This window comes from Jannaschia sp. R86511 (assembly GCF_042466345.1).
Lineage (GTDB): Bacteria > Actinomycetota > Actinomycetes > Actinomycetales > JBBAYJ01 > Aquipuribacter.
Genome location: NZ_JAXHCD010000001.1, coordinates 170550 through 226967 on the forward strand (window position 1 = coordinate 170550; position 56418 = coordinate 226967).

The following is a 56418-nucleotide window of genomic DNA, read 5'->3' on the forward strand; positions in this document are numbered from 1 at the left end:
TGCCGCGCTCGGCCGAGCCGTACGTGCCCGCCCGGTCCACCCGGGTCTTCCCGACCCGGTGGGCCCGGACGCCGTTCATGCGCGGCGTGCGCGAGATCGTCCTGGGCGTCGGCATGAACGGGCTGCTGCGCTCGCAGGTGTCGGTGCAGGCGCACGGCCTGGACGTGCTCGACCGCGTCGAGGGACCCGTGGTGTTCGTCGCCAACCACACCTCGCACGTCGACACCCCGCTGATCATGAACACTCTGCCGGCCCGCTGGCGCCGCAAGACGGCCGTGGCGGCGGCGGCGGACTACTTCTTCGACACCTGGTGGCGCGCGGCCGGCTCGGCGGTGCTGTTCAACACGTTCCCGATCGAGCGCCGGGGCGGGTCGCTGTCGAGCACGCCCGGGTACCTGCTCAAGGACGGCTGGTCGATCGTCGTCTACCCCGAGGGCACCCGCTCGCGCGACGGCTGGACCGGGCCCTTCAAGCTGGGCGCGGCGTTCATGGCCACCACCTACGGCGTGCCCGTCGTGCCGATCGCCATCCGCGGCTCGTTCAACGCGATGCCGCACGAGCAGGCCTGGCCCAGCCGCGGCCGCCCGCCGGTCAGCATCCGCTACGGCGAGCCCGTCGTGCCGGTGCCCGACGAGGGCCCACGCGACTTCGGCAAGCGGGTCGAGCGCGCCATGGCCGAGCTGCTCGACGAGGACGGCAGCGACTGGTTCTCGGCGCGGCTGCGCGCCTCGGGCGAGGGCAACGCCCCGACCAGCGGTCCCGACGTGGCTCGCTGGCGGCGGGTCTGGCAGACCAGCCGGGCCCCCCAGCAGCGTGGTCGTCGCACCGTCTGGCACTGAGCGCCGGACGCACGCCCGGCCGGGTGGGACCCTGGGTCCGTGACCCTGGGCCCGCTCGTCCTGACCCCCCGACTGGTCCCGAAGCCCTGGGGCGGCCACCGGCTCGCAGGTCTGGGCCGGGACCTGCCCGAGGGCGTGGCGGTCGGCGAGTCCTGGGACGTCGCCGACCTCGACGCCACGGTCACCGAGGTCCACGACCCGGTGACGCGGGTGGCCCACGGGCCGCACGCCGGTCGCAGCCTGGCCGACCTGGTCGCGTCCGACCGGGACGCGCTGCTGGGCCGGACCGAGCCGACGGCGGCGGGTCGGTTCCCGCTGCTGCTCAAGCACCTGGACGCCCGGGAGCACCTGTCGGTCCAGGTCCACCCGTCGGCGGCGGTGCTCGACCGGCTGCCCGGGGCGCACCTGAAGACCGAGTCCTGGGTGGTCGTGCAGGCCGAGCCGGGGGCGGAGCTGCTGCTGGGGGTCGTCCCCGGCACGACGGCCGACGACGTCGAGGCCGCCATGGGCACCCCGGCGCTGGTGCCGCTGCTGCGCCGGGTGCCGGCCCGGGTCGGGGACGTGCACCACGTGCCCGCGGGGATGCTGCACGCGCTGGGGGCGGGGGTCGTGGTCGCCGAGCCGCAGACCCCCTCGGACACCACCTACCGGGTCTACGACTGGGCCGTCGAGCACGGCCGGGCGCCCCGGGAGCTGCACCGCGAGCAGGCCATGCTCTGCCTGCGGGCCGAGTGGGCCGTCAACCTCGACCCGCCCGCACCCACCACCGGTGACGGGCTGGTGGTCGACACCCCGCACTACCGGATCAGCCGGTCGACGGCGCCGCTGGCGGGTCTGCACCACGTGCCGCAGCGTGACCACCCCCGCGTGGTCGTCGTCGTCACCGGCCGCATGAGCCACGACGCGCTGCCGGCGCCGCTGGGAGCAGGCGGGGTGGTCCTGCTGCCGGCGCACTGGGGAGGCACGTTCCAGGTGGTCGAGGGCACGCGCTGGGTCGACGTCGACCTGGGGTGACGCCGCGGTCCCGGGTCGCGGGTCCCGGGTCGCGGGCCGGGCCGGACGGGCGCACGCTGGGCCCATGCCGCTGGTGGCCGAGGACCGCATCACGCGCACGGGCACCGTGGCCGTCGTCGCCGGGATTGCGGTGTCGGTGCTGCTGGCCCCGCTCGGCGAGCCCTGGCGCACCGGGGTGGCCGGGGCGCTGGCGGTCGGGCTTGTCGCGCTCGGCAGCCCCCACGGGGCGCTGGACCACCTGGTGCTGCTGGCGGGACGACCCCGCCCCGCGGGTCGAACCCCGGTCGGCGCCCACGACGGCACCCACGACGGCACCCACGACGGCTCCGGCGCGGGACGGCTCGCCCGGCTGCTGGCGCGCGTGCGGGACGACCCGTCCGTCGCGGCGCTGCAGGGCATGGGGGCGCGGTTCGTCGTCGGCTACGTCGCCCTGGCGCTGGCGAGCCTGGCCGCGTACCTCGTGGCCCCGCGGCTGGGTTTCGCGCTGTTCCTCGGGCTGAGCGTCGCGCACTTCGCGGCGGGCGAGGCCGGGGTGGCCGTCGAGCGGGGCCTGGCCCGCGGCTGGCGCGACCCGCTGGCGTGGGTGGCCGCGCTCGGCGGCGCCGTGGTGGTGCTGCTGCCGCTGGCGTCCCGGGAGGCCGGGACCGCGCTGGCCGCGGTGGACCCCCGGCTGGCCCCGGTCCTGGCGCCGCTGCCGCTGCTGGCGGACCTGCTGACCGCGGTCGGCGTGGCCGCCGTCCTGGGCTGCGTGGTGGCCGCCGTCCGCGGCGACCACCGGGCCGCGACGGTGGCCACCGAGCTAGCCGCCCTGACCGCGCTGGCCGCGCTGGCCCACCCGCTGCTCGCCTTCGCCGTGTACTTCGCGTTCTGGCACGCGCTGCGCCACCAGGCCCGGCTGGCGCAGGTGCTGCGGCCGGACGGGCGGCCGCGCCCCCGCCACGTGGGGCGACCGCTGACCGAGGTGCTGGACTCCGCCCGGGCCGGGGTGCCCGCCACGGTCGGGGTGCTCGTCGCCGCGCTGGCGGTGGGCCTGACCGGGGCCACGGTCCTGGGAGGTCTGCTCGCCGTGATCTGGGCCCTCACCGTGCCGCACAGCCTGGCCGTGGCGGTGCTCGAGGTGCGCGCCACCCGCTCGCGGCGTGCGTCGGCCGGGGCCGGAACCGCCGTGCCCCCGGTCGCGTCCAACCCGCATGACGAGGAACCTGCTGACGACGACCGCGGCCGTGGCGCTGCTGCTGCTGACCGGGTGCGGGGCTGAGGGCTCGGCCCAGGACGGGGTGAACGGCGCCGCGGGCGCGACCGGCACCTCGACCGGGGGAGGCGCCGCCGGGGCCTGCCTGGCCGGGGCGGCCGACTGCGAGGACTTCCCCACGGGGACCGGCGGGGTCACCTCACAACCCGACGGCTCGGTGCTCGTCGAAGACGCGGTCCGCAACGGCATCGACGGTCCGTTCCTGGTCCGGGGGTGGGCCGTCACCGAGGGGGGCACGACCCGCTTGTGCTCGACCCTGCTGGAGTCCTCGCCCCCGCAGTGCGGGCTGCCCTCGCTCGACGTCGAGCTGGGCGGGGCCGACCTGGCCGGTGACTGGAGCACCGTGGGTGACGTCACATGGTCCGAGGAGGAGGTGACGGTCGAGGGCGAGATCGTCGAGGGCGTGTTCGTGGTGGGAGCCCCCTGACGCAGCCACCGGACCACGCGGACACGTCAGACGGGCTGGTCGAACACCCAGCGCCGCACCCAGGCGTGCATGACGACCGCGGCGGCGGCCCCGACGTTGACCGAGCGGGTCGACCCGAACTGCGTGATGCCGACCAGGTGGCTGCACCCGGCCGCGGCCTGCGGCGACAGGCCCGGGCCCTCGGCGCCGAACAGCAGCACGCACTCCCGGGGCAGCTCCAGGGTCTCCAGCGGCTCGGCCCCGGGCACGTTGTCCACGCCGACCACGGGCAGGCCCTGCCCGGCGGCCCAGTGGTGCAGCGTCGCGGCGTCGGCCTGGTGCCGGACGTCCAGGTAGCGGTCGGTGACCATCGCGCCCCGACGGTTCCAGCGCCGCCGCCCGACCACGTGCACCGAGCGGGCGTTGAAGGCGTTGGCCGTGCGCACGATCGAGCCGATGTTGAAGTCGTGCGCCAGGTTCTCGATCGCCACGTGGAACGGGTGCGAGCGGGCGGCCAGGTCGGCGCGCACGGCGTCGACGCTCCAGCCGCGGTAGCGGTCCTCGACGTTGCGCCGGTCGAGGGCGGGGTCGAGGGCCTCGTGGTCGGGTACGGCCGTCCCGCCGCTGGGCTCCGGCGCGCCGGCGCCGTTCAGAACGACACGTCGGGCCGCGCCCGCACGACCGGGTCGACCGCCTCGAAGTACTCGGCCCGCCCGATCCCGGCCGCGCCCGCGACCAGGTTGCTCGGCACCACCTCGACCTTGGTGTTGAGCGCCCGCACGTTGGCGTTGTAGAGCCGCCGCCCCGCCGCGATCCGGTCCTCGGTGTCCGCCAGCTCGGTCTGCAGCGCGAGGAAGTTCTCGTTGGCGCGCAGCTCGGGGTACGCCTCCGACAGCGCGAAGAGCCTCCCCAGCGCCCCGCTCAGCGCGTTCTCCTCCGCCGCCTGCTCCGCGACCCCCGACCCGGCCCGGGCCGCCACGCTGCGCGCCTGCACGACCTGCTGCAGCACCTCGCGCTCGTGGGCGGCGTAGCCCTTGACGGTCTCGACCAGCGTGGGGATCAGGTCGTGGCGCCGGTGCAGCTCCACGTCGACCTGGCGCCAGGACTCCTGCACCAGGTTCCGGGTGCGGACCAGGCCGTTGTACTGCGCCACGACGTAGACCACGAGCAGCAGCAGGACGACACCGACGACGACGAGGGCGATCTCCATGCCTGGTCCTTCCCGGCCGGGGCCATCGGGCGGTCCCGGGGCCTGGTCCCGAGCCTAGGGGGCGGCCGCGGACCGGGTCAGGAGCGCTGACCGGCGTCACCCGGTTCCCAGCCCGCGTCACGCCAGACGTAGTCCGGCACCGAGTCGACGACCGCGTCGAGCAGGATCAGCCGCTGCTGCAGCTCGACGGCCTCCAGCGAGCCCCGCCACCAGCTGACGAGGACCGGGCCGAGCACCGAGGTGTCGGTCCGCCACTCCACCGGCTCGACGCGGCTGAGGGTCTCCACCAGGCGCGGGTGCAGGATCGAGAACGCGGCCCGGCGGTCGTCGGCCTCGACGGTGTACCGGCGGTTGAACTCGTGGCTCTCGACCTCGATGTCGTCGACGCCGAACGCCTGCGCCACCCGGTGGAACGCGTTCTCGGGCCCGACGTGGACCCGGGGCAGGGCGACCGGCAGGTGGACCGCCGCGACGGCGTAGCGGTACGTCCGGGTGCGGCGGTTCTTGCCGGAGCCCGTCGTCACCTTGTACCGGTAGTCGAAACCCAGCGCGGGCCGGCCGTCCCAGGTCCCGCTGACGACGTTGCCGACCCGACGGCTGCGCCCACGACCGAACGGCTCGCCGGGCAGGAAGCCCACCAGACGCTCGTCGGTGGCCCGCCAGTCCCAGCGGCGCTCGGCCGACCAGACGAGCAGCCGCTCGCGGCGGCGCCGGTCCGCGACGACCGACAGGGCGACCCCGACCAGCACCGCGGCGAGCAGCAGCAGGGCGAGCGCCGGGGCGAACCACTGCCCGTCCACCGTCCCGGTCCCCGGTCAGCCCAGGCCGAGGTCGGCCAGCCCCAGCGCGTAGCGGTACCCCAGGCCGGCCTCGGCGACCTTCGCGGCGGCCACCGTGCCCCGGTCGACGATGACGGCCACCGCGACGACGTCGGCCCCGGCCTCACGCAGCGCCTCGACCGCCGTCAGCACCGAGCCCCCGGTCGTCGAGGTGTCCTCGACGGCCAGCACGCGACGACCCGCGACGTCCGGGCCCTCGATGCGGCGCTGCAGGCCGTGCGCCTTGCCCGCCTTGCGGACCACGAACGCGTCGAGCCGGCGCCCCCGGGCGGCGGCGGTGTGGAGCATGGCCGTGGCCACGGGGTCCGCCCCCAGGGTCAGGCCCCCGACGGCGTCGATCTCGAGGTCGGCCACCAGGTCGAGCATGACCTCGCCGATCAGCGGGGCCACCTCACCGTCCAGGGTCACCCGACGCAGGTCCACGTAGTAGTCGGCGGTCGCCCCGGAGGACAGCGTCACCTCGCCGTGGACCACGGCGCGCTCGGCCACCAGCGCGGCCAGCCGGTTGCGGGCGTCACCGGCCCCCGGGTCGTCGGTGCGGCCGGCGCCGGCGGGCTGCTCGGGGGTGCGGGTGGGCTCGCTCATGCGTCGTCTCCTCGGTGGGTCCCGGTCCGGCGGCGGCCGGCGTTCAGCAGTCTGGCGCGGTAGGTGCCGGCGGGCAGCAGCCCGAGCAGCACCACCAGGGCGCGGTAGCGGCGGCTGGGCACGCTGAGGGCGCGGCCTCGGCGGACGTCGCGCAGGCAGTCCTCGACCAGGTCGTCCGGGTCGAGCCACCAGCCGGAGGACCGGCTGCCGACGTCCATGCCGGCCCGGTCGTGGAACTCGGTGCGGACGAACCCCGGGCACAGCGCGGTCGCGGTCACCCCGGTCCCCACCAGCGTCGCGGCCAGGTGCTCGGTGAACGACGTGCACCAGGCCTTGGCGGCGGAGTAGCTGCCCATCGGCCCGAACCCGGCCACCGAGCTGACGTTGACGATCGCCCCCCGGCCGCGGTCCACCATCCCGGGGGCGGCGGCGTGGGACAGCACGAGCACGGCGGTGGCCAGCACGTCGAGCTGGCGCAGCTCCGCGTCGAGGTCACCCCCGACGAAGCGGCCCTTGACGCCGAAGCCCGCGTTGTTGACCAGCAGGTCGACCGGGCGACCCGCGTCCCGCAGCCGCTCGGCCACCCGCGCCACCTGCTCCCGGTCGGACAGGTCGGCCGGCAGCACCTCGACGGTGACGGCGTAGCGCCCGCGCAGCTCGGCCGCGGTCACCTCCAGCCGGGCCTCGTCGCGGGAGACCAGGACCAGGTCGTGGCCCGACGCGGCCAGGGCGCGGGCGAAGGAGTGGCCGATGCCGGACGTGGGTCCGGTGACCAGCGCCGTCGGGCGGGCCGGCGCGGTGGGGGCGGTGGGTCCTGGGGTCGTGCCGGGTGGGCTGCTCACGGGCGACCACGGTATCGGCGTGGCCTACGGTGGCCGGGTGCGACTGGCCACCTGGAACGTCAACTCCCTCCGCTCCCGGCTCGAGCGGGTGGTCGAGTGGCTCGGCACCGCCGACGTCGACGTCGTCGCCCTGCAGGAGACCAAGGTCGCCGACGACAAGTTCCCGGTGATGGCCTTCGAGGCCGCCGGCTACGAGGTCGCCTACCACGGGCTCAACCAGTGGAACGGGGTCGCCGTCGTGTCCCGCGTCGGGCTGGCCGACGTCGAGGTCGGCTTCCCCGGCGCCCCCGGCTTCGGCGACCCGCTGGTCACCGAGGCCCGGGCGATGGGCGCGACCTGCGGCGGGGTGCGGCTCTGGAGCCTGTACGTGCCCAACGGCCGCACGGTCGCCGACCCCCACTACGCCTACAAGCTGGAGTGGCTGAAGGCGCTGCGGGCGGCCGCGGCGGGCTGGACCGCCGCCGCGCCGGAGCAGCCGTTGGCCCTGGTCGGCGACTGGAACATCGCCCCGACCGACGACGACGTCTGGGACCCGGCGGTGTTCACCGACACCCACGTCACCCCCGCCGAGCGGGCCGCGCTGCAGGGCTTCGTCGACGACGGGTTCCGCGACGTCGTCCTGCCCGTCACGGGCCCGGGCGTCTTCAGCTACTGGGACTACCAGCAGCTGGCCTTCCCCAAGAAGCGCGGCATGCGGATCGACCTGGTGCTGGGCAACGCGGCGTTCGCGGACCGGGTCAGCCACGCGTTCGTCGACCGGGACCAGCGCAAGCCCAAGGGCTCGACCACGGGGCAGGGTCCCAGCGACCACGCCCCGGTCGTCGTCGAGCTGGACGGCGGCGAGGCGTGAGCGAGCCGGCGGCCCGTCCCACCCCGGCCGAGCGTGGTGGCCGCACCGACCTGTCCTACCCCGCGCGCCTGCCGGGCTACCTGGCCAGCGGCGCCCTGGTCGGCTCGGCCGAGGTCGTCCCCGGCGTCTCCGGCGGCACGCTCGCGCTGGTGCTCGGCCTGTACGACCGCATCATCACCGGCGCGGACCACTTCGTGCGCGGTGCGGTCGCGCTGGTGCGTCCCGGCCAGGGCTGGGCCGTGACCCGGGCGGAGATGCGGCAGGTCCACTGGTCGGTCCTGCTGCCCGTGCTGGTCGGCATGGTCGCGGCGGTCGTGCTGGGGGCGGCGGCCATCGAGCCGCTGCTGGAGGACTACCCCGTCGGCATGCGCGGGCTGTTCTTCGGGTTCATCGCCGCCTCGGTCGCCGTGCCGCTGCGGATGGCGGACCGGATGCGCGGCCTGCGGGACTGGGCCGTGCTGGTCGGGGCCGCCGCGTTCGCGTTCCTGCTCACCGGCCTGCCGCCGGCGCAGCAGGCCGAGCCGAACCTGCTGCTGGTCGCCCTGGCTGCGGCCGTCGCGGTCTGCGCGCTCGTCCTGCCCGGCGTGAGCGGGTCGTTCTTCCTGCTGAGCATCGGCCTGTACGACACGACGATCGGCGCGGTGAACGACCGCGACCTCACCTACCTGGGGGTGTTCGCGGTCGGCGCCGTGCTCGGCCTGGGCAGCTTCGTCCGGGTGGTCCGCTGGCTGCTGGAGCACCACCGCCACGTCACCCTGCTGGCGATGGCCGGGCTGATGGTCGGCTCGCTGCGGGCGCTGTGGCCGTGGCAGACCGAGGACCGCGGCCTGCTGGCACCCTCCGGCGGCCTGGAGGGCATCGGCGGCGTGGTCGTCATCGCCGTGCTCGGGGCCATCGTCGTCGGCACGCTGAGCGCACTGGACGCCCGGCTGAGCCGCAAGGCCGAGCTGCAGGACCCCACGCCCTGACGCCGGGCGCCGACGGCCCTGGCCCCGCGGCGGCCGCCCAGCCGGGCGTACCAAGGAGCGACACGACCGCGACCCACGCGGGTCTTGACCCGGCGAGCCCGCGTGTCGTGTCGCTGGTCGGTACGCACATCGGCCCGTGCGCACATCGGCCCGTGCGCACATCGGCCCGTGCGCACATCGGCCCGTGCGCACATCGGCCGCCCAGCACGCGCGGGAGCCCGCGAGCGCAGCTGCGCTCGCGGGCTCCGTGGTGCCGGGGTGCCCGAGGTGCCGAGGGTCAGTCCTCGTCACCCTCGTGGTCGTGGTCGTGCCCGTGGTCGTCCCCGCCGAGGGGACCGGCGAAGCTGAACTCGGGACCGGCGGGGGCCGGGACGAGGAACCGGCCCGGGACCCGGCGACCCTCGACCCCGTTGACGTCCTCCGTGGAGGCCGCGTACCGGAAGACCGCGAATGCGACGGCGTCGGAGTTGACCTCCAGCGCGTGGGCGTCGTAGTTGTCGATGGTGTCGCACACCAGGTGGTAGCAGGGGTCGAACTGGGCGCCCGCGGTCCCGCCCCAGATGTCCTGCTGCTCCTCGGTCTTGACGACCTCGGCCCCGGTGAACAGCCCGCCGGAGGCGATGCCGTTGTTGATGAAGGCCTGGTAGTCGCTGCGACCGCTGAACGCGGAGTCGTCGTAAGGCTCGTCCCGCAGGGTGTAGAAGGACTCGAACGTCGCCTCGATGTCCTCCGAGCCGTCCGGCACGACGACCGGCGCCTCGAAGCTGGACTCGTCGGCGTCGTACACGCCGAAGTAGTAGTTGGGCGAGCCGATCATGTCGAAGTTCAGGTACAGCGCGATCTCGTCGAGCTCGGCCTGCGTGCGCTGGCCGACCCACTCGGTCGAGCCGATCAGACCGAGCTCCTCGGCCCCCCACCACGCGAAGCGCACGGTGTTCTGCGGCTTGGACTTCGCCATCATCTGGGCGACCTCGAGCAGCGCGGCGGAGCCGGAGCCGTTGTCGTTGATGCCGGGCCCGGCCGGCACGGAGTCCAGGTGCGACCCGGCCATGACGACGTTGCCGTCGGTGCGGCCGGCCAGCTCGCCGATGACGTTGTAGGACGTCGCGTCGAAGAAGTCGATGGCCACCCGCGCGGTGGAGCCGGCCTGCGCGAGCGCCTGGCCCGCGGCGAACGTGGTCCCGACCACGGGGATGTCGACCACGTCCTCACCGCCCAGCGTGGGGTTGAGGGCGTTGTTGCGGTCGGCGGCCTCGGTGTCGCCCTGGTTGAAGATCACGACGGCCTCGGCCCCGGCGGCCTCGGCGGCCAGCGCCTTGATGGCGAACGAGCAGCTGCCGCGCTGGACCAGGGCGATGTCGGCCGGGCCCGAGAAGTCCAGGGCCTCGAAGTCCGCCGCCTCGCAGCCGCTGCTGTTGGCCCGCGGCGGGGTCAGGTTGATGTCGACGGGGATCACGGTCCCGGTCACGTCGCCCTCGCCCGTGCCGGTCGCGGCGTTCTGCTGGTAGGTGGCCGCCACGGGGGTCAGCTGCTCCAGCGCCGTCTCGGCCGCGGCGTAGGTGAAGGGCACGACCTCGGCGTCCCAGCCGTAGGACTCGAGCTCGTCGACCACGTAGTCGACGCTGGCCTGGTAGCCCGGCGTCTGCGAGGCACGGTTGCCACCGTTGGCGTCCGCGATGGCCTGGAGCGCCTCCAGGTGCTCGACGACCCCCTCCACCGTGACGCAGTCCAGCAGGTTGCCGTAGGTCAGGTTCGCCCGGTTCTCGCAGGCCCGACCGACCGGTGCGGCGGAGGCGGGCAGCGCGACGACCGAGGCCGCCACCAGCGACCCCGCGGTGACGGCGACGGCGCCGAGCCGCCAGGTGCGTGTGTTCCGATCCATGGACATGGGTTCCTCTCCCTGTGGGTCCCGAGGTCGGAAACGTAGCCCGGAACGCATGAAAGCGTAAGGATCCGCGACCAACCGGGACGAGGGCGGAGGAACTTCAAGTATCAACCGACTGCGGCCGCATCCCTTCGCGGCGTGCGCCCGGTCGCGCCGGTCATGTCCTCCAGCTCCTGACCCTTGGTCTCGCGCACCTGCGTGGCGACGAACAGCCCCGACAGGATGGCGAAGAGCGCGTACCCGCCGTAGGTGAACGACAGGCCCGCGTTCTCCGACAGCCACGGGAACGACGTGCTGACGGCGAAGTTGGCCAGCCACTGCGCGGCGGCGGCGACGGCCAGGGCGGGGGCCCGCAGCCTGTTGGGGAACATCTCGCCCAGCAGGACCCAGACGACGGGACCCCACGAGACACCGAAGCCGACGACGAACACGTTGGCCGCGACCAGGGCCACGGTCGACCACGGCTCGGCCAGGCTGACCTCGTCCCCCGTGCCGGTCGCCTGCGAGAAGCAGACGGCCATGGTCGCCAGCGCGACCGCCATCGACGTGGACCCGATCAGCAGCAGCGGACGGCGGCCGATCCGGTCCACGAGCAGGATCGCGACGATGGTGACGACCACGTTGGTGACCGAGGTGATGACGGTGATGGTCAGCGCGTCGGACTCCTCGAAGCCGACGGAGCGCCACAGCGTCGTGGAGTAGTAGAAGATCACGTTGATCCCGACGAGCTGCTGGAACAGCGACAGGAAGATGCCGACCCAGACGATGGGCTTGAGCCCCAGCCGGTCGCCGGTCAGGTTGCGCAGCCCGACCAGCTTCTCGCCCTTGAGCGAGTTCTTGATGGCGGTGATCCGCTCGCGAGCGTTCTCGCGGCTCATCAGCTTCTGCAGCACGTCCCGGGCCCGGCTCTCCTCGCCGCGGGCCACCAGGAACCGCGGCGACTCCGGGATGGTGAGCGCGAGCAGGCCGTAGGCGACCGCGGGGATGGTCTCGGCGAGGAACATCCAGCGCCAGGCCGTCAGACCGCCCCACAGCTCCTCGGCCGCGCCGCCGGCGGCCCCGGCCAGGAACGCGTCGGACAGCAGCGCGACGAAGATGCCGGTGACGATGGCGAGCTGCTGCAGCGACGCGAGCCGGCCCCGGATCTCGGCCGGCGCGATCTCGGCGATGTAGGCGGGCGCGATGACCGACGCCACCCCGACGCCCAGGCCACCGACGACCCGCCACAGGATCAGGTCCCACACGCCGAAGGCGAGGCCCGAGCCGACCGCGCTGGCCAGGAACAGCACCGCCGCCGCGATCATGACGGGCTGGCGGCCGAACCTGTCCGCGGCGCTGCCGGCGAACCACGCACCCGCGGCGCAGCCCAGCAGCGCGCTGGAGACCGCGAACCCGCTGAGGCCGGCGGACAGCTCGAAGTCCGCGGACATGGCGTCCACGGCGCCGTTGATGACGGCCGTGTCGAACCCGAACAGGAACCCGCCGATCGCGGCGACGACCGAGATCAGGATCGCGTGGGCGGTGTGGTTGCCACCCCCGCCGTGCGCGTCGGACCTCGTACCGCTGCCTGCGCCGTCTGCCGTCGCCATGCTGGGCCTCCACACCCGCGGGCGCCCGTCCCGCACCGCCGCAGGACCCGGCCACGCCGCCTGGGCTGCGGGTACCCCGGGTGGTCGTCGGCCAAACCGGGTCCGTCGTCATCGGTCCGCCCGTAGCGTCCCGACCATGTCCGTCGCGCCACCCCACCCCCAGACGCCCGACCCCTACCTGCCCGGCGGGTGGGGGGCCCCGCCGGCCGCGCGGCCCCCGGTGGACGGCTGGGCCGTGACGGCACTGGTCACGGCCCTGCTCGGACTGGTCCCGGTCGGCCTCGTCACCGCCGTCGCCGGCCTGGTCCGGACCTCGGGCGGCCGTCGCCGCGGGCGCGGGCTGGCGGTCGCGGGGCTGCTGGTCTCGCTGCTGGCCGGGGGGCTGCAGGCCGCGGCCGTCGCCCTGCTCCTGCCCGTGTGGCCCGACGTCCGCGACGGGTTCGCCGACGGGTTCCGCGACGGGTTCGCCGACGCGCCGGACACCGACGGCGCGTCGACCGGGACTTCCGGGGCGGCCGACCCCACGCCGTCCGCGGGGACGACGGAGGAGGAGGTGCCGGCCGAGGAGCTGACGGTCGGCACCTGCTTCGTTGATCCGGAGACCGACGTCTTCTACGACGTCGGCACCGTCCCGTGCGACGTCCCCCACGACGGCGAGGTGATCGCCCTGGTCGAGCTGGAGGACCGGACCTGGCCCGGGGACGACCCCGTCCTCGACGAGGGCTACGACGCGTGCCTGGTCGAGATCACCGACCGGCTGCTGGCGGCCGGCGTGGACCGGGACGACCTGGACCCGTGGGTCTTCACCCCCACCCGCGAGTCGTGGGTGCTGTTCGGCGACCGGCAGGGCACGTGCGTGGTCTACGACCTGGACGGGGACGCCCTGACCGCCCCCGTCCTGCCCTGACCGGGCTCAGACCCCGACCGCGGCCACCGGCAGCACGCTCAGCCCGTCGCGGGTCCCGTCCGGGCCCACCGTGACGTCGACGACGACGGTGTCCCCGTCCGCGACCTGCCCGGCCAGCAGCTCCCGCGCCAGCCGGTCGCCGATCTCGCGCTGCACCAGCCGCCGCAGCGGCCGGGCGCCGTAGGCCGGGTCGTAACCGGTCAGCGCCAGCCACTCCCGCGCGGCGTCGCTGACCTGCAGCGTCAGCCGGCGCTCGGCCAGCCTGCGGGCCAGGGCGTCGACGTGCAGGTCGACGATGCCGCCGAGCTGCTCGATGCTCAGCGGCTCGAAGACGACGATCTCGTCCAGCCGGTTGACGAACTCCGGCTTGAAGGCCCGCCGCACCGCGTCCATCACGGCCGCCCGCCGGTCCTCCGACGACGCCGTGGTGTCCATCAGCGCGACGGAGCCCAGGTTGGAGGTCAGCACCAGGATGACGTTGCGGAAGTCGACCGTGCGCCCCTGGCCGTCGGTCAGGCGCCCGTCGTCCAGCACCTGCAGCAGCACGTCGAACACCTCGGGGTGGGCCTTCTCGACCTCGTCGAGCAGGACCACCGAGTACGGCCGGCGCCGGACGGCCTCGGTCAGCTGGCCGCCGGACTCGTAGCCGACGTACCCGGGGGGCGCCCCGACCAGGCGCGACACCGTGTGCCGCTCGCCGTACTCGCTCATGTCGATGCGGACCATGGCGCGCTCGTCGTCGAACAGGAAGTCCGCCAGCGACTTGGCCAGCTCGGTCTTGCCGACGCCGGTCGGACCCAGGAACAGGAACGACCCGGTCGGCCGGTCGGGGTCGCTGATGCCCGCGCGCGAGCGCCGGACGGCGTCGGACACCGCCCGCACCGCCTCCTCCTGCCCGACCAGGCGCCGGCCGAGGAACTGCTCCATGTGCAGCAGCTTCTCGGTCTCGCCCTCCAGCAGGCGTCCGGTGGGGATACCGGTCCAGGCGGCCACCACCTCGGCGATGTCGTCGGGGCCGACGTTGGCGTTGACCATCCGGTCGGGGTCGCCCGCGGACTGGGCCCCACCGGCCTCGGCGGTCGCCAGCGCCTTCTCGGCCTCGGGGATCTCGCCGTACAGCAGCCGGCTGGCGGTCTCCAGGTCGTTCTCGCGCTGGGCGATCTCGGCCTGCACGGTCAGCTCCTCGATGCGCTGCTTGAGGTCGCCGACCGCGTTGAGGCTGCCCTTCTCCGCGTCCCAGCGCATCTGCAGGGCCGTGAGCCGCTCCTCGGCGTCGGCCAGCTCGGCCTCCAGCCGGCCCAGCCGCTCGACCGAGGCGGCGTCCTGCTCCTTCTGCAGGGCCAGCCGCTCCATCTTCATCCGGTCCACGGCCCGGCGGAGCTCGTCGATCTCCACCGGCGAGGACTGGATCTCCATGTTGAGCCGGGACGCGGCCTCGTCCATCAGGTCGATGGCCTTGTCCGGCAGCTGCCGGCCCGGGATGTAGCGGTCGGACAGCACGGCCGCCGCCACCAGCGCCGCGTCGGAGATGTCGACCTTGTGGTGCGCCTCGTAGCGGCCCTTGAGCCCGCGCAGGATGGCGATGGTGTCCTCGGGGCTGGGCTCGCCCACCAGCACCTGCTGGAACCGCCGCTCGAGCGCGGCGTCCTTCTCGATGTGCTGGCGGTACTCGTCCAGCGTCGTGGCCCCGACCAGGCGCAGGGCGCCCCGGGCCAGCAGCGGCTTGAGCATGTTGGACGCGTCCATCGATCCCTCGGCCGCCCCCGCCCCGACCACGGTGTGCAGCTCGTCGATGAACGTGACGACCTGGCCCTCGGCGGCCTGGATCTCGGCCAGGACGGCCTTGAGCCGCTCCTCGAACTCCCCGCGGTACTTGGCCCCGGCCACCATCGCCCCCAGGTCCAGGGCGACCAGGCGCTTGTCGCGCAAGGAGTCCGGCACGTCGCCGGACACGATGCGCTGGGCCAGGCCCTCGACCACCGCGGTCTTGCCGACCCCGGGCTCGCCGATCAGGACCGGGTTGTTCTTGGTGCGCCGGCTGAGCACCTGCACCACCCGGCGGATCTCGGCGTCGCGGCCGATGACCGGGTCGAGACGGCCCTCGCGGGCGTCGGCGGTCAGGTCGCGGCCGTACTTCTGCAGCGCGTCGAACGTGGCCTCCGGGTCCTCGCTGGTCACCTTGCCGCCGCCGCGCACCCCCGGCAGGGCGGCAAGCAGGCCGTCCCGGGTCACACCCACGTCGTGCAGGGCCTTGCCGGCCGGGCCGGTGTCGGCGGCCAGCGCCAGCAGCAGGTGCTCGGTGGACACGAACGCGTCCTCCAGCGTCCGGGCCTCCTCGCCCGCGGTCGACAGGACCGTGTGGGTGCTGCGGGCGACCCGGGGTTCGGTCACCGACTCCCCCGACGCGCTCGGCAGGGTCTGGACCAGGGCGTCGACCGCGGCCCGCAGCCGGGTCGCGTCGACCCCCAGGGCCTCCAGCAGACCGGCCGGCACCCCGCCGCGGTCGACCAGCAACGCCTGGAGCAGGTGGGCGGGCTCGACGAACGGGTTGCCGCCGGTGGTGGCCCGGTGCACGGCGGTGGACAGCGCCTCCTGGCTCCGGGTGGTCAGCTTCAGGTCCACGGACGGCCTCCTCGGCAGTTGAGTCGAACTGGCTCAATGATGAGAGTTGAGCCGAGTCCAGTCAAGTTCACGGCGGTCTAGTCTCGCGCCATGGCGACCAGCAAGGACCGGACGATCGAGAAGCGGGCCGACGAGGCCGACGAGGTGCGCGACGCGGGCCGCGACGAGGGGGACGAGTTCGAGTCGCGGGCCTGGCTCACCGACATGGACGGCGTCCTGGTCAGCGAGGGCAAGGCGATCGCCGGGGCCGACGACTTCGTGGCCGCGCTGCGCGAGCGGGACTGCCCGTTCCTGGTGCTGACCAACAACTCGATCTGGACCGCCCGGGACCTGTCGGCCCGGCTGCACGGCATGGGCCTGGCGATCCGTGAGGAGGAGATCTGGACCTCGGCGCTGGCCACGGCGACGTTCCTGTCCGACCAGCGGCCGGGGGCCAGCGCCTACGTGGTGGGCGAGGCCGGCCTGACCTCGGCCATGCACGACGCGGGCTTCGTGCTGACCGACACCGCTCCCGACTACGTCGTGCTGGGCGAGACCCGCACGTACTCCTTCGAGGCGATCACCAAGGCCATCCGGCTGATCGAGGGCGGGGCCCGGTTCATCGCCACCAACCCCGACACCACCGGCCCCTCCCCCGAGGGCCCGCTGCCGGCGTGCGGCGCGGTCGCCGAGCTGATCGCCGCGGCCACCGGGCAGCGGCCCTACGTGGTGGGCAAGCCCAACCCGATGATGTTCCGCTACGCCATGAACCTGATCGGCGCCCACTCCGAGTCCACGACCATGGTGGGCGACCGGATGGACACCGACGTGGTGTCCGGCATGGAGGCCGGGCTGCGCACGGTGCTGGTGCTGAGCGGGGTGACCAAGGCCTCCGAGGTCGAGCGGTTCCCGTACCGACCGAGCCTGGTCCGGGGGTCGGTGGCGGAGCTGGTCGAGCTCGTCTGAGCCGTCGGACCGGCCTTGCCCGGCCGTTCCGCTGTGGCGCACGGCACAGACCGGACACTACGGTTCCCCAACCTGCCCAACGCCCACCGAGGAGCCCGTATGAGCACGGTCCTGCCGAGCGGAGTCATCTCCGACGTCGAGGGGGCGATCGACGGGGCCTTCACGCCGCTGTCCGATGCCGTCGGCGGCGCCATCTTCTACCCCGTCAGGATCGGGTCCGCGGAGGTCCCGTGGATCGTCGCCTGGCTGATCATCGGCGCGGTGGTGTTCACCATCGGCTACCGGTTCATCCAGATCCGGGGCTTCGGGCACGCCGTGGCGCTGGCCCGCGGCGGCTACGACGACCCGGACGACCCGGGTGAGGTCACCCACTTCCAGGCCCTGACCGCCGCGGTGTCCGGCACGGTCGGCCTGGGCAACATCGCCGGCGTCGCCGTCGCCGTGTCCATCGGCGGGCCCGGCGCGACCTTCTGGATGATCGTCGCCGGCCTGCTGGGCATGGCCACCAAGTTCGTCGAGTGCACGCTCGGCGTCGCGTTCCGCGAGGAGCACGCCGACGGCACCGTGACCGGCGGGCCGTTCCGCTACCTCAAGGTCGCCTTCGCCAAGCTGCGGGTGCCGATCCTGCCGACCGTGCTCGTCGGCGTCTACGCCGTCGCGATCCTCGCCTTCGGCCTGGCCGGCGGCAACATGTTCCAGGCCAACCAGATGTTCGCGCAGGTCGAGAACGTGACCGGCGGCGAGGACGGCCCGCTGGGCAGCGGCGGCGCGTCGCTGGTGTTCGGCCTCGTCGTCGCGGTCATCGTCGGCCTGGTCATCATCGGCGGCATCCAGTCCATCGCCAAGGTCACCAGCCGGCTCGTACCGGCCATGGCCATCCTGTACGTGCTGGGCTGCCTGACCGTCATCGGGTTCAACGCCGCCGACATCCCCGGCGCCTTCGGCGAGATCGTCTCGGGCGCGTTCAACCCCGAGGGCGTGACCGGCGGCATCCTCGGCGTGATGATCGTCGGCTTCCAGCGGGCGGCGTTCTCCAACGAGGCCGGCGTCGGCTCGGCCGCGATCGCCCACAGCGCGGTCAAGACCAAGCGCCCGGTCACCGAGGGCTTCGTCGCCCTCCTCGAGCCGTTCATCGACACCGTGATCATCTGCACCATGACGGCGCTGACCATCGTCATCGCGCGGCCCGACTCGTGGCTGGCCGCCCGGGACTCCTACGCCGCCGGCGAGGACCCCAGCCCCGACGGCGTGGTGCTGACCAGCGACGCGTTCGCCACCGTGATCCCGTGGTTCCCGATCGTGCTGGCCTTCGCCGTGGTGCTGTTCGCGTTCTCGACCCTGATCACGTGGTCGTACTACACGCTCAAGGCCTGGACCACCCTGTTCGGCCGCAGCACCGTCAGCGAGCTCGTGTTCAAGGTCGTCTACTGCGTGTTCATCGTCATCGGCACGGTGCTCACCTTCAGCGCGGTGCTCAACTTCGCCGACGCCATGCTGTTCGTCTGCGCCCTGGTCAACATCTTCGGCCTGTACCTGCTGATGCCCGAGGTGTCGCGGATGCTGCGGGAGTACCAGGCGGACCGCCGCAGCGGCGTCGTCCGCCCGGTCAAGGACCGCGACCCGGTCGGCTGAGCCACCCCGTCCGTGCGCAGCAGGCCCGGTCCCCCCGTGGGGGACCGGGCCTGCTGCGTGGGCCCTGCTGGCGCGGGCGGCTCAGTCGCGGCGCGGGCTCCACACCACGAGAGCCGTGGACAGCTGCCGGCGCTGCGGCCGGCGCCCCGGCGCCAGGGCCACGATGTCGCCCCCGGCGCCGGCGGCGAACACGCGGTCGGCGGCCTCCCGGGTGCGACGCAGCTCGTCGCGGGTCTCGGCCAGCTCGCCCCGCAGCTGCCGGGTCTCCTCCTCCAGCTCGAGGATGCGCCGGATCCCGGCCAGGTTGACGCCCTCCTCCTGGGACAGCCGCTGCACCTCGCGCAGCCGGTCGATGTCCTCGTCGGTGTAGCGACGGCCGCCGCCCGGGGTGCGGGTGGGGATGACCAGACCCTCACGGTCGTACTGGCGCAGCGTCTGGGGGTGCATCCCGGCCAGCTCGGCCGCGACCGAGATGACGTAGGCCCGCCGCAGCACCCGCTCGCTCACGTCGGGGCACCCGCCCGGCTGCGGGACCGCTCGGCGGCGGCCAGCAGACCCTCCCGCGGGTCGGCGTCGCCCTCGGCCTCGCGCAGCGCCTCGACCGCCGCCCGGGCCGCGGCCGACAGCTTCTGCGGCACGGCGACGACGACGGTGGCGAGCACGTCGGTGGTGGTGCCCTTGACGGCGGGACCGCGCCCCTTGAGCCGGAACGTGCGTCCCGAGGGCGTCCCGGCCGGCACCTTGAGCCGGGCCACGCCCTCCAGCGTCGGCACCGCGACCGTGGCCCCGAGCGCCGCCTCGGCGAACGTCACGGGGACGCTGACCTTGAGGGAGGTGCCGTCCCAGGAGAACACCTCGTCGGGCTCGACCCGCACGGTCACGAGCACGTCACCGGGACCGCCGGAGCCCCGGGCGCCCTTGCCGCGCACGCGGACCTTCTGCCCGTCCCGGACCCCGCCGGGCAGGCGGGCGTGCACGGAGCGGGCGCCAGCGACGGGGTCCAGGACCTGGACGGTGACCTCGGTGCCCTGCAGCGCCTGCGCCAGCCCGACCCGGGCCGTCGCGGCCAGGTCGCGACCCTTCTCGGGCCCGCGGGTGGCCCCGCCGGCGAACCCGCCGCCCCCCTGCTGACCGAGCAGGTCGGCCAGCAGGTCGTCGAACTCGGCCGAGCCCTCGCGGCTGCGCCGGTACCCGGGCCGAGCCCGACCGGCCGAGGGCGCGCCGCCGAACATGCCGCCGAACAGGTCCTCGAAGCCGGCCCCGCCCGCGCCGGGGGCACCGGAGCCGGCGGTGAACCGGGCCCCGGAGCGCATGGCCCTCACGGCGTCGTACTGCTGCCGCTTCTCGGCGTCGGACAGCACGGAGTAGGCCTCGCCGACCTCCTTGAACCGCTTCTCCGCGGCGGGGTCACCCCCGTTGGCGTCGGGGTGGTGCTTGCGGGCCAGCGCGCGGTAGGCCTTCTTGACCGCGGCCTCGTCGGCGTTCTTGGGCACGCCGAGGACGGCGTAGAAGTCCTTCTCGAGCCAGTCCTGTCCAGTCATGATGGGGCTCAGGGTGCAAGGTTGCGTCTAGGCGTGTCAAGTTTGCCGCGTCACGTTCAGCGGCACGTCCAGCGGCACGCTCAGGCGTGCAGGGAGCGCGAGGTGTCCAGCGCCTCGCGCAGCGCCTCCAGGTAGGCGCGCGACACCACGTAGGGCGTGAACCCGTTGGCCACGACGACCTCGGGGTTGGCGCGCTCGTGGCCCACCACGGCCCGCAGCGTGGCCCCGACCGGACCCTCGCCGTGCAGCACGGCCTCGGCGATGGACGGGTCGACGCCGCTGGAGCGCACCGTGGCGGCGGGGTCGGCGCCCAGCACCTCGGCCACGGCCGACAGCAGGCCCGCGGTGTAGGCGACGTCCGGGCGGGTCGGCGACAGCCGCGCGCACGCCCCGGCCCGGGCCAGCATGGTCACGACGTGCTCGGCCGGGATCCGGGACGAGCCACCGAGGACCATGAGCACGACCCAGGCGCTCAGCTTGCGCGGGCCCAGCAGCACCACGGCCTGCTGGACCGAGCGCACGGGCTTGCCGACGCCGGCCGGGCTGCCGGCCATGCGCAGCACGCGCAGCGCCAGCCCCGGGTCGGAGGCCACGAGCCGCTCCTGCTCCGCGACGTCGGCGTCGTTGGCCAGCGCCCCGAGCAGCCGCAGGCACACCACGTCCGAGGGGGTCATCACGGCGGCGCTCACGGTCTGCGGCCGGTCGAGCAGGAAGCCCTGCAGCAGGTCGGCGCCGGCCGCGCGGGCCAGGTCGGCGTCGGCCTGGGTCTCCACCCGCTCGACGACGACCTCGATGCCCGGACGCAGCGCGCGGGCCCGGGCGACCATGTCGGCCAGGCCGTCGCGGTCCACGGCGGACAGGTCGATCTTGACGATGTCGGAGCGCTCCACCAGCGGGTCGCGCTCGGGGGTGCCGTCCCAGTCGTCCGCCGCGATCCGGTAGCCGAGCGAGCGCAGCTGCTCGATGCCGGCCAGGACCTGCTCGTCGAGCACGACGTGCTCCAGCACCTCGACCACGATCTGGTCGGGGGCGTCGGGCAGCGCGATCTCGCCGACCAGGAACGCGCGGGTGACGTTGAGGAACAGCGGGTGCGGCCCCGCGATGTCGCTGACGCCGAAGTCGCCGAACACGGCGCTGATCACCTGGGCGGTGGCGCTCTCGTGGTCGGCCTCGGTCTGCAGCGAGGCGATCGGCAGCTGGCGGAACAGGAGCTCGTAGGCCGCCAGCCCGCCGGACGCACGGTGGATGCCCTGCCTGCCGACGAGCACCGTGCTGAGGTCGGCAGTCGTCTCAACGGTCACACGGTGATCGTCGGCAGGCAGGCGCCCGGGCTTTACGTCACTGCGGGCTGGCCACCGCTACGCGAGCCGGACGGAGCACGCGATCACCGATGCGGTAGCCGCGCTGCAGCACCTGGGTGCAGGTCGGCTGGTCCACCTGGGTGTCGCCGTCGTGCAGCAGCGCCTCGTGCAGGGCGGGGTCGAAGGGGTCCCCGACCTCGCCGAACGGCTCCAGGCCCGTGCGGCGCAGCACCGCGTCGAGCTTGTCGGCCACCGCGGCGAACGGGCCCACGAGGTCGCCGTGGGTACGCGCGCCGTCGATGTCGTCGAGCACGGGCAGCAGGGCCGTCAGCACGCTGGTGCGGCCCTCCAGACCGGCGACCTCGCGGTCGCGCTCGACCCGCCGGCGGTAGTTGACGAACTCGGCGCGCTCGCGCTGCAGGTCACCGAGGCGCTGCTCGGCCAGCCCGAGGGCCGCCGCGAGCGGGTCGGCCCCCTCGGCGCCCGAGGCGGTCCGCGCCTCCTGCTCGGCCCCGGCCATGGCCGCGTCGACCTCGGCCGCCACCTGGGCGAGGTCGTCCGGCACGGCGCCGGGCAGGTCGCTGCCCGGCTCCGTGCGCGGCGCGTCCACGCCGTCGGGGCCGGCCGGCGTCATGTCGGCCTCGACCCCGTCCGGTCGCTGCTCTGCTCCGTCGTGGGCGGGGTCCGTCACTTGCGCTCGTCCTCGTCCACGACCTCGGCGTCCACCACGTCGTCGTCGGAGGCGGCGGGCTGCTCGCCCGCGTCACCGGCGTCGCCGGCCGGGGCCTGCTGCTCCGAGGCGGCGTACATCGCGGCGCCCAGCTTCTGGCTGGAGCTGCTGACGGCCTCGACCTTGGCCTTGACGTCCTCGACCGGGGTGGCCGGGTCCTCCAGGGCCTTCTTGAGGTCGGCCAGGGCGGTGTCGACCTCCTCGCGCTCGCCGGCCGGGACCTTGTCGCCGTTCTCGGCCAGGAACTTCTCGGTCTGGAAGACCAGCGCCTCGGCCTGGTTGCGGGTCTCGGCCTCCTCGCGGCGGGTGCGGTCCTCCTCCGCGTGCTCCTCGGCCTCGCGCACCATGCGGTCGATCTCGTCCTTGGGCAGCGCCGAGCCGCCCGAGATCGTCATGGACTGCTCCTTGCCGGTGCCGCGGTCCTTGGCGTTGACGTGCACGATGCCGTTGGCGTCGATGTCGAAGGTGACCTCGACCTGCGGCACGCCGCGCGGTGCCGGCGCGATGCCGGTCAGCTCGAAGGTGCCCAGCGGCTTGTTGTGCTGGGCCAGCTCGCGCTCGCCCTGGAACACCTGGATGAGCACGGACGGCTGGTTGTCGTCGGCGGTGGTGAAGACCTCGGAGCGCTTGGTCGGGATGGCCGTGTTCCGCTCGATGAGCTTGGTCATCAGCCCGCCCTTGGTCTCGATGCCCAGGCTCAGCGGCGTGACGTCGATGAGCAGGACGTCCTTGCGGTCGCCCTTGAGGACGCCGGCCTGCAGGGCCGCACCGAGCGCGACGACCTCGTCCGGGTTGACGCCCTTGTTGGGCTCCTTGCCGCCGGTGAGCTCCTTGACCAGGGCCGTCACGGCGGGCATGCGGGTGGAGCCGCCGACCAGCACCACGTGGGCGATGTCGGACAGCGACACCCCGGCGTCCTTGATGACCTGGTGGAACGGGGCCTTGGTGCGCTCGAGCAGGCTCGCGGTCATCTGCTCGAACTGCGCCCGGGTCAGCTGCTCGTCCAGGTGGACGGGGCCGTTCTCGGTCATCGACAGGTACTGCAGCGAGATGCTCGTGCTGGTGGAGCTGGACAGCTCCTTCTTGGCCTGCTCGGCCGCCTCGGACAGCCGCTGCATGGCGATCTTGTCCTTGGACAGGTCGACGCCGGTCGACATCTTGACCTTGGCCAGCAGGTGGTCGACGACGGCGGAGTCCCAGTCGTCGCCGCCCAGGCGGTTGTCGCCGGAGGTCGAGCGGACCTGGATGGTCGAGAAGCCGTCCTCGTCCTTGCCCACCTCGAGCAGGGAGACGTCGAACGTGCCGCCGCCGAGGTCGAAGACGAGGATGTTCTCGTCCTCCTTGCCCTTCTCCAGCCCGTAGGCGAGGGCCGCCGCGGTGGGCTCGTTGATGATGCGCAGCACGGTCAGGCCCGCGACCTCGCCGGCCTCCTTCGTGGCCTGGCGCTCGGCGTCGTTGAAGTACGCCGGCACCGTGATGACGGCGTCGGTCACGGGCTCGCCCAGGTACGCCTCGGCGTCACGCTTGAGCTTCTGCAGGACGCGGGCGCTGATCTCCTGCGGGGTGTACTTCTTGTCGTCGATCGCCGTCGACCAGTCGGTGCCCATGTGCCGCTTGACGGAGCGGATGGTGCGCTCGACGTTGGTCACGGCCTGGCGCTTGGCGATCTCGCCGACCAGCACGTCGCCGTTCTTGGCGAAGGCCACGACGGACGGCGTGGTGCGCCCGCCCTCGGCGTTCGCGATGACGCTCGGCTCGCCGCCGTCCAGGACGGCGACCACCGAGTTGGTGGTGCCCAGGTCGATACCGACTGCACGGCCCATGGGGGTTGTTCTCCTTCGTCTGCGGGTACGACCCGCGCGGTCACGCGGGTGTGTCCTGCCGACAAGAGTCCGCCTTGAGCCCCGGGGTGTCAAGTTGACTGCCGCCGTTCTTGAGCCTGTCGCACTCAAGTCCGCCTCGGTCCGGGCTGGCCTTGCCGCCGGGGCGACCACCGGGCAGGGTCGACGCCATGCCCACTCCCGTGTGGAAGCTCGCGTCCATCCTCTTCCGGTTCGTCGCCCTGGCGGTGGTCAACAAGGCCCTGCTGGTGACCTGGAAGGCCGTGACCGGCCACGAGGCCCCCGAGGAGCCGGAGAGCCCCGAGGTGCGCGCCGTCGAGGCGATCCTCTTCGCCGCGATCAGCGGGGCCCTGGTGACGGCGGTGCGCACCATGGCCACGCGGCAGCTGGCGGCCAAGGTGCAGCAGAAGGGCAACCGGCTGCCGGAGGCCATGGAGACGCCGTACACCGGCGACGCCAGCACGCCGCGGCGCCGGCGGTGAGCACGACGTGCTGAGGTTCCTGCGCGGCCGCACCCCCGACGGCCAGGTCTCGCCCGGGGCCAAGCTGGTCGCGGTGCTGATCATCGTGGGGATGCTCGCCGTGGCCGCACCCTTCCTGTTCATCGCCCTGGGCTGGCTGCTCTCGGTGCTGTGAGCCGATGACCCGGTAGCCGCACCGTCGCGGTTACCGGCGGGTAACATCGCCGGCAGCAACCGGCAGAGGGAGAGCTCGACGTGGAGTCGTCACAGGTGGTGCAGACGGTCGCGCTGGTGGTGGTCGTCGCCGTCAGCGTCACCGGGGTGGCGCTGTTCGCGGCCACGATCGGGCGGATGGTCGCGGTGCTGGGCACCGGCCAGGCCGACCGCTCCCGCACCGACCACCTGGGCACGCGCCTGGTCACGACCGTCCGCGAGGTGCTCGGCCACACCCGCATGCTGCGCCGCCCCGTCGTGGGGGCCGCCCACTGGTTCGTCATGGTCGGCTTCGTCGCGCTGATCGGCACGCTGGTCACCGCCTACGGGCAGGTCGGCGACCCCGGGTTCGTGCTGCCCGTGATCGGCCACTTCCCGCCGTACGAGTGGGCGGTCGAGGCCATCGCCTGGCTCACCCTGCTCGGCATCCTGACCCTGGTCGTCGTCCGGCAGGTGCAGGGGCCGCGCACGTCGGGCCGGTGGAGCCGGTTCTACCGCTCGACCACCTGGCAGGCGTACTACGTCGAGGCGACCATCGTCGCGATCGCGGTCTGCGTGCTGGCCCTGCGGGCGCTGGAGTACGCCTACGAGGCCGTGGCCGGCGCGGACACCGCGACGGCGCTGCACTACCCGCTGACGGCGTGGCTCGGCCAGGCGCTCACCGGGCTGGGCGAGGGCCCGCTGGGCGTGGCGATCGTCGTGGTCGCGACCACCAAGATCGTCGTGTCGATGGCCTGGTTCGTCGTCATCGGCCTCACCCCGACCATGGGGGTGGCCTGGCACCGGTTCACGGCGCCGTTCAACATCCTGCTCAAGCGGCACGCGGACGGCCGGACCAGCCTGGGCGCGCTGCAGCCGATCACGATCGACGGCACCCCGGTCGACCTGGAGAACGCCGACGAGCTGGACGAGGACGCCGCCCTGGGGGTCGGCAAGGCCCAGGACCTGACCTGGAAGAACCTGCTCGACCTGACCACCTGCACCGAGTGCGGCCGCTGCCAGGACCAGTGCCCGGCCTGGCAGACCGAGAAGCCGCTGAGCCCCAAGCTGCTCATCACGGCCCTGCGCACCCGGGCCTACGACGACGCGCCCTACCTGCTGGCGGGCGAGGCCACCCCGGACCGGCCCCTGGTGGGCGAGGTCGCCGGGGGCGGTGACTACGTCGGCCCGGGCGGCGCCCAGGGTCGCAGCCTGCCGACGGCGGCCGAGGTCCACGACGACGTGCTGTCCAACGCGTTCCTGAGCAGCGCCGCCCTCACCGAGGACGTGCTGTGGTCGTGCACCACCTGCGGCGCCTGCGTGGAGCAGTGCCCGGTCGACATCGAGCACGTCGACACCATCGTCGACATGCGCCGGCACCAGGTGCTGCTGGAGTCCGCGTTCCCCAACGAGCTCAACGGCCTGTTCGGCAACCTGGAGAAGCGGCAGAACCCGTGGGGGGTGGCGGCCAAGGCCCGGCTGGACTGGGCCAAGGACCTGCCGTTCCCGGTGCCCGTCGTCGGCGGTGGCGGCGCCGACGACCCCGAGGACCTGTCCGGCGTGGACTACCTGTTCTGGGTCGGCTGCGCCGGGGCGTTCGAGGACCGCGCCAAGAAGACGACCCGGGCGGTGGCCGAGCTGCTGCACACCGCCGGCGTGACCTTCACGGTGCTCGGCCCCGGTGAGGCGTGCACGGGCGACCCCGCCCGCCGGGCCGGCAACGAGTTCCTGTTCCAGATGCTCGCCGCGCAGAACGTCGAGACGTTCTCCGAGATCGGCACCACCAAGGGCGACGGCCGGACCAAGGTGGTCGTCACCTGCCCGCACTGCTTCAACACCCTCGGCAACGAGTACCCGCAGCTGGGCACCGACCTCGACGTGGTCCACCACACGCAGCTGCTCAACCGGCTGGTGCGCGACAAGCGGCTCGTCCCCGTCTCGGCCCCGGCGACCGAGCGGCGCGACGTCACCTACCACGACCCCTGCTACCTGGGCCGGCACAACGGCGTCTACGCCCCGCCGCGCGAGCTCATCGAGGCCAGCGGGACCACGCTGACCGAGATGCCGCGCAACAGCGAGACCAGCTTCTGCTGCGGGGCCGGCGGGGCCCGGATGTGGATGGAGGAGAAGCTCGGCACCCGGATCAACGTCAACCGCACCGAGGAGGCCGTCGCCACCGGGGCGGGGGCGATCGCCGTCGGCTGCCCGTTCTGCCGGGTCATGATGTCCGACGGGCTGACGAGCCTGCAGGGCGAGCAGAAGGCCCCCGAGACCACCGAGGTGCTGGACGTCGCCCAGCTGCTGCTGGAGGCCGTCAGCCGCGGTCGCGACCGGACGCCCGAGCAGGCCGGCCAGGCCTGAGGGCGGCCACGCCTGGGCGCGGTCGGACCTGAGCCCGGTCGGGCCGGGGCTCAGACCAGGTCGGGCGTGGCCAGCAGGAAGCCCTGGAACAGGTCGGCCCCGGCCGCGACCGCCACCCGCAGGTCGTCGGCGGTCTCGATCCGCTCGACCACCACGGTGATGCCCGGGCGCAGCGCCCGGGCCTGGTCGACGACGGCCGGCAGCCGGGCTGCGGTGAGGGCCTCGAGGTCGACCTTGACGAAGTCGGCGTGGGCCATCAGGGCCGCCCGGTCCTCGCCGCCCTCCCAGTCGTCGACGGCGATCTTGTAGCCGCGCCGCAGCAGGTCCTGCACGCCCGCGACCACCTCCGGGTCGGCCGCCACGCCCTCCAGCACCTCCACCACGATGCGACCGTCGGCCTCGGGCAGCGGCTGCTCCCCGACCAGGAACGCCCGGGGGGCGTTGACGAACAGCCAGCCGGTCGTGCCGTCCATCTCGTGCAGCAGGTCGACCACCGTCGTGGTGGCGAACTCGTGGTCGGCCTCCGAGCTCATCTCGGGCGCGGACGTCGCCGGCGGGTGGCGGAACAGCAGCTCGACCCCGACCTCCTGACCGGTGGCGTCGAGGATCGCCTGCACGGCCATCGTCGGTGCCTGGTCGGGGTCGGTCAGCATGGCGACAGTATGGGGTCAGCGGGGGCCCTGCGGGGATGGCGGGACGGCCGACCTCGACGACCCGACCGGAGCCCTACGGCGTGGCATCACCGCAGGTCAGAGGCCGGTCACACCTGGTAGCGGTCCACCAGGAAGCCGTCGGCGTCGACGACCGCGCCGCCGCCCAGCTCGGCCAGCGCGCGGGTGATCGAGGCCATGGGCGCGCGCGCCCGCTCCCGGCAGGCCATGGCCATCCCCTCGAGGTGCTCGACCAGGCGCCACTCCTCGTCCGGGGCGAGCCAGCGCACGTCGTAGACGGCCATCGGGCCGGCTGCGAAGGCCTCGCCCGCCACGGACGGCTCGGGCCGTTCCGCGACCATGCCCTCCACGACGACGTCACCGGCCGGGCCCAGCGGCAGCCGCACGACGAACGGCGTCCCGTCCGGGCGGGACAGCGCCTCGGGCGAGGTGTCCCCCTCGACCGCCGTCTCGACCCCGTCGCCCTCCTGGGCGCAGACGGCCGCCACGTCCGCGGCCCGGATCCAGGTCGGCGACACGACCCGGGTCTCCAGCGCGCTGGCGCACTCCGGCACCAGGACCTCGCCCGCACCGACCGGACGGACCCCGCCACCCAGGCGGCGCGCGAGGGCGAGCAGCAGCTCCAGGCCCGCCAGCTCCGCCCCGGTGGGCAGGCCGTCGGGAAAGCTGCGGTGCAGGCCGTCGGGCCGCCGGACGGGTCGGCCGTCGTCCCGCGGCGCCGGGTCGACCTCGAGGTCGTAGGCCACGGACCACGGCGTGGGCACGTCGGCGGTGACGGCGGACTCCATGTCCAGCTCGTGCGGGCCGTTCAGCCCGGCCTGCCCGCCCAGGTCGGCCGTCCCCGTGCCGGCCAGGTCGCTGCGGGGGTACCAGCAGCGCACCAGGGAGTCGACCTGGTCCACCGGCACGACCGTGGGCACCAGCAGCAGGTGCCGGTCGCGCAGGACCGCGTGCGGGTCGACGGCGGCACGGCGGCGGAGCCCGGGCACGGGGCTCAGACCTCGGTCCGGTGGAACCGCTGCCAGGACCGGCTGGCGGTCGGGCCGCGCTGGCCCTGGTAGCGGTTGTGCCGGCCGTCGCCCGAGCCGTAGGGGTGCCGGGCCGGGCTGGACAGCTGGAAGAAGCACAGCTGGCCGATCTTCATGCCCGGCCACAGCGCGATCGGCAGGGTGGCCATGTTGGACAGCTCCAGCGTGACGTGCCCCGAGAAGCCCGGGTCGATGAACCCCGCCGTGGAGTGGGTGAGCAGCCCGAGCCGGCCCAGGCTGGACTTGCCCTCCAGCCGGGCCGCCAGGGACGCCCCGAGGGTCACCTGCTCGTAGGTGCTGCCCAGCACGAACTCGCCCGGGTGCAGGATGAACGGCTCGCCCGTCGCCACCTCGACCAGCCGCGTCAGGTCGGGCTGCTCGACCGCCGGGTCGATGAGGCCGTAGCGGTGGTTGTCGAACAGCCGGAACCACTTGTCGATGCGCACGTCGACGCTGCTCGGCTGGATCATGTCCGGGTCGAACGGGTCGAGGGCGATCTCACCGGCGTCGACGGCGGCGGACACGTCGTGGTCGGACAGCAGCACGGGCCGACCGTATCGCGCGGCCTGGCCCGGCGCTGGCCTCAGGTCCGGGGGCGAGCGGTCGATCACTCAGACCACAGGTCGCCCGACCTGCGGATGAGGAGGAGCCGACGTGTCGACCGGACGTTCGCCGAGCTGGCTGCGCAGCGCGGTCTTCGTGCTGCTCTTCGCCGCCGCGGTCGTCCTGGGCCGCGAGAGCCGCCCCGACGGCTCCGAGGTCGCCCTGGTCTGGCCCGCGGCCGGGGTGGGCGCCTGGTGGCTGATCGGCCTGCGCGGCCGCCGGCTCGTCGTGGACGCGTCGCTGCTGGTGCTCGTGGCCGTCCTCGCCCAGCCCCTGACCGGGCTCGACCCGCTGGTGGCGGCCGGCTTCGGCGCCGCCAACCTGGCGCACGGGCTCACCGCCCGCTGGCGCGCCGGCCGGCTGTGGCCGGACGGGCCCCACCTGACGACCCCGGGCGACGTGCTGCGGCTGCTGCGCGTGGCCGGGGCCGCGGGCGTGGTCAGCGGCAGCATCTCCACGGTCCTGGCCTGGACCATGCTGGACGGCGGCCTCACCGACTCGGCGCTGCTGTTCGTGGCCCGCAACGCGGGCACGACGTTCGTGGTGCTGGCCCTGGTGCTGTCCATCCGCCCGCCCCACCGGCTGCGCAACCTGGTGGCGCCGCACCGGGCCGGCGAGTTCGCGCTGGTGCTCGGGCTGTCCGCGGCGTTCTCGGTGGGGGTGCTGGTCTGGCAGGGGGCCGTCCCCGTCGGCTTCCTGGTGATCAGCCTGCCCGTGTGGGCCGGGGCCCGGCTGGGCGTCCCCCGGGCCGCCGCCATCAGCGGCCTGGTCAGCACCGTGGCGGTCGGGTCGACCACCGTCGGGTCCAACGCGCTGGCCGACGTCTCGTCGGTCACCGAGCTGACCGCCCTGGTGCAGGTGTTCACCGTGCTGGCCGTCCTGATCGCCCTGATGCTGGCCACGCTGCAGCGCGAGCGCGACGAGGTGGCCGACCGGCTGCGCGAGAGCGAGACCCGGATGCGGCGGACCAGCGAGTCGGCCCTGGTGGGGACCGCGCTGCTCGACCTGGCGGACCCCGACCGGGTGCTGCAGGACGCCAACCCGGCCCTGCACGAGGTGTTCCCCGGCGTCGGCGACCCGCTGGCCTGGACCGCCCTGCTGTGCCCGGAGTCGCGCGGGGTGGTCGAGGCCGTGCTCGGCGACCTGTCCGAGGGCCGGCGCCGCAGCTGGAACGGCGAGGTCCGCCACCGCAGCACCACCGGCGCGCCCCAGTGGGCCCAGGTCCACGTGTCCGCCATCGCCGGCACCGACGGCCACGCCGCCACGGCCGTGGTGCAGATGCTCGACGTCACCGCCCGCAAGGACGCCGAGGCCCAGCTGTCGCACCTGGCGCTGCACGACCCGCTGACCGGACTGCCCAACCGGCTGCTGCTGCGCGACCGGCTCGACCACGACCTGTCCGGCGCGCTGCGCGGCACCGGCCGGGTGGCGGTCGTGTTCCTGGACCTGGACGGCTTCAAGGCCACCAACGACACGCTCGGCCACGAGGTCGGCGACCTGGTGCTGGTCACGGCGGCCGAGCGGCTGCAGGCGGCGCTGCGTTCCGGCGACACGGTCGCCCGGATCGGCGGGGACGAGTTCGTGGCCTGCTGCCGCGACGTCCGCGACGCCGACGAGGCCCACGACCTGGCCGCGCGACTGGTGCGGGCCCTGGCCCCCCCGATGCGGGTGCGCGAGCACCTGATCGCGGTGGGGGTCAGCGCCGGGGTGGCGATGTCGCTGCCGGGGGACACCGGCGCGGACCTGCTGCGCGACGCCGACGCCGCGATGTACGCCGCCAAGCGGGCGGGCCGTGGCCGTCTGGTCACGGCCTGGGACCGCGCACCGCGTCCCGTGGGCGTCCCGGTCCCCCGCTGACGCTCAGCGCGGTCGGCGCTGCTCCCGGAACAGGTCCCGCAGCAGCAGCACCTCCGCCCCGTGGTGGATCACCTCGCGGTTGATGTGCAGCACCAGCTCGGCCATCGGCGACGCCGCGAACGGCCCCTCGGCCGGGCCGCAGCGTCGGGCCAGGCCGGCCGCACCCAGCGACCGCACCCCGGCGTCCCAGCGCGCGTAGGCCTCGTCCAGCTGTTCCAGCGCCCGGGCGGCGTCGCCGGCGTAGTGGTGGCTCTCGTACCCGGTCGCCGGTCCGCCGAAGTGCGACGCCACCCGCTCCCCCAGCACCCCGACCACGACGTGGGCGAGCCGCCAGGCGATCGTCGTCACGGGCGGCGGGTCGGGCTCCGGGAACGCGAAGTCGATCGTGAGGTCCCCCGCCCCGGCCTGGACCGGCGCCGTCGAGGTGCCCCGGGGCCGCACGCTCCAGGCGCCCGGCGCCGGCTCCCACAGGTACTCCTCGTCGCCCAGCCCGGCCAGGCGCGGTCGCAGGTGGTGCTCCCAGTGCCACGACAGCTGGTCCGGCAGGAGCTCGTGCCACGGCAGCGGTGCCGGCGTCCCGTCCACGTCCATGCCCGCACGCTAGGCACGGCCACCGACAGCGGCGGGGCGTGCGAGGCTTCCCGCGCCAGGAGACCGTCAGGGGAGTCCGTCCAGTGAGCACACCGCCGTCGCTGCGGCAGCGCGCCGTCCGCAACGTCGGCTGGGCCGCCGTGCAGAAGTGGTTCGTCCGGCTGTCCGGCGTCGTGACGTTCGTCGTCCTGGGGCGGCTGCTGGACCCGGCCGAGATCGGGCTGGCCGCCCTGGCCCTGGCCGCCGTGGGCTTCTTGGCCGTCGTCGCCGACTTCGGCATGTCGACCTACCTGGTCCGCTCCGAGGACGCCGACCGGCGGCGCACCAGCACGGTGTTCTGGTCGACCCTGGTCCTGGGCGTGCTGGGCGCGCTCCTGCTGGTGCTGCTGTCGGCCCCGCTCGCGGGTGCCCTGGGCGAGCCGCGGGCGGCCCCCGTGCTCCAGGCGCTGGCCGGCGGTCTGGTGGTGACCACCCTGACCTGCGTGCCGGCGGCGCTGCTCGTGCGCCGGATGCAGTTCCGCGCCCTGGCCGCCCGGGGGGTGGCGGCTGCCGTGGTCGGCTCCGTGGTGGGTATCTCGCTCGCGCTCGCGGGGGCCGGGGTGTGGGCCCTGGTGGTGCAGAGCCTGGCCCAGAACGGGTTCAGCCTGGTGTGGTTCTGGGCCGCCGCCCGCTGGCGGCCCGCCCCCGTGGTGTCCGTCGAGGTGCTGCGCGACGTGTGGCGTGTCGGCTCGCCGGTGCTGGGCATCGACGTCGTGCAGGCGGTGCGGGACCGGGCCGACCAGCTCGTCGTCGGCGGGGTCGCCGGCGTCGAGGTCCTCGGCTACTGGACGGTCGCGACCCGGCTGGTGGGCCTCGTGCACGAGGTGGCGATGTCGGTGATGGACCTGGTCGCGCTGCCGCTGTTCGCCCGGCTGCGGGGCGACCTGCCGCGGTTCACCCGGGCCTACGAGACCGCCGGCGCCATGAGCACGGCCCTGCTCGCGCCGGCCGTCGCCGTGCTGGCGGCCGTCTCGCCCGTGGTGGTCCCCGGGCTGTTCGGCCCGCAGTGGGAACCGGCCGTGCTGCCCGCGCAGGTGCTCTGCGTCGCCTACGGCGTGGGCGCGGTGGGGTACTTCAACCGCTCGGCGCTGCTGGCCTTCGACCGGGCGGGGACCGCGTGGGCGGTGGCCACGGCGAGCCTCGTGGTGCACGTCGGCGTGCTGCTCGTGGCGGCCGGCTGGGGCCTGGTCGCGCTGGCCTGGGGCCACGGCCTGGCCTCCGTGCTGATCGTCGTGGGCAGCGCCCTGGTGCTGCGCCGCACCGTCGGCGTGGGGGCGAGTGCCTACGCCCGATCGGTGCGGGCGCTGCTCGCGGCCGTGGTCGCCCTCGGGCCGATGCTGCTGCTGACCGGGGCCGTGCCGGGCTGGGCCGGGGCCGTGCTGGCCGCCGCGGTGGGGGCCGTCGTCTACGGCGGGCTCATGCTGCTCGTCAACCGGCGCCTGGTCGCCGAGGCGCTGGACGACCTGCGGGGCCTGCTGCGTCGCTGACCGCCCGGCGACCGGGCCGGGGCCCGTCGGCCACCTGGCGGCGCAGCTCGGTCAGCGCCGGGTTGGGCACCGGCGGGGGCGGGTCCCGGTCGGACAGGTACTCCGCCGCGTGCTCGACCAGGCGCCACGGGCTGCAGCGGCGCACCGCGAGCGGCCGGTGCTCGGGGAAGGTCGGCGGGTTCCACCAGGCGTGGACCGACCCGGCCAGCGAGCGGGGCTCGACGGCGCCCAGGGCGAGCATGGCGCTGCGCTCCTTGCGCACCCGCCGGAACAGCGCCCGCAGCCCCGCCTGGCGCCGGTGCGTGCTGGACACCCCCAGGTCCGGGGCGTAGGCGATGGTCCACCCCCGGGCCAGCACCCGCCAGCTCCACTCCTTGTCCTCCGAGGCGGGCAGGTCCTCGCGGAACGGCTCGTCCTGCCAGACGCTCGCCCGCCACGACCCGCCGTGGTTGCTGAACCCCCACCAGCCGTGCTCGACGGCGTCCCGCGCGCTCTGGTGGTGCACGCCGACGATGTCCCGGCCGTCCGGGGTGCGGCGGCCCGAGTTCGTGCCCGCGACGTCGGCGCGCGCGTAGCGGGCCAGCGAGCGCTCGACCCAGCACCCGGAGTAGGGCACCGAGTGGGCCGACAGGGCGAAGTGCACGTCGCCGGACGCCGCCCGCGCCCCGACGTTGAGCGCGCCACCGTAGGTGAAGTCCTCGGGCGCGATCAGCTCGACCCGGTCGGCCAGCCGGTGGGCCACCTCCAGCGTGCCGTCGGTGGACCCGGAGTCGACGACGACCAGCTCGGCGCGGACTGTCTGCTCGCGGACGCTGCGCAGGGTCGCCTCGATCGTCGACACCTTGTCCTTGCTGCGGACGATCACGCTGGCGGACAACCCCATCTACCGAGCGTAATGGGCCACCACTCCCCGGGTTCGCGGTCCACCCGCCCGGGGCCGCGGTTACGGTGTCCCGTCGGCGGACAGCGGAGGCGCGATGAAGGTCTCGTGGTGGGTGGCGGCGGCCGCCACGGCCGTCCTGCTGCTGGCCGTCGTCCTGGTGCGCCCGGGCAGCCAGGCCACGCCCGCCCAGGTCGCCGCCCCCGGGCCCGCCGCGGACACCCGCGGCCCGGCGGGGCTGGCCGGTCTCGGTCTTTCGGACCTGCCGGTGACCGCAACCGGTGTCGGGCCGTTGAGCCTCGGGGACGACCTGGCCGAGCTGGTCGCCGCCGGCTGGTCGACCTACGACGCCGGCGACGGCTGCGTCCGGCTGCTGCCGCAGGACCTGGCCGACGTCTCGCTGGGCGGCTGGGCGGTGGCGGGCCGGGTGGCCTCGCTGCAGCTGGAGGCTGGCGTGGCCACCGTCGACCCGGTCGCCAGCGAGCTGGGGTTCTCCTTCGGCGCCCCGGTGTCCGAGGCGCCCGCGCAGCAGCTGCAGGTGCTGCCGGTGGGTGATCGCAGCCGCTCGGTGACCACGGCGCGGTTCGACACCGACGCCGGCCGGGTGCTGGTCTCGGACGTGGGAGGGACCACGGTCCGGTTCGCGGAGGTGGCGACGCCGGCCGGTGAGGCGTGCACCCTGGACGCGGACCTGCTGGAGTCCTCGACCTTCCCGAGCACGTCGGTGGCGCTGTCGACCGCTGCGGCCGCCGTCACCCCGGCCGACCTCGGGCACCGGTACCTGAGCAGCTCCGGCAGCACCCTGGACCAGCTCGGCTCCCTCGGCACCTGGGACGACCAGCTGGCCGGCCTGGACGGTCAGGGCTGCGAGACCCTGGTCCACGCGGCCGACGGCGACCGCGTCACGCTTTTCGTGCTGGACGGCGTCGTGGTGGCTGAGGACTACGTGCTGGACACCGGACCGCTGCGCACCCCGCCCTACTACTTCCCGGGCGAGGCGTTCCAGGAGACCACCGACGGCCGCCTGGTGCGCATCGAGCGCCTGGAGGCCGAGCAGGGCGGGCCGGCGGACTGGGGCTCGACGCTGCGCACCCGGTGGCTGGTCGAGCTGCAGGCCGTGCCCGAGATCGACTCCGTCGTGGTGTCCGCCGGGCCCGTGGTGGAGCTGCAGCAGGTGGGGCGGCCCTGCCGGGCCGCCGCCCGCTAGTCCCCCGCCGGGATCAGCCCGCCAGCAGCGCCAGGGCGCGGTTGTGCTCGGCCGGCACCGTCTCCGCCTCGGACACCGGCCCGGGCGGGGTGCCGTCGCCGAACGGCCGCCCACCGAGCTGCTCCCGGTGGTGCGGGGTGGCCCAGACCGTCTCGTCCGGGCCGAGGGGGACGACACCGGTCGGGTTGATGTCCAGGTGAGTGGCGTAGTAGTGCTGCTTGATCTGCACGAAGTCCTGGGTGTCGCCGAAGCCGGGGGTCTGGAACAGGTCGCGGGCGTAGGCCCACAGCACCGGCATCTCGGTCAGCTTGGACCGGTTGGTCTTGAAGTGGCCGTGGTAGACCGCGTCGAAGCGGGCCAGCGTGGTCCACAGCCGCACGTCGGCCTCGGTGATGGTGTCGCCCACCAGGTAGCGCTGGTTCTCCAGCCGCTCCGACAGCTGGTCGAGGCGCTCGAAGAGGCGCGTGTACGCCCGGTCGTACGACTTCTGCGAGCCCGCGAAGCCGCACTTGTACACGCCGTTGTTGACGTCCTCGTAGAACGAGTCGGCCACCTCGAGGATCTCGTCCCGGTGCGCCTCGGGGAACAGGTCGGGGGCGCCGTCGCGGTGGTGCGCGGTCCACTCCGTCGACAGGTCGAGCGTCATCTGCGGGAAGTCGTTGGTGACGACGCCGCCGCTGGGCACGTCGACGATGGCGGGGACGGTGATGCCCTTGGGGTAGCCCGGGAACCGCTTCTCGTAGGCGTCCTTGAGCCGCGGGACGCCCAGGACGGGGTCGACCTCGCCCGGGTCCAGGTCGAAGGTCCACGAGCTCGCGTCGTGCACGGGGCCGGCCATGCCCAGCGAGATCGCGTCCTCCAGGCCCAGCAGGCGCCGGACGATCAGCGCCCGGTTCGCCCACGGGCAGGCGCGCGCGACCACCAGCCGGTACCGGCCGGCCTCGACCGGCCACTGCCCGTCCCCGCTGGGGTCACGGACGATCCGGTCCTCGATGTACTTGGTGTCGCGCTCGAAGGACTCTTCGACGTAGCTGGTGTGCTCGGCCATGCCTCGACGGTAAGGGCCACGGTGGGGATAGGCCAATCTTCAACTAACCGGACGGAGCAACGGCCCGCCCCGGGTGCCTGACCGGCGAGGTCCCCCTGGTGGGCCGCTGACCCACCAGGGGCCGGCCGGTCAGACCCGCGGGCAGGGCCTGTAGTTCGGCTTGGTGTACTTCGGCGCGAGCTTGCCCTTCTTCTTCACGCAGGGGCCGTGGTCCACCTTGGTGACGGCCTTGCCGGTCCAGAACGAGGTGCGCTTCATGGCCCCGTTCCAGGACAACGAGATGTGGACGTGGTCGGTGTGGGGGTTCGCACCCTCGTACTTCTTCCAGCGGCCGTCCCAGGAGCTCCACATCCGCTTGTTCCAGATCACGTACTGCACGCCGAGGCGGCGGGCGTTGCCGGCCTTGACGCCCTTGGAGTCCTTGCCCGTCAGCCAGACGATGAACTTGTCGGCCTTGGACCGGTCGGCGGACCGGTTGGCGTTGAGCATCCAGTCGTAGGCGCGGCCCTCCTTGTGCTCGCTGCGACCGCCGGAGGAGCAGGAGCGGACGATGCCGCCCTTGTTGGCGCCGTAGGTGCGGGCCAGCAGGCTGCGCAGGGCGACCGTGCCGGGGCGCTCCTTGGGGTCGCAGGTGACCTGGCCCTGGTAGCCGGAGGCGCGCTCGGGGCCGGTCACGAGCTTGACCGACGCCTTGGGCACGGCGAGCGCGGCGTGGGCGGCGCCCGCGCCACCGAGCACCAGGCCGGTGCACAGCAGGCCCATCAGCAGGGCGCGGAACGTCGCGGTGAGGCCCCGCCAGGCGGGTCGTCTCGTCGGAGCGGTGGTGGGGGTCGTCATGGCTGGTCTCCCGTCGGTGGTGTCGTCCTTCGGACAGGTGCATCGACAGGCCCCGGGGGGTCACTTGACCGGGGGCACCGGCATCGGGCATCGATCCGGCGCGTCCCACCCCAGGCAGGACGACGGCGCGAACGGCGAAGTCGCTGTTCACGCCTTGATCACGACCGGATAACGATGATCATCCGGACGAGTGTGATCTGCCTCACATCTGGGGTTCGACGGGGTCCCCCAGCGTCAGCAGGCCCGGCTGCACGACCCGGGCGTAGACGGCCACGCACAGGTCACGCTCGGCCCCGAGGGGCGCGAGCCAGCGGTCCCGGACGACCACGCCGTCCTGGTCGACGTCGACCGTCCGGCAGCGCTCCACCCGGTCCTGCACCAGCAGTCCCACAGGACCGATCCCGACCCGGCGCCCCAGCCACGACTCCTCGACGAACGGCTCGTCGGTGTCCAGCACCAGGTTGACCCTCAGTCGTCGGGGGTCGGCGTCGACGCCCCACCGCTCGGCGCACCAGCGCAGCGTCGCCGAGCCGACCAGCGACACGGCGCCGTCGTCCTGGTGGGAGCCTCCCTGCTCCACCCGGACGGTCACCGGGGCGCCCATCGCCTCGCTCAGCTGCGCGGCCAGCGCAGGGTCGTCGACCGGCCTACTGCCGCCGCGCTCGTCGCCGACCTGGACGACGCCGTCGTCGCCGGTCAGGGCGTGGAACCGGGCGACCGCGTCGCGACGGCGCATCCGGGTCGTGCTCTTGTGCGAGGCCAGCCGACCGTCGTCGTCGACCACGGCGAACCAGCGGTCGCCGAGCAGGCCGCGGGCGTCCACGTCGACCTGCGCCAGGTCCTCGCCGCCCATCGCCTTGACGGGGTAGCGGCGGATGGCGGCGAGGGTGACGGTCATCGTCGAACGGTACGGCCGGGGCCGCGCACCGCGACGACGACCAGCACCACGCCGCAGACAGCGATCGCGCCGGCGAGGAGCCAGACCGGGGTCCCTCGTCTCGTGGTGTCCGTCAGGTCGTCGGAGGCGAACATCGCCGCTGACACCCCGAAGAAGACGAGCGAGAAGACACCGGTCGCGACCCGCTGCCCCGGCGTCTGCCGGCCTGGTTCGGGCGGATCCTGGCCGGACGGGGCGCGGCGCCGCGCGAGCACCAGGAGCCCGAGCATCAGCAAGGCCACCACGACCCCGGCCCCGACGTACGCCCAGCCGCCGCTGTCGCCGTTCACGACGTCGTGAACGCCGAAGCCGATGACGACCGGGCTCAAGGCCAACGCGATGTCCGGGGCCCGCCTGACCCGGAACGACTGCTCAGCCACGCACCGATCCCCCCGTCCTGGCGTGCGCCACGACTACGCCTTGGTGAGCGAGGACTCCTTGTGGGCGGCCTTCGACCCGCTCTTCTCCGACTCGACGATCCAGAACGGCTCGTCGTCGCTCGCCTTGAAGGTCTGCTTGTCGTGCTGGAACTCCTTGGTCCGCTTCTCCACGGCCTTGCCGTGCGTCTGGCCCTGCGGGGTGTTCCACGACACCCGGTCACCTGTGCTGATCGCCATGGCCCGACGGTAGGCAGGGTCCGCCCGGGCCGCACGGTGACGTGACCCGGTCCCGCACCGACGGGCGGTCGGCCGCGCGGACCCATAGCGTGACGGGGCATGGGGGACGCGGGGACCGGCCGGGCCGACGACGGCGCCGGGTGCCCGGCGCGCAAGCTGTCCCGACCGGGTGAGCGGCTCGCCCCACCGGTGGAGCAGTCGGGGTCGCGCTGGGTGGTCCGCAGCCACGAGGTCGCTCGGCAGGTGGTCCGGTCGGGGGCGTCGGTGGCCCAGGCGGGGTTCGGGGCCACGGAGTTCGCCGCCGCGACCGAACGGCCCCGCCAGCGCGGGGCCGCCGGCATGCGCTCGCCCGTGCTGTACCTGGAGGGCGAGGAGCACCGGGAGCAGCGCAAGGCGTCGGCCCGGTTCTTCACCTCCCGGGCGACCGAGGCCTACCGCGACATGATGGACGCCCTGGCCGAGGAGCTGGTCCGGCCGCTGGCCGACGGCCGCCCGCGGGACGTGGCCGCCCTGTCGCTGCCGATGGCGGTGCAGGTGGCCGCCCGTGTCGTCGGGCTCACCGACTCGCTGCTGCCCGGCATGGCCGGGCGGCTCGAGGAGTTCTTCGCCGGCGACCTGCTCGGCCGCTCCCGCACCCCCCGGGCGCTGCTGCGCCGGGTCCGCAGCAGCACGGCGCTGCTGCGCTTCCACCACCTGGACGTGAAGCCCGCAATCCGGGCCCGCCGCAGGGCCCCGCGCGACGACGTCATCAGCCACCTGCTGGAGCAGGGCGCCTCGCCGATGGAGGTCCTGACGGAGTGCGTCACCTACGCCGCGGCGGGGATGGTCACCACGCGCGAGTTCATCACCGTCGCCGCGTGGCACCTGCTGGACGACCCAGACCTGCTGGCCCGGTACCGCGCCGCCGACCGCGAGGGCCGACTGGCGCTGCTGGAGGAGGTGCCGCGGCTGGAGCCGGTGGTGGGCCACCTGTACCGCCGGACCACGGCCCCGCTGACCCTGACGGCCGACGGCGTCGACCACGAGCTGCCGGTGGGGACGTTGCTGGACCTGGACCTGCGCGCCGTCAACGCCGACCCCGCAGCCGTCGGCGCCGAGCCGTTGTGCCTGCGACCGGGGCGCAGCATGACCGGTCGCGGGGTGGCCCCGTCGGTCATGGCCTTCGGCGACGGCCACCACCGCTGCCCCGGCGCACCGATCGCGATGATGGAGTCCGAGGTGTTCCTGAGCCGGCTGTTCCGTGACGACCTGGTGGCCGACGGCCCGCCCCGGGTGGGCTGGAACGACCTGACCGAGGGTTACGACCTGCGCGGCCTGGTGGTGCGTCGGGCGTGAGCGGCAACGGGTTGGGTGACTGGTGGGACCCGGACACGGACGCACCGGCGGAGGGGGCCGGGCGGCGCGAGGTCCGACCCGTACCGAGGACGGGAGCGCGACCGCCGGGTTCGGCCGCGGCCACCGGTGCGAGCCGGGGGGACAGCGCCCGACTGCGGGCCGCGGTCGAGGCCATGTCGTACGAGACGCGTCCGTCGCGGTGGTGGACGGTGGGCGTGGTCACGTGCGGGGTCCTGGTGCTGGTCGCGGCTCTGATCGCCGCGGCGCAGCTCGATCTCGCCTGGGCGGTTCTCGCTGCGTCCGCGACCCTGCCGGGCTTCCTGGTGATGCGCGCCGAGACCCGCCAGCCGCGTCGTGTCGTCGCGTCGCTCGACGGCCTCGACATCACCGGACACCGCCGCACGCAGCGGTTCTCGTGGAACGAGGTCCGCGGCGCCCGCCGTCGTGACGTGATCGGCTTCTCGGACGTCGACACGTTCCTCGAGCTGGGCTCCGGAGAGCTGGTCACGCTGCCGAAGGGCACTCCCGGCGGTGCGGTCGAGGCCTGGCGGGGACGCGTCGACGGCGGTCTGCCGGAGCTGCGGTTGCCACAGGTCTGGTGCGTCCCGCCGCAGGAGGACGCGATGGGTCCCGTGCAGGTGATGAGCCTCGTAAACCTGATTGCCCTCGTGGCCCTCAACGCCGGGCTGCACCTGCTGGACTTCGACCCCCTCTACGTCCTGGCGGGCTACCTGGTCGTGGGCAGCGTGGTCTTCCTGGCCCTGCCCCACCTGTCCCGCCCGCTGCTCACCGCCGACCGCGACGGCCTGACGATCCGGGCCTGGCGCAGGAAGTTCATCCCCTGGTCCCAGGTCACCGACGTCCGCCGCAAGGACCGGTACGGCCCCGAGGTCGTCGTCGAGCTGGCCTCCGGCGAGCAGCACGAGCTGCTCGGCCCGGACGAGGACGTCGTGCGCGGCTGGTGGCGCCTCGCGGTGCCGGAGCCCCGGACGACCGAGGACCGACCCGGCTGATCATCCCCGACGCGCGCCGCTCACCAGCTCCTCGCTGACGTCCCACAGCCGCTGCGCCGCGACGGGGTCGACCGCGTGCGGCACGACCCCACTCAGCCCCCGCAGCTGCGGGACCACCTCGGCCTCCTGGCAGTCCTCGAAGTACCGGCCGCCGAGGCCGGCGACCAGGGGCGAGGTGGCCAGGAACACCGACGTCGCCGCGCCCTGCTCGGTCGACTTCATGTGGAACAGCCCGGCACCCTCGGCCTGGCGGGCCTGCTGCTCGGCGGCAGCGCGCTGCTCCGCGCTCCAGTGCCGCTGCAGCGGCGTCCAGATCCCGCCCGGCATCAGGGCGTTGGCGGTGATGCCGTCGCCCGACCAGCGTCGAGTGGCCTCGACGGCGAACAGCACGTTGGCCGTCTTGGACTGCCCGTAGGCCAGGCCCGGGTCGTACGCGCGGCGCTCGAAGAACAGGTCGTCGAACACCACCGGCGAGGCGGCGTGACCACTGGACGACACCACGACCACGCGGGCGTCGCCGGCGGCGGCCAGGGCGTCGTGCAGCCCGGTGGCCAGGGCGAAGTGACCCAGGTGGTTGGTGCCCAGCTGCAGCTCGAAGCCCTGCGCCGTCCTCAGGTGCGGCGTGTCCATGACGCCGGCGTTGTTGATGAGCACGTGCAGCGGGCCCGACCACGCGGCGACGAAGGCGTCGACGGAGCCCAGGTCGGCGAGGTCGAGGTGGGCCACGGCCACGTCGTCCCGGCCGCTGCTGCGGGCGATGTCGGCGGCGACCGGCGCCCCGGCGTCGACGTCGCGGACGGCCAGGGTCACCTGCGCCCCGGCGTGGGCCAGGGCGCGGGCGGTCTCGACCCCGATGCCGGAGGCCCCGCCCGTCACCACGGCTCGGCGGCCGGTCAGGTCGATCCCCTCGACGACCTCGAGGGCGGTGCTCCGGCTGCTGAAGCTGCTGCTGATGCGTGTCATGCCACTGACGCTAACAAACTATCTAGTTTGTTGCTACCGTCGACCGGGTGGTGAGAGACGGCGAACGCAGCAGACGACGACTCCTCGACGCCGCGGCGGCCGAGTTCGCCGAGCACGGCATCGCGGGGGCCCGGGTCGACCGCATCGCCGAGTCGTCGGGGGTGAACAAGGCCCAGATGTACGGCTGGTTCGGGTCCAAGGACGGCCTGTTCGACGCCGTCTTCGACGACCAGCTGCACCGCATCGTCGACACGGTCCCCTTCGACGCGTACGACCTGCCCGGCTACGCCGTCCGGCTCTACGACTCGTACCTGGCCTCGCCGGAGCTGATCCGCCTGACCAGCTGGAACCGGCTGGAGCGGGTGCCGACCGGCGACATCCTGCAGGACCACCGGGCGCTGGCCCAGGACAAGTACGACGCGATCGAGCGGGCGCAGGCCGACGGCACCGTGCTGGCCGGCGTCCGCCCGGACGAGCTGTACCACCTGGTCATCGCGCTGGCCGGCACCTGGTCTCCGGTCAGCGGCACGTACACCGCGTCGAGGCAGGAGTCCGAGGCCGACCACGCGCGCCGGCGTGCGACGCTACGCGTGGTCGTCCGACGGGGGCTGTCGGGAGCCACGACCGACTGAGCGGGGGGGGGGGGCACGTGGACGAGGCGGTCAGACGCCCGACCGGACCGGCGGAGGGGTTCGCCCCGCTGGGGCCCACCGACACCGACCCGACGGCGGTAGCCCCGAAGCCGCCGTCACGCGTGGCATGGGCCCTGGGTCGGTGCCTGCGCGAGGGCGCGCTGCTCGGGGCGCTCGTCGGCGGGCTCGCCTACGGGCTGCCGCTCCTGCTGGCGGCGGTGTCCGGCCCCCGGGCCCCCGACCCGTTCGACCCCCAGCCCGTCGGACCGCTCGACCGGCTGTGGGACGCCCTGGGCTCGTTCGTCCTGTGGTCCGGCTTCGGCCTCGTGCCGGGCGCCGCCGCGGGGCTCGTGGTCGGCCTGCTGTGCCTGGCTGCCGCGACCGTCCTCACCGTTCGCGGCCGCACGCGGGCGACGTGGGTGCTCGTGGCCGTCGTGCTGGCGGTGGCGGCCCCGGCGCTGACGGTGACGCTGGGGTCGACCGTCGGCGGGTCGTCCCGGTGGTGGCTGGGCTCCGGGCTCGCCGCGGCGGCCCTCGGGCTCTGGCGCACCCGGGCCGCACTGCGCGTCCGGGACCGGCAACGGGAAGCCGCCGACTCGGCCGATCAGCCCGAGGTGGCCGCCGCTGCGATGGGCCCGGTCGGTCCGCACCGGTGGTGGCTGGTCCGCCGGACGGTCGCCGAGGGAGCCGTCTGGGGCGCCGTGCTGGGCGTCACCCTGATGTCGGTGCTCTTCTACGCCCGCCAGCACGAGGAGGCCGGTCGGGGCGTCGCTGACCCCGTCGGACCGGCGGACCTGCTCGGGATCGTGTTCTTCTCGGGCGCGGCGGCCTGGCCCGGCGCCCTGATCGGGGTCGTCCTGGCCCTGCTGGCCCTGGCCGCCGCCGCGGTCGCCCGCGCCCTCTCGCCCGCGGAGGGCGGGCTGGCCCGGCTGGCGCCCACGCTGGTGCTGGGCGGCGTGATCGTGCTCCCTGGGCTGATCCTCTCGCGCGATGCGGTCCTGGTGTGGCTGGCGATCGCGGCGGTGCCCGTGCTGCTCAACGCCTGGCGGGCCCGGAGCGTGGTCCGCGCACTGGACCGCCGCCGCGCGCTGGACGCCGGCTGAGCCGCAGCGGGCGCCCACCACCGCCGGCCCGTCGTCACCGTTCGCAGCCCAGCCGTCCCCGTCGCGGTCGAGCTCGCGGCTGCAGCCCGGCTCACCTCTCTCGTGACCCCTAGTCCCGCAGGTATCCCGTCTCCGGGTCGACCTGCTCGAGGAAGCTCTCGATGCTGGCGCGCAGCTCGTCCACCGTCGCCCGCCCGGGCCCGTGGCGGGTGGAGCTGAACCCGTAGCCGGCGGGGCCGTCAAGCCAGTCGAAGTCGTAGACCTCGTCGGCACCGGGTCGACGACGGACGACGAAACGCTGGTCCCCGACGGTCAGCTCCAGGCCCTCCACCACGTCGATGCTGCCAGCCCCGCCGGTACGAAGGCCGTCAGAGCGTCATGCGTCCGGGCCGGTGCTGCCGCTACCCGCGCCTTCCGAGACCAGCGGGGCACGGCGCCGCTGCACCCGGGCGACGGCCCACCAGGCGAGCCCGGCCCCCGCCGCAGCCGGCAGCGTCCCGACGGCGGCACCCGGCAGCGGGATGCCGGTGATGGACGTGGCTCCGTACCGGCACGTCTGGCCCGACAGGTCGAGGTCGTCGCACTGGCTCCATGGAGACACGGGGTACAGGAGCACCACCGCCGCCAGGGCCGCCAGCAGCGGCAGCAGGGCCCGACGCGCCGCGACGACCAGGGGGAGCCGGCGGCCCGGGTGCACCAGGGCGCCGACCAGCGGGGCCAGAAGCCCGGCCGCGGCGACGGCGGGAACGGCCGAGAGCGCACCGGTCGGGAGCGGAACCCCGACGGCCGAGGTGACACCGGTGACGTGGCAGTCGTCGCCACCGCACATCAGGAACCACGACATCGGCCACAGCACCACGAGCGCCACCGCGGCGGCCAGCAGCGGCGGGAGCACCGAACGGCTCGTCACCTGGTCAGCATGACCGACCGCCGAGGCTCGCGGGCAGCGTCCACGTCGATCGGCGTCTGGCAGGCTGCACGGGAGGAGGTCGCAGATGCTGGCGTGGATCGGTCACGGCGCGCTGACGCTCGGCCTGGGGCTGCTGCTCGTCACGCTCCTCCGCCGCCCGGCGGAGGCGTCGCAGTACCGACGCCCCCTGCAGGCCTGGGCGGCGGGTGGCGCGCTCCTCGGTCTGGTCGTGCTCCTGGCTGCGGCCGTGGCCGCGCAGGACCTGGTGTCCGCCCTCCGGGTGGCCGTCCCGGTCCTGCTGCTGGTCGCGCTCGTGTTCGTCGTCCGGCGGGCGCCCGGCACGGACTCCGAGGGACCCTCCGCGTAGGTGCCACCATCTCGGCGAGAAGGTTCGTCGCGTCCTGCCGCCGCTCTCACCTGGGAGCGGATGACGGGAATCGAACCCGCACTATCAGCTTGGGAAGGTCCTCGCCCCGACAGAACGTGATCGTCCACCACACTGCGTGGAGTGCTCGGGTCGCCCACCTGGCCGGTCGTCTTCATGGGTCATCGGGCGGATCGGTTGGTGCCGCGGCGATCGGGCACGTGGCGGGCACGGGTGTCGTCGGTCCCCTGCGACGTGGGTCGTCACCAGCGCGCTTGCCGCGGACCCCTCCCGCGAGGACCTCGACTGTCGTTCACCTGACGCTCATCCACAGATGTCATGTCGCTCCGTTACGACGGGCAATTCATCCTCTACCGTCCGAAACGGCGCACCCGCGTCGAAACACCTCATAGCGCGTCCTGCTCTGACCGTCCTCCGCCCGGGGGATCCAGAGTCGCTATGGCTCGGGACCCGCGGGCTCCTCACCCGAAGGAGAACCCGCCCATGAACACGTCCCTCACCGCACTGCTCGCCGTCCCGACCGGCACGCCCGTCAACGTCGGCGGCATCCAGGACCTCCTCCTGCAGCTGCTCGGCGTCGGCCTGGTCGTCGTCGCGATCATCGTCCTGTTCGGCGTCAAGCGCTCCAGCATCGGCGACGCCCTCGGCACCTTCGCCATCGTCGTCATCGCGCTGCTCATCGCCGGCATTAGCGTCCCGCTCATCACCGGGACCAGTGACGACATCCTCAACTTCCTCCTCAACTGAGCGTCGTCATGCTGATCGGCAACGACGACGCCATCTGGCGCTACCAGCCCCGCCTCATCGACCTGCGTGGGTGGACCGTGCTCGGGCAGCCCCGCTACACGGTCCTGGCCATCGGCTCGGCCGTCACCGCTCTCGTCGCCCTGCCGCTGGTCCTGGTGTTCGGGCTCTGGCCGGGGGGGCTCTACACGCTGGCCGTCGGGTTCGTTGCCGGCTACCTGCTGGCGCCCTACTTCACCAGCGAGCAGCCCCTCATGGCCTGGCTCGCCTACGCCCGGGGCGAGCTGCGCGCCACCCGCCACTGGGTCCGTTGCCGCCGCGCGACCGGCCGGGCCCGTCCGCTGCGTCACACGTTCTCGAGGGAGTCGACATGAGCACACGCGTCCGTCTGCGCCGACGCGCCGACCAGCATCCCGACACCACCGCCACCACCGACGCTGCGGACCTGACGCATGTCGCCGACGGCCAGCACCGCGCCCGGACCAGCCGCTGGACCGCCTGGCGCTCGACTACGTCCAGCCCGGCCGACTTCCCCCCGTTGCCGCTGGCGCTGCGCGGCATCCAGGGCAACGTCACCATCACCCGCAAGGGCCTGCGCGCCTGGTACCGGTTGGGCCCGCAGCAGTGGTCCTGGCAGGGCGACGAACGCCGCGAGAACCTGATCCGGCAAATCGGCGACACGTACTCCGCCCTGGCAGGCCGAACGATCCACCTCCGCAGCGTCCAGCGGCCCTACCCGATCCACACCTGGGCAAAGGCCCTCGCCGACGACACCCCCGACCCGGTCAGCCGGCAGGCCTGGGGCGAGCACCTGGTCGCCGTCCAGCGTCACCTGCGCGGGTCCACGTTCTCCGACACCGAGACCTACCTCGGCGTCAGCCTGCAGGTCACCCACCACGGCGACCGGATCAGCAAGCGCACCACGGCGAAGCTCACGACCGACCTCACCCGCCTCGACGCGCTGCTCGGAACACCCGGCCTCGACGGAGTCCGCGCCACCCAGGGCGAGGTCGAGTGGCTGGTCCACCGCAGCCTCGGCCTCGGCCTGCCCCAGCCCCACACCACCGTCGACGGCATGACGGTCCCGCTGGAGGCGTCGGACCTGACGATGTTCACCGGCACCCTCGACATCGACCCCAGCCCCGGCCGGCCCCACGTGCGCCTGGTCGCCCGCCCGCAGCGCACCGGCGACGCCACCACGCTGGAGCGGTACCTGGCCGTGCTCAGCGTCGGTCGGATGGAGGGGCTGACCATCCCGCAGTCCCACCTTCCGTGGATGGCGTACGCGAACTCCCTGCCGTTCCCGGTCGAGTGGTCCGGCAGCATCCGAGTCCTGTCCGGGCGGGAGGCGGCAGCCTCGATGCAGACCCGTATCGACCAGGTCGTCGACCAGGAGCAGCAGTACACCGCCAGCGCCTCCGTCGAGGTCCCACCGTCGCTGCGTCGCACCGGGGAGCAGGCCCGCGCCACCGCCGACGAGATCGCCGACGGAGGAGTGCACGCCGTCGCCCGCATCGACGGCCGGTTCCAGCTCGCCGTCACCGCCGCGTCGCCGGCGGAGCTCGAGGACCGCGTCAACGCCGCGCTGAACCACTACCGCGACTACCGCGTCGAGCTGCACCGCGACCCCGACCAGTACGGCCTGCACCGCGAGTTCATCCCCGGCGAACCCGCCGCCTCGAGTGCACACCGCCGCCGCGGGAAGACCGAGTTCCTTGCCGCTGGTTTGCCGCACCTGTCCAGCGCTGTCGGCACCCGTGACGGCTCATACGTCGGCTACACGGTCGGGACCTCACGTCGGGCGGTGGCGTGGAACCTGCACCACGCCATGGAGGTCCGCGAACGGTCCGGCTTCACCCCCGTCATCGGCGGCCTCGGCTCCGGCAAGTCCGTCGTCGTCGGCTCTCTGGCCTACGACGCGACCCTGCGCGGGATCTGCACCACGGTGTTCGACCCGTCCGGCCCGCTGGCTCGCCTGACGCTCATCCCCCAGATCGCCGCGGTGTCGCAGTACGTCGACCTCCTGCGGTCCGAGGCCGGGACCTTGTCGCCGTACGCCGCTGTGCCGGAGCCGGAGCGGCACAACCTCGTAGACGACGAACGTCTCATGGGTCTGCACGGCCCGGCTCACGAGGAGAAGCTCGACGAGGTGTTCGCCGACGCCCTCTACCTCGCCGGGCGCCGTCGGATGCAGCTGGCCACCGACACCCTGCGCCTGCTGCTGCCGCCGGAGATCCGCCGGGCCCGGGAGTCCAGCCACGTCATCCGCAACGCCGTGCGCCACGTCGGGGGCGGCCACGACGCGTCCCTCGGCCAGGTCCTCGACGCCATCCGCGCCGATGCTCGTGACGCCGACCACGAGATCTACGACGTCCTGCGGGACATGGCCGAGTTCCCGTCCGCCCGCCTGTTCTTCACCGCCGGCGACACCAGTCAGCCACCGGTCCGATCCGCGGAGCCGACGCTGCTGGTGTTCACCCTCGGCGGGCTGACGCTGCCGGAACCGGACGCGGAGGAGACGAACTGGACCGAGGACGAGCGGATCAGCGTGCCGCTACTCAGCCTGGCCGCGAACTACGCCTCCCGCCGCGTCTACGGCCGCCGGATGGGCGAACGGAAGGTCGTCGTCATCGACGAGGCCCACGCGCTGCGCCGCACCCCCGCCGGGCGGGCGCTGGTCGAGCGGTTCGCGCGGGACTCCCGCAAGTGGAACACCCGCGTCCTCGCCGCGTCGCAGAAGCCCGGTGACCTGCTGTCCCTCGAGGCGGGCGGGCTCATCGATGAGTGCATCATCGGGGGGATCGAGGACCCCGACGAGGCCGCCGCCGCGCTGCGTTTGGCTCGCATCCCTACCGGCCTCGGTTACGAACGGGCCGTCGCCACCCTCGCCCTCGGAGGCCTCCGACCCCACGTCGGACAAGGACGCACGGGCGCCCGCGACGTCATCCTCCGCGACGCCGACGGCTACACCGAACGCGTCCGCTGGGACCTCGGCCACCTCCCCCACGTCCTGCAGGCCCTGGACACCACCGCCGTCGGCAACCCCACCCGCCCCGATCAATCGCATCCCATCGACCTGCGCAGCACCAAGCACGCCGCGACCCACCGGGGACACCGAACCCCGGACGTCACACGACTGAACGGGTCTGAAACCGGCACCGACGCGCACGCCGAGGACTGGAGCGTCGCATGAGCACCGCCCGTCGCGGCCTGCTCTGCCTCCTGCTCCTGACTGCGGTCCTGCTCGGGACGGCGGCGCCGGCCACAGCCGCCGCGACGCCTGGAGTCTCCTCAGGCGTGACAGTGGCGACACCGCAGCTGCCGGTGCCCGGCCTGCCCGACTGCCAGACCCCACCGACCGCCGAGTCTCCCGACCGGGGCCTCGGAGGCTTCATCACCCCCCGCCCGGCCGACCCGCCACCACGGGACGCGAACCCGTTCACTGACGGCTCCGGCGTCAGCCTCTACGAGACGACCGGCCTCGCGGGCTACCGCTGGCACATGTACGTCGACTCCTGCGTGCCCGGCCCCGGACAGGCCACCAACGGCGCGCTCACCTCCACCGCGAACTCGCTCATGTCGCTGCCGGTCCTCGCGGTCGGCGTGGTCGCCACCCTCGCCGACACCGTCTACAACCAGACCTGGCTCGAGGTCTTGGACAAGCCCGTCGCCTACGTCTCCGACGCTCTCTATGAGGGTTTCACCCGACCGTTCTTCCCCGCCATCGCGGTCGCCGTCGGCGTCCTCATGATCATCAGCATCCGGCGGGCCCGTCTGTCCGCGGCCATCGGCACCGGCTGCCTCGTCCTGGTCGCCGCGACCCTGGCCGCGTTCGCCGCGAGCTACCCCAGCAGCGTCGCCAACGTCACCGACCAGGTCACCGTCACCGCCATCGTATCCGTCAACGGTGCCATCGCCGGCAGCGACGACGCCGATCCCGCGGCCGCGACCGTCGCCCCGCTGGTCGACGCGATCCTCTTCGACCGGTGGGTCGCGGGGACCCTCGGTGACTCCTCCTCCCCGACCGCCCGGCAGTACGGCCCCGAGCTCTACCAGGCCTCCACCCTCTCCTGGGCGGAGACCGAGCTCGTCCGCAACGACCCCGACGGCGCCGGCGCGGACCTCATCGACGCCAAGCGACAGCAGTGGAGGGAAGCCGCAGACGCCGTCCGGGCGAGCGACCCCGACGCCTACGAGTACCTCACCGGGGCCCGCAGCCTCGACCGGGTCGGCCACGCGCTGGTGGCGCTGGCGCTGGTCGGGATCCTGCCGTTCCTGCTCATGAGCCTGCTGCTCGTGGCCATGAGCTATCTGATCATCCGGCTCGTCGTGATGTTCCTGCCCCTGGTGGCGCTCGTCGCGCTCTTGCTCAAGGGAACCCTGCGCAGTCTCGCCAGCCTGGTCGCCGCGGCCCTCATCAACAGCGTCGTGTTCGCCGTGGGTGCCGCCGTCACGGCCTTCCTCTACGGGGTGTTCCTGTCCGCCGACTCCGGCATTCCCGCGCTTCTCGGGATCCTGCTCGCGTTCGTCGTCGGCATCGCGATGTGGATCGTCCTCAGCCCCTACGGGCGCCTCACCACGATGGTCCGCGGCAACGACGCTGTAAAGACCAGCACCGCCGAGTACCGGAAGTACAAGAAGGGCGCCACCGAACTGGCCGGCAGCGCAGCCCGCTTCGCTGGAGGAACCGCGAAGGTCGCCGCCGGCGCCCTCCTCGCCAAGAAGCTCAGCCAGAAGGACGACGACGACACGAAGACTCAGACCGCGTCGGAGCCCTACCGGATCGGCCCAGACACCATCCGACCCGAGCACTTCGCTACCGCCGCACCCCCCACACCGGAGTACCGACCGCGAACCGGACCCCCCTCGGAGCTCGAAGGTGCTCCCGCACCTGCTGCGATCGCCGGGCCCCACATGCCAGCGCTGCCCGCCCCCCGAGGCCCCGCCGGCTCGCCCGACACCAGCCCGCCGGATCTGGCCCCCCAGGTCACCACGTCGACTGGCGCCCATGTCGCCGCGACCATGGCCGCCCAGTCACCCGGCCACAGCACCAGCACCGCTCCGACAGTCACGGTCGACGAAGCTCAGACCGAGACGCTGGGCCGTCCCGAGACCATGCCCATGCGGGACTTCGACGCCGTCGTCGTGGACGGAGAGACCGTCACCGTCATCCACACCCTCGACGGCCCCGTCGTCGATCACTACGACCCCACCCACGCCGAACCTGGCACCCGCCCCGCCCAGGTCGTGCCCGGCGACGTCGTCACCTCCCGCAAGGAGGGCCTGCCATGAGCCGCCGCAGCCGCCTCTTGGTCGCAGCACTGCTCCTCGCGGGCGTTGGGACCGTGCTCGTCGTCACGAGGATCACAGGCACCGACGCAACAGAGCAGGGCGCGCTCCCTGAACCGACCGTGTTTCTCTCAGCGACGGCTCGCGTCGTACGGCCCGAGGCGGAGATCCCCAGTGACTCACCAGCGGGCGGCGACACGTCGCAGCTGCTGCCACCTGAAGCGGTCGTGGTTCCAACGTCGGGCCCGACCGGTGAACCGGGTGCCGCGGACCTCATCACCGTGACCGAACGCGCCGTGCTGGCCTGGCAGTCACCCGACGACCAGACACGGACGAAAGCACTCCGCACCCTCGCCACCACCGAGTACCAAGAGATCGCCGCCACCATCGACGCCACCCGCGTCCCCTCCGCCCACCCCGAACGGGTGCTCCTTCGCAACGAAGCCGACGGCCAGGCCCTCGTCGACGTCCAGCTCGAGGACGGCACCCGGCTCGCCGCCATCCTCATGCTCGAGCAGGACCAGTGGCTGCTCGCTGATCTGCAGCCCGTGCCCGACTCCGACGCCCTGGATGTGTCCTGATGTGGCACACGCTGGCGATCCACGCCGCGGCGTCTCTGCCCTGGGGCAAGATCATCGCCGCCGTCATCGGCGTCCAACTCACGATCGCCGGGCTGGTCACGCTGCTCGTGCTTAGCGTCACCGTCGAGACCGAGCAGACCGACACCCGCGGCGACTGCACCGTCACCGTCAACTCCACCGGCCTCGACGTCGAGGGCCTGAACGACGCCCAGCTCGCCCACGCCGCCACCATCGTCCAGGTCGGACGACAGCGCGCCCTGCCCGACCAGGCGATCCGGGTCGCTCTCGCCGTCGCCGCCCAGGAGTCGAAGTTCCGCAACTACGCCAACGACGGCACCGGTGACCTCCGCCCCGACCAGCGCGGCGTCTCCCGGTCCCTGGCCTACCCGCACGACGCCGTCGGCCGCGACCACGGCTCGGTCAACGTGTTTCAGCAGCAGTACCCCTGGTGGGGCACCCTCGACGAGCTCATGGACCCCGTCTACGCCGCCGGCAAGTTCTACGACACCCTCCTCGACGTCCCCGGCTGGGAGCAGTTGCCGCTCACCGTCGCCGCGCAGCGTGTCCAGCGCTCGGCGTTCCCCAACGCCTACGCCCAGTGGGAGTCACTCGCCGATGAGGTCCTCACCGCCCTCTCCGCCACGTCCGCCAGGCCCGCCGGTGCCGTCGCTTCACCAGGCGCGGTCGCCCTCGAGCAGACCTACGCCAGCGCCACCGAGCGTTGCCAGGACCGAGCCGTCCCCGCCGACTTCACCGCCCTGCCCGGTGCCTACAGCGGGGAGGTCGCGGTCAACGTCGCGGCGTCCTGGATCGGCACCCCTTACTCCTGGGGCGGCGGCACCACCAGCGGACCCAGCGAGGGCTTCGCCCAGGGCGCCGGCATCGTCGGGTTCGACTGCTCCGGGCTGATCTTGCATGCCTGGTACCAGGCAGCGGGCATCACGCTCCCGCACTCCTCCGTCGCCATCGAAGCCATGTCGACCCCTGTCCCGCCCTCGCAGGCCCAAGCCGGAGACATCTTGTCGTTTGCCACGGCCGGCGGGTCCCGAGTGAGCCACGACGGTCTCTTCGACGGCCGTGGCGGCATGATCCACGCGCCCCGGACCGGGAAGACCGTCGAGTACGTGCCCGACGTCCTCAACGACCCCTACTGGTCCGACGTCCTCGTCAGCATCACCCGACCACCACTGCCCGCCGGCCCGAGCTCGACGAACAACGCCCCGCAAGCCGCCGGACTCGCTTCCTGGTCTCTGTCCGAGCCTCGTCGTACGGTCACAGCATGGTGACCGAGCCGGTGTATCCGAAGGTGGCCTCCGACGGCTCCCTCGTCGTCCCCATCCGGCCACCAGAGCCCCGTGAGGCCGTCGCCGTAGCCGACTATCCGGGCCCGGTCCGCGGTGAGCGGGTGGTCGTCCTACAGGCCAGCGCATGGGTGTTCGATGTGCGGGCGGTCAGCGAGAAGCACCGCGACAACCGCGGGCGCCTGGTCGTCGACGTCGTCCACGAGGAGGCGTACTACGCAGGCCGCACCGCCGAGCCGACGACCCTCAACGCCGAGATCGTATTCGTCGAGCGTCCACGAACGGTTTGATGCCACGCCTTGAGAAGAGACGCCGGGGCACTAGACAGGTGTCTGGATGTCCCGCGATTGCACTCACGGTCGCCTGGCGCAGAACCGCAAGATGTCGCTGAGGACAGCTTGTGATGCCTCACCCTACTCAGGAAATGGTCGGGTTACGTGACTGTCCCTTCCCTGCGCATCACTAGGTTGTCGGAGTTCGCTACAGTTTCGTGGATACGGAGCGCGAAGTCCGCCGCTGTCGTCCCGGTCTCCTCATGTCGCCGGTTTGCCAACACCCGATTGACATACGATCGACCCGAGCCGCGGTCAAGTTCGGGATAGAAGCGCTCAAGCTTCCCCTCACGAACCAGCAAGATTCCACGAGGCGCCAGAACTTGAAGCAAAAATGTCACGTCGTCGAAAAGAGGGCCTTGTAATGAATTCACTCCGCCCCGCTTAACCCCTTGCCACCCTCCTTGAGCGCGTGACAGCCTGCTCAACTCCGCTTTGGTCGCGTCATCAATGGGCGCTTCTGCGCGCTCTTCCGCCAACGACGCCAAGAGAGCCCGCAACTGCCTGACCGTCGGGGCCGATCTTTGGTCATCTATTTTCTGATTCAATCGATCCAGACACGATCTCTCGGCATCGGTCAACCCAACCCCGGCCGCCAGACAAAGCTTGTCGACAAGTTCTGGATTATCGAGCACATCTATGTCGCCGACGGCAACCGCCTTAATTCTCAAGTCCCGCAGAATCTCCACTGCGCGCGGTAGAGCACCCTTGCCACCCACCCCAATGAACAAGAAGTCATGCGGGGCCAAGTGGCGTGTGGCAGCATCGACGTGCGCTTCGTAGAATCGAGCGTCCGAGTCGTCTTCTGTCACGACCACTCCGCGGTGAAAGAGTCCGTCCACGATGCGGGAGTAATTCATCAAAGGATCGGACCAAAGCTCCTTGACACGGGCGGGGGAGAGCAAGTGCATGGTCCTAGCGCCTTGGGCCGTGTGATCAAGCCTGAGTATTGCGACGTCTCTCGCGCCTCGCCCCACGCCCTCAAGGACACCCTGGACGAGGTCTCGGCTATGTGTCGCGAGGAAGATCTGACCCCTCGAGGGTCCATCTTGCGCGAGGACTGTGCCCAACTGTCGCGCCTGAGGCGGGTGCAGGAATGCTTCCGGCTCGTCGATGAACGTTAAGAATCGATCACCCGTCATGACGTCAAGTAATAAACTAGCGAAACTCCTTACCCCGTCCCCCTCGTCATTAACGTTGGGCAAATCGTCGAACGCCTCCAGTAGGTCGCGACTGGCCGGTAGAGACGCTGCGCCGAACTCAATATTTCCAATGCGCAGTGACGTCCCGGCTGGGTCGAGCCGGTTAATGCAGACACGAAAACCAAATGCCCGAAACATTCGGTCCGAGACTCTCTTCTCCAGGTCTGCATCATCAACCAGGAAGTGAAGAGCATGGGAAGGACTCTGCCGCGTGTCGCGTATTGGCGCTTCATTGCTTAAATTGAGTCGCTCGGCTGCGCCGATATACCGAGCCACAAATCGCCGGAGCGGGCCAAGGTGACTCAGCGTCGGCTCTCGCCTGGTCAATTCGAACGCGCGCTGGACTGCCTCAAGGTTCCAATTGGGTGTGTTCATGGCATCCTCTGGGCGAAGGGATAGCATCCCAGCGTAGTGCGGCTCAGAGGTTACCCTTCCTGCACGATCGTTGAACCACGCTTCAATCGCGGCCTGGCTTCCGGACACCTCGACCGACGCGTCGGCCAGCCATCGACGTTGTGAGGATCCTCGGCTGTCGTAAACGCCTTCACCCGTAATCCCACCGTAGATCTCGCGCAGAAATGTCGACTTTCCCGAGTTGTTGGGTCCGACAACAACGATGATCCCCGTGGCAGGGAGCTCCGTCTTGAGGCCAGCAATATCCGTAATGGACTGCAGACCAAAGCCAAGCTGCTCTCCCGACCCTGGGTCTTGCTCCAGTTCGCCCTCGTAATTCGATGTCACCGCGCACTGCCCTCCCTCGTTGCTAGCATCATCTCGCAAGCGGCCGGGGTCTGACCCCAACTCTGGTGGTAAGGGTGGTGATCCCGTCGCGTCGGCCAGCTGGGCTGTAAGCCGGCCCGGTGGTGGTCTGTCCAGGATGACGTAGTCACCGCGTAGCGGCCGTAGGTCCTGGACGGGCCGGCGCCGGGGTGGCTGGCCTGTGGCTGGTCGTCGCGGCGGGGTCACCGCCCTGGTGCCTCCCGCGCATCCCGGAACCGAGGCCCGGGGTTCGGGGCGGAGCCCCGTTGCCGTCTGCTTATCGAGCGACCGGGCCTTCGCTTGGGTCCGAGTCGCGAGGCAGGGAGTCGCTTTACACCCCGACCGGGCCCTCCTGTCGCCATTTCAACATCCGCGGTCGACGGTCGACAGCGCCTTCACCGCTCGCTTGGATCCTCCCACTTAGTGGTTGCGACCCTCCGAAATGGGGGCCTAGTAACCCCAGCCTGTCAAGAATGAGGGCAGGCGACGCCTGAAACGCCCGCTCAGGCGGCTGGCCCTAGGCACTAGGAAGCGTACCTTGGCAGAGTTCAGCTTTTTCCATTCGGTGCTGCCGTCCCATTTGGCGGGACGGCAGTCTTTGGCGGCCCGCAGCTCATAAGCAAGTAGCCAGTCCTCTGACGACAGGGCACCTGGTCGTTCGGCACGCTTGACAGCTTGACCCAGATCCACGCTGGACAGAGTGATGGGTCGTCTCTTGGTTTCATCCACCAGAAGGACTAGAGATGCGTTGTCATCCATGTCGGCTATTGATTGTCCAACGGTGGCATCTAGAGGAAGGTCGAGGTCGCGCAAAATGGTCAGTATCCACGATACCTCAAAACCGTGATCTAGACGGGCGTGCTCTTGACAAGTTTCGTTGAGGACGGATACCAAACGATCAGCGTCGACCTTCAGACCGTGAGCCTTAGCGAAGGTAAGGACCTGGTGCGCATTTCGTAGGACACTTGGTTCCTGGGATATCGATGCGACCACCAGGTCTCGATAGGTGGGCCAGCTCGTTGCACCACCCGGGAACGGGTCGCTACGCTTAATGGCATAGCTCAACACGCCATCCGTGGGAAACTTCTGTGCTTGATCAAAGGCGAGAGTGAAGAGATCGATCAAGTCTTGGGTTTGGTGTACGTCAGTATCGTCGCGGAACCGTGCTTGTCTCAGTACAGGAACCCAAGCCGAGTCGATGGGACGGATGCCGTCTTCCACCGCGACTTTATTCGGGTTCAGGGACAAGCCGAAA

The 56418-nt window shown here is 72.9% G+C and carries 55 protein-coding genes (2 of these 55 running past the window's edge); 27 read left to right on the forward strand and 28 right to left on the reverse strand.

The features are described 5' to 3' along the window. The 4 genes from SJY06_RS00840 to SJY06_RS00855 all read left to right on the forward strand — a co-directional run. On the forward strand, window positions 1-839 hold the 3' portion of the coding sequence (locus SJY06_RS00840) for a lysophospholipid acyltransferase family protein (protein ID WP_380163664.1). It extends 100 nt beyond the left edge of the window; 839 of the gene's 939 nt are visible here — the last part of the coding sequence; the start codon falls outside the window, past its left edge; the stop codon is at window positions 837-839. A 39-nt stretch (window positions 840-878) separates the two neighbouring features. Further along, the gene (locus SJY06_RS00845; RefSeq protein WP_380163666.1) at window positions 879-1853 is read left to right on the forward strand and encodes a type I phosphomannose isomerase catalytic subunit; all 975 of its coding nucleotides are present in this window, start codon (window positions 879-881) and stop codon (window positions 1851-1853) included. Window positions 1854-1917: 64 nt separating this feature from the next. Continuing rightward, window positions 1918-3111 carry a beta-carotene 15,15'-dioxygenase, Brp/Blh family gene (locus SJY06_RS00850; RefSeq protein WP_380163668.1) on the forward strand — a complete coding sequence of 398 codons (1194 nt, stop codon included), beginning with the start codon at window positions 1918-1920 and terminating at the stop codon, window positions 3109-3111. Further along, window positions 3044-3532: a hypothetical protein gene (locus SJY06_RS00855; RefSeq protein ID WP_380163670.1), complete on the forward strand. Its 489-nt coding sequence runs from the start codon at window positions 3044-3046 to the stop codon at window positions 3530-3532. Before SJY06_RS00850 ends, SJY06_RS00855 begins: the two co-directional genes overlap by 68 nt. A gap of 26 nt (window positions 3533-3558) precedes the next feature. Here SJY06_RS00855 and SJY06_RS00860 read toward each other — a convergent pair whose 3' ends face one another. The 5 genes from SJY06_RS00860 to SJY06_RS00880 form a co-directional block, all read right to left on the reverse strand. After that, window positions 3559-4041 carry a TrmH family RNA methyltransferase gene (locus tag SJY06_RS00860; protein ID WP_380163672.1) on the reverse strand — a complete coding sequence of 161 codons (483 nt, stop codon included), beginning with the start codon at window positions 4039-4041 and terminating at the stop codon, window positions 3559-3561. Window positions 4042-4160: 119 nt separating this feature from the next. Continuing rightward, the gene (locus SJY06_RS00865; RefSeq protein WP_380163674.1) at window positions 4161-4721 is read right to left on the reverse strand and encodes a LemA family protein; all 561 of its coding nucleotides are present in this window, start codon (window positions 4719-4721) and stop codon (window positions 4161-4163) included. 77 nt (window positions 4722-4798) lie between these two features. Continuing rightward, complete coding sequence (locus SJY06_RS00870) at window positions 4799-5521, reverse strand: DUF3137 domain-containing protein (RefSeq protein WP_380163676.1); 723 nt, start codon at window positions 5519-5521, stop codon at window positions 4799-4801. Between the two features lie 15 nt (window positions 5522-5536). Further along, window positions 5537-6145 (reverse strand): orotate phosphoribosyltransferase, encoded by a 609-nt coding sequence (gene pyrE, locus SJY06_RS00875; protein WP_380163678.1) that lies wholly within the window; start codon window positions 6143-6145, stop codon window positions 5537-5539. Next, window positions 6142-6987 (reverse strand): SDR family NAD(P)-dependent oxidoreductase, encoded by an 846-nt coding sequence (locus SJY06_RS00880; protein ID WP_380163680.1) that lies wholly within the window; start codon window positions 6985-6987, stop codon window positions 6142-6144. Before SJY06_RS00880 ends, pyrE begins: the two co-directional genes overlap by 4 nt. A 37-nt stretch (window positions 6988-7024) precedes the next feature. Here SJY06_RS00880 and SJY06_RS00885 point away from each other — a divergent pair, with 37 nt between their 5' ends. Together SJY06_RS00885 and SJY06_RS00890 are read left to right on the forward strand one after the other, a co-directional pair. Then, window positions 7025-7837, forward strand: a complete 813-nt coding sequence (locus SJY06_RS00885) for an exodeoxyribonuclease III (protein ID WP_380163682.1) — start codon at window positions 7025-7027, stop codon at window positions 7835-7837. Further along, the gene (locus SJY06_RS00890; protein WP_380163684.1) at window positions 7834-8805 is read left to right on the forward strand and encodes a DUF368 domain-containing protein; all 972 of its coding nucleotides are present in this window, start codon (window positions 7834-7836) and stop codon (window positions 8803-8805) included. Before SJY06_RS00885 ends, SJY06_RS00890 begins: the two co-directional genes overlap by 4 nt. Window positions 8806-9082: 277 nt before the next feature. On the opposite strand, the gene SJY06_RS00895 is transcribed toward SJY06_RS00890, so the two are convergent. Both SJY06_RS00895 and SJY06_RS00900 read right to left on the reverse strand, forming a co-directional pair. Further along, window positions 9083-10687 carry a M20/M25/M40 family metallo-hydrolase gene (locus SJY06_RS00895; RefSeq protein WP_380163686.1) on the reverse strand — a complete coding sequence of 535 codons (1605 nt, stop codon included), beginning with the start codon at window positions 10685-10687 and terminating at the stop codon, window positions 9083-9085. A 110-nt stretch (window positions 10688-10797) separates the two neighbouring features. After that, the gene (locus SJY06_RS00900; protein ID WP_380163688.1) at window positions 10798-12279 is read right to left on the reverse strand and encodes a sugar porter family MFS transporter; all 1482 of its coding nucleotides are present in this window, start codon (window positions 12277-12279) and stop codon (window positions 10798-10800) included. Between the two features lie 136 nt (window positions 12280-12415). Here SJY06_RS00900 and SJY06_RS00905 point away from each other — a divergent pair, with 136 nt between their 5' ends. After that, window positions 12416-13186: a hypothetical protein gene (locus SJY06_RS00905; RefSeq protein WP_380163690.1), complete on the forward strand. Its 771-nt coding sequence runs from the start codon at window positions 12416-12418 to the stop codon at window positions 13184-13186. A gap of 6 nt (window positions 13187-13192) precedes the next feature. Here SJY06_RS00905 and clpB read toward each other — a convergent pair whose 3' ends face one another. Beyond that, window positions 13193-15808: an ATP-dependent chaperone ClpB gene (gene clpB / locus SJY06_RS00910; RefSeq protein ID WP_380163692.1), complete on the reverse strand. Its 2616-nt coding sequence runs from the start codon at window positions 15806-15808 to the stop codon at window positions 13193-13195. Window positions 15809-15898: 90 nt separating this feature from the next. On the opposite strand from clpB, the gene SJY06_RS00915 reads away from it, so the two are divergent. Together SJY06_RS00915 and SJY06_RS00920 are read left to right on the forward strand one after the other, a co-directional pair. Further along, a complete protein-coding gene (locus SJY06_RS00915) occupies window positions 15899-16753 on the forward strand; it encodes an HAD-IIA family hydrolase (RefSeq protein ID WP_380163694.1) in 855 nt (284 codons plus the stop codon). Between the two features lie 99 nt (window positions 16754-16852). Further along, window positions 16853-18385, forward strand: a complete 1533-nt coding sequence (locus tag SJY06_RS00920; protein ID WP_380163696.1) for an alanine/glycine:cation symporter family protein — start codon at window positions 16853-16855, stop codon at window positions 18383-18385. An 81-nt stretch (window positions 18386-18466) separates the two neighbouring features. Here SJY06_RS00920 and SJY06_RS00925 read toward each other — a convergent pair whose 3' ends face one another. From SJY06_RS00925 to dnaK, 5 genes are all read right to left on the reverse strand, one after another. Further along, window positions 18467-18892: a heat shock protein transcriptional repressor HspR gene (locus SJY06_RS00925; protein ID WP_380163698.1), complete on the reverse strand. Its 426-nt coding sequence runs from the start codon at window positions 18890-18892 to the stop codon at window positions 18467-18469. Further along, window positions 18889-19926, reverse strand: coding sequence for a DnaJ C-terminal domain-containing protein (locus tag SJY06_RS00930; protein WP_380163700.1), 1038 nt, complete (start codon window positions 19924-19926; stop codon window positions 18889-18891). Before SJY06_RS00930 ends, SJY06_RS00925 begins: the two co-directional genes overlap by 4 nt. A gap of 80 nt (window positions 19927-20006) precedes the next feature. Continuing rightward, a complete protein-coding gene (locus SJY06_RS00935; RefSeq protein WP_380163702.1) occupies window positions 20007-21227 on the reverse strand; it encodes an EAL and HDOD domain-containing protein in 1221 nt (406 codons plus the stop codon). A 37-nt stretch (window positions 21228-21264) separates the two neighbouring features. Next, window positions 21265-21918, reverse strand: a complete 654-nt coding sequence (gene grpE, locus SJY06_RS00940) for a nucleotide exchange factor GrpE (protein WP_380163704.1) — start codon at window positions 21916-21918, stop codon at window positions 21265-21267. Then, on the reverse strand, window positions 21915-23780 hold the full coding sequence (dnaK, locus tag SJY06_RS00945; RefSeq protein ID WP_380163706.1) for a molecular chaperone DnaK: 1866 nt from the start codon (window positions 23778-23780) through the stop codon (window positions 21915-21917). Before dnaK ends, grpE begins: the two co-directional genes overlap by 4 nt. Before the next feature lie 188 nt (window positions 23781-23968). Here dnaK and SJY06_RS00950 point away from each other — a divergent pair, with 188 nt between their 5' ends. From SJY06_RS00950 to SJY06_RS00960, 3 genes are all read left to right on the forward strand, one after another. Continuing rightward, a complete protein-coding gene (locus SJY06_RS00950) occupies window positions 23969-24280 on the forward strand; it encodes a DUF4235 domain-containing protein (protein ID WP_380163708.1) in 312 nt (103 codons plus the stop codon). Window positions 24281-24287: 7 nt separating this feature from the next. Then, window positions 24288-24434, forward strand: a complete 147-nt coding sequence (locus SJY06_RS00955) for a hypothetical protein (protein ID WP_380163710.1) — start codon at window positions 24288-24290, stop codon at window positions 24432-24434. An 80-nt stretch (window positions 24435-24514) separates the two neighbouring features. Then, a complete protein-coding gene (locus SJY06_RS00960) occupies window positions 24515-26812 on the forward strand; it encodes a (Fe-S)-binding protein (RefSeq protein ID WP_380163712.1) in 2298 nt (765 codons plus the stop codon). A 50-nt stretch (window positions 26813-26862) separates the two neighbouring features. Here SJY06_RS00960 and SJY06_RS00965 read toward each other — a convergent pair whose 3' ends face one another. From SJY06_RS00965 to dcd, 3 genes are all read right to left on the reverse strand, one after another. Continuing rightward, a complete protein-coding gene (locus SJY06_RS00965) occupies window positions 26863-27465 on the reverse strand; it encodes an EAL domain-containing protein (protein WP_380163714.1) in 603 nt (200 codons plus the stop codon). Between the two features lie 107 nt (window positions 27466-27572). Further along, window positions 27573-28472, reverse strand: coding sequence for a hypothetical protein (locus SJY06_RS00970; RefSeq protein ID WP_380163716.1), 900 nt, complete (start codon window positions 28470-28472; stop codon window positions 27573-27575). 5 nt (window positions 28473-28477) lie between these two features. Then, entirely contained in the window at window positions 28478-29056 is a 579-nt protein-coding gene (dcd, locus tag SJY06_RS00975) for a dCTP deaminase (RefSeq protein WP_380163718.1), read from the reverse strand. A gap of 109 nt (window positions 29057-29165) precedes the next feature. On the opposite strand from dcd, the gene SJY06_RS00980 reads away from it, so the two are divergent. After that, window positions 29166-30971 carry a diguanylate cyclase domain-containing protein gene (locus SJY06_RS00980; RefSeq protein ID WP_380163720.1) on the forward strand — a complete coding sequence of 602 codons (1806 nt, stop codon included), beginning with the start codon at window positions 29166-29168 and terminating at the stop codon, window positions 30969-30971. A gap of 3 nt (window positions 30972-30974) precedes the next feature. Here the strand turns inward: SJY06_RS00980 and SJY06_RS00985 are convergent, their stop codons facing one another. Further along, window positions 30975-31562 (reverse strand): DinB family protein, encoded by a 588-nt coding sequence (locus SJY06_RS00985; RefSeq protein WP_380163722.1) that lies wholly within the window; start codon window positions 31560-31562, stop codon window positions 30975-30977. An 83-nt stretch (window positions 31563-31645) separates the two neighbouring features. Here SJY06_RS00985 and SJY06_RS00990 point away from each other — a divergent pair, with 83 nt between their 5' ends. Beyond that, entirely contained in the window at window positions 31646-33088 is a 1443-nt protein-coding gene (locus tag SJY06_RS00990; RefSeq protein WP_380163724.1) for an oligosaccharide flippase family protein, read from the forward strand. On the opposite strand, the gene SJY06_RS00995 is transcribed toward SJY06_RS00990, so the two are convergent. Next, window positions 33030-33971 (reverse strand): glycosyltransferase, encoded by a 942-nt coding sequence (locus SJY06_RS00995; protein ID WP_380163726.1) that lies wholly within the window; start codon window positions 33969-33971, stop codon window positions 33030-33032. The genes SJY06_RS00990 and SJY06_RS00995 overlap by 59 nt on opposite strands. Before the next feature lie 94 nt (window positions 33972-34065). Here SJY06_RS00995 and SJY06_RS01000 point away from each other — a divergent pair, with 94 nt between their 5' ends. Further along, window positions 34066-35175, forward strand: coding sequence for a hypothetical protein (locus SJY06_RS01000; RefSeq protein ID WP_380163728.1), 1110 nt, complete (start codon window positions 34066-34068; stop codon window positions 35173-35175). Window positions 35176-35188: 13 nt separating this feature from the next. Here the strand turns inward: SJY06_RS01000 and SJY06_RS01005 are convergent, their stop codons facing one another. The 5 genes from SJY06_RS01005 to SJY06_RS01025 form a co-directional block, all read right to left on the reverse strand. Further along, the gene (locus SJY06_RS01005; RefSeq protein ID WP_380163730.1) at window positions 35189-36223 is read right to left on the reverse strand and encodes a glutathione S-transferase family protein; all 1035 of its coding nucleotides are present in this window, start codon (window positions 36221-36223) and stop codon (window positions 35189-35191) included. Between the two features lie 129 nt (window positions 36224-36352). Further along, a complete protein-coding gene (locus SJY06_RS01010) occupies window positions 36353-37060 on the reverse strand; it encodes a hypothetical protein (RefSeq protein WP_380163732.1) in 708 nt (235 codons plus the stop codon). 202 nt (window positions 37061-37262) lie between these two features. Beyond that, the gene (locus SJY06_RS01015; RefSeq protein WP_380163734.1) at window positions 37263-37958 is read right to left on the reverse strand and encodes an MOSC domain-containing protein; all 696 of its coding nucleotides are present in this window, start codon (window positions 37956-37958) and stop codon (window positions 37263-37265) included. Next, the gene (locus SJY06_RS01020) at window positions 37955-38377 is read right to left on the reverse strand and encodes a hypothetical protein (RefSeq protein WP_380163736.1); all 423 of its coding nucleotides are present in this window, start codon (window positions 38375-38377) and stop codon (window positions 37955-37957) included. Before SJY06_RS01020 ends, SJY06_RS01015 begins: the two co-directional genes overlap by 4 nt. Before the next feature lie 33 nt (window positions 38378-38410). Next, window positions 38411-38614, reverse strand: coding sequence for a DUF2945 domain-containing protein (locus tag SJY06_RS01025; RefSeq protein WP_380163738.1), 204 nt, complete (start codon window positions 38612-38614; stop codon window positions 38411-38413). Window positions 38615-38713: 99 nt separating this feature from the next. Here SJY06_RS01025 and SJY06_RS01030 point away from each other — a divergent pair, with 99 nt between their 5' ends. Together SJY06_RS01030 and SJY06_RS01035 are read left to right on the forward strand one after the other, a co-directional pair. After that, window positions 38714-39949: a cytochrome P450 gene (locus SJY06_RS01030; protein ID WP_380163740.1), complete on the forward strand. Its 1236-nt coding sequence runs from the start codon at window positions 38714-38716 to the stop codon at window positions 39947-39949. A gap of 173 nt (window positions 39950-40122) precedes the next feature. Next, the gene (locus SJY06_RS01035) at window positions 40123-40962 is read left to right on the forward strand and encodes a PH domain-containing protein (RefSeq protein WP_380163742.1); all 840 of its coding nucleotides are present in this window, start codon (window positions 40123-40125) and stop codon (window positions 40960-40962) included. On the opposite strand, the gene SJY06_RS01040 is transcribed toward SJY06_RS01035, so the two are convergent. Then, on the reverse strand, window positions 40963-41925 hold the full coding sequence (locus tag SJY06_RS01040; protein WP_380163744.1) for an SDR family NAD(P)-dependent oxidoreductase: 963 nt from the start codon (window positions 41923-41925) through the stop codon (window positions 40963-40965). A gap of 47 nt (window positions 41926-41972) precedes the next feature. On the opposite strand from SJY06_RS01040, the gene SJY06_RS01045 reads away from it, so the two are divergent. Together SJY06_RS01045 and SJY06_RS01050 are read left to right on the forward strand one after the other, a co-directional pair. Next, window positions 41973-42557, forward strand: a complete 585-nt coding sequence (locus SJY06_RS01045; protein WP_380163746.1) for a TetR family transcriptional regulator — start codon at window positions 41973-41975, stop codon at window positions 42555-42557. A gap of 122 nt (window positions 42558-42679) precedes the next feature. Further along, entirely contained in the window at window positions 42680-43660 is a 981-nt protein-coding gene (locus SJY06_RS01050) for a hypothetical protein (RefSeq protein ID WP_380163748.1), read from the forward strand. A 109-nt stretch (window positions 43661-43769) separates the two neighbouring features. Here the strand turns inward: SJY06_RS01050 and SJY06_RS01055 are convergent, their stop codons facing one another. Then, the gene (locus SJY06_RS01055) at window positions 43770-43991 is read right to left on the reverse strand and encodes a hypothetical protein (RefSeq protein WP_380163750.1); all 222 of its coding nucleotides are present in this window, start codon (window positions 43989-43991) and stop codon (window positions 43770-43772) included. Window positions 43992-44036: 45 nt separating this feature from the next. Beyond that, complete coding sequence (locus SJY06_RS01060) at window positions 44037-44570, reverse strand: hypothetical protein (protein ID WP_380163752.1); 534 nt, start codon at window positions 44568-44570, stop codon at window positions 44037-44039. Window positions 44571-44655: 85 nt separating this feature from the next. Between SJY06_RS01060 and SJY06_RS01065 the strand changes: the two genes are divergently transcribed. The 8 genes from SJY06_RS01065 to SJY06_RS01100 all read left to right on the forward strand — a co-directional run bounded on the left by SJY06_RS01065 (window position 44656) and on the right by SJY06_RS01100 (window position 53160). Then, a complete protein-coding gene (locus SJY06_RS01065; RefSeq protein WP_380163754.1) occupies window positions 44656-44937 on the forward strand; it encodes a hypothetical protein in 282 nt (93 codons plus the stop codon). Window positions 44938-45438: 501 nt separating this feature from the next. Continuing rightward, on the forward strand, window positions 45439-45702 hold the full coding sequence (locus tag SJY06_RS01070; protein ID WP_380163756.1) for a hypothetical protein: 264 nt from the start codon (window positions 45439-45441) through the stop codon (window positions 45700-45702). 8 nt (window positions 45703-45710) lie between these two features. Next, window positions 45711-46073 (forward strand): hypothetical protein, encoded by a 363-nt coding sequence (locus tag SJY06_RS01075; RefSeq protein ID WP_380163758.1) that lies wholly within the window; start codon window positions 45711-45713, stop codon window positions 46071-46073. After that, window positions 46070-48892, forward strand: coding sequence for an ATP-binding protein (locus SJY06_RS01080; RefSeq protein ID WP_380163760.1), 2823 nt, complete (start codon window positions 46070-46072; stop codon window positions 48890-48892). The genes SJY06_RS01075 and SJY06_RS01080 overlap by 4 nt, the downstream gene beginning before the upstream one ends. 104 nt (window positions 48893-48996) lie before the next feature. Continuing rightward, on the forward strand, window positions 48997-50991 hold the full coding sequence (locus tag SJY06_RS01085; protein WP_380163762.1) for a hypothetical protein: 1995 nt from the start codon (window positions 48997-48999) through the stop codon (window positions 50989-50991). Beyond that, window positions 50988-51569, forward strand: coding sequence for a hypothetical protein (locus tag SJY06_RS01090; protein WP_380163764.1), 582 nt, complete (start codon window positions 50988-50990; stop codon window positions 51567-51569). Before SJY06_RS01085 ends, SJY06_RS01090 begins: the two co-directional genes overlap by 4 nt. Further along, window positions 51569-52855, forward strand: coding sequence for a C40 family peptidase (locus tag SJY06_RS01095; RefSeq protein ID WP_380163766.1), 1287 nt, complete (start codon window positions 51569-51571; stop codon window positions 52853-52855). The genes SJY06_RS01090 and SJY06_RS01095 overlap by 1 nt, the downstream gene beginning before the upstream one ends. Continuing rightward, a complete protein-coding gene (locus tag SJY06_RS01100) occupies window positions 52849-53160 on the forward strand; it encodes a hypothetical protein (protein WP_380163768.1) in 312 nt (103 codons plus the stop codon). The genes SJY06_RS01095 and SJY06_RS01100 overlap by 7 nt, the downstream gene beginning before the upstream one ends. 143 nt (window positions 53161-53303) lie before the next feature. On the opposite strand, the gene SJY06_RS01105 is transcribed toward SJY06_RS01100, so the two are convergent. Both SJY06_RS01105 and SJY06_RS01110 read right to left on the reverse strand, forming a co-directional pair. Next, on the reverse strand, window positions 53304-55145 hold the full coding sequence (locus SJY06_RS01105) for an AAA family ATPase (RefSeq protein WP_380163770.1): 1842 nt from the start codon (window positions 55143-55145) through the stop codon (window positions 53304-53306). A 468-nt stretch (window positions 55146-55613) separates the two neighbouring features. Then, a protein-coding gene (locus SJY06_RS01110; protein ID WP_380163772.1) for an RNA-directed DNA polymerase crosses the window boundary here: on the reverse strand, window positions 55614-56418 show its 3' portion. It continues 431 nt past the right edge of the window; only the last 805 of its 1236 coding nucleotides appear in the window; its start codon lies off the right edge, out of view; it ends in the stop codon at window positions 55614-55616.

What these genes read in the sequence shown, in the direction of transcription:
- SJY06_RS00850 (WP_380163668.1), top strand. Translation starts at nt 1,918, where the DNA reads ATGCCGCTGGTGGCCGAGGACCGCATCACGCGCACGGGCACCGTGGCC.
- SJY06_RS00855 (WP_380163670.1), top strand. Translation starts at nt 3,044, where the DNA reads ATGACGAGGAACCTGCTGACGACGACCGCGGCCGTGGCGCTGCTGCTG.
- SJY06_RS00865 (WP_380163674.1), bottom strand. Translation starts at nt 4,721, where the DNA reads ATGGAGATCGCCCTCGTCGTCGTCGGTGTCGTCCTGCTGCTGCTCGTG.
- pyrE (WP_380163678.1), bottom strand. Translation starts at nt 6,145, where the DNA reads ATGAGCGAGCCCACCCGCACCCCCGAGCAGCCCGCCGGCGCCGGCCGC.
- SJY06_RS00895 (WP_380163686.1), bottom strand. Translation starts at nt 10,687, where the DNA reads ATGGATCGGAACACACGCACCTGGCGGCTCGGCGCCGTCGCCGTCACC.
- SJY06_RS00900 (WP_380163688.1), bottom strand. Translation starts at nt 12,279, where the DNA reads ATGGCGACGGCAGACGGCGCAGGCAGCGGTACGAGGTCCGACGCGCAC.
- SJY06_RS00905 (WP_380163690.1), top strand. Translation starts at nt 12,416, where the DNA reads ATGTCCGTCGCGCCACCCCACCCCCAGACGCCCGACCCCTACCTGCCC.
- SJY06_RS00915 (WP_380163694.1), top strand. Translation starts at nt 15,899, where the DNA reads ATGGCGACCAGCAAGGACCGGACGATCGAGAAGCGGGCCGACGAGGCC.
- SJY06_RS00920 (WP_380163696.1), top strand. Translation starts at nt 16,853, where the DNA reads ATGAGCACGGTCCTGCCGAGCGGAGTCATCTCCGACGTCGAGGGGGCG.
- SJY06_RS00930 (WP_380163700.1), bottom strand. Translation starts at nt 19,926, where the DNA reads ATGACTGGACAGGACTGGCTCGAGAAGGACTTCTACGCCGTCCTCGGC.
- dnaK (WP_380163706.1), bottom strand. Translation starts at nt 23,780, where the DNA reads ATGGGCCGTGCAGTCGGTATCGACCTGGGCACCACCAACTCGGTGGTC.
- SJY06_RS00950 (WP_380163708.1), top strand. Translation starts at nt 23,969, where the DNA reads ATGCCCACTCCCGTGTGGAAGCTCGCGTCCATCCTCTTCCGGTTCGTC.
- SJY06_RS00965 (WP_380163714.1), bottom strand. Translation starts at nt 27,465, where the DNA reads ATGCTGACCGACCCCGACCAGGCACCGACGATGGCCGTGCAGGCGATC.
- SJY06_RS00985 (WP_380163722.1), bottom strand. Translation starts at nt 31,562, where the DNA reads ATGGACGTGGACGGGACGCCGGCACCGCTGCCGTGGCACGAGCTCCTG.
- SJY06_RS00995 (WP_380163726.1), bottom strand. Translation starts at nt 33,971, where the DNA reads ATGGGGTTGTCCGCCAGCGTGATCGTCCGCAGCAAGGACAAGGTGTCG.
- SJY06_RS01000 (WP_380163728.1), top strand. Translation starts at nt 34,066, where the DNA reads ATGAAGGTCTCGTGGTGGGTGGCGGCGGCCGCCACGGCCGTCCTGCTG.
- SJY06_RS01005 (WP_380163730.1), bottom strand. Translation starts at nt 36,223, where the DNA reads ATGGCCGAGCACACCAGCTACGTCGAAGAGTCCTTCGAGCGCGACACC.
- SJY06_RS01010 (WP_380163732.1), bottom strand. Translation starts at nt 37,060, where the DNA reads ATGACGACCCCCACCACCGCTCCGACGAGACGACCCGCCTGGCGGGGC.
- SJY06_RS01015 (WP_380163734.1), bottom strand. Translation starts at nt 37,958, where the DNA reads ATGACCGTCACCCTCGCCGCCATCCGCCGCTACCCCGTCAAGGCGATG.
- SJY06_RS01025 (WP_380163738.1), bottom strand. Translation starts at nt 38,614, where the DNA reads ATGGCGATCAGCACAGGTGACCGGGTGTCGTGGAACACCCCGCAGGGC.
- SJY06_RS01030 (WP_380163740.1), top strand. Translation starts at nt 38,714, where the DNA reads ATGGGGGACGCGGGGACCGGCCGGGCCGACGACGGCGCCGGGTGCCCG.
- SJY06_RS01035 (WP_380163742.1), top strand. Translation starts at nt 40,123, where the DNA reads ATGTCGTACGAGACGCGTCCGTCGCGGTGGTGGACGGTGGGCGTGGTC.
- SJY06_RS01040 (WP_380163744.1), bottom strand. Translation starts at nt 41,925, where the DNA reads ATGACACGCATCAGCAGCAGCTTCAGCAGCCGGAGCACCGCCCTCGAG.
- SJY06_RS01065 (WP_380163754.1), top strand. Translation starts at nt 44,656, where the DNA reads ATGCTGGCGTGGATCGGTCACGGCGCGCTGACGCTCGGCCTGGGGCTG.
- SJY06_RS01070 (WP_380163756.1), top strand. Translation starts at nt 45,439, where the DNA reads ATGAACACGTCCCTCACCGCACTGCTCGCCGTCCCGACCGGCACGCCC.
- SJY06_RS01075 (WP_380163758.1), top strand. Translation starts at nt 45,711, where the DNA reads ATGCTGATCGGCAACGACGACGCCATCTGGCGCTACCAGCCCCGCCTC.
- SJY06_RS01080 (WP_380163760.1), top strand. Translation starts at nt 46,070, where the DNA reads ATGAGCACACGCGTCCGTCTGCGCCGACGCGCCGACCAGCATCCCGAC.
- SJY06_RS01090 (WP_380163764.1), top strand. Translation starts at nt 50,988, where the DNA reads ATGAGCCGCCGCAGCCGCCTCTTGGTCGCAGCACTGCTCCTCGCGGGC.
- SJY06_RS01095 (WP_380163766.1), top strand. Translation starts at nt 51,569, where the DNA reads ATGTGGCACACGCTGGCGATCCACGCCGCGGCGTCTCTGCCCTGGGGC.
- SJY06_RS01100 (WP_380163768.1), top strand. Translation starts at nt 52,849, where the DNA reads ATGGTGACCGAGCCGGTGTATCCGAAGGTGGCCTCCGACGGCTCCCTC.